50 protein-coding genes and 1 tRNA gene (1 of these 51 running past the window's edge) are annotated in these 57671 nt (G+C 67.8%); 25 read left to right on the top strand and 26 right to left on the bottom strand.

Annotated elements, in window-relative coordinates:
- Nucleotides 1–325 precede the first annotated feature (325 nt).
- Entirely contained in the window at nt 326–1678 is a 1353-nt protein-coding gene (locus tag ACFVIV_RS33520) for an NAD(P)/FAD-dependent oxidoreductase (RefSeq protein ID WP_379203381.1), read from the top strand.
- Nucleotides 1679–1760: 82 nt separating this feature from the next.
- Here ACFVIV_RS33520 and ACFVIV_RS33525 read toward each other — a convergent pair whose 3' ends face one another.
- From ACFVIV_RS33525 to ACFVIV_RS33550, 6 genes are all read right to left on the bottom strand, one after another.
- Nucleotides 1761–3251 (bottom strand): APC family permease, encoded by a 1491-nt coding sequence (locus tag ACFVIV_RS33525; protein WP_379203383.1) that lies wholly within the window; start codon nt 3249–3251, stop codon nt 1761–1763.
- 34 nt (nt 3252–3285) lie between these two features.
- Entirely contained in the window at nt 3286–4356 is a 1071-nt protein-coding gene (locus ACFVIV_RS33530; RefSeq protein WP_379203505.1) for a Glu/Leu/Phe/Val dehydrogenase dimerization domain-containing protein, read from the bottom strand.
- Between the two features lie 263 nt (nt 4357–4619).
- Nucleotides 4620–8099: an indolepyruvate ferredoxin oxidoreductase family protein gene (locus tag ACFVIV_RS33535; protein ID WP_379203385.1), complete on the bottom strand. Its 3480-nt coding sequence runs from the start codon at nt 8097–8099 to the stop codon at nt 4620–4622.
- A 195-nt stretch (nt 8100–8294) separates the two neighbouring features.
- Nucleotides 8295–8780, bottom strand: coding sequence for an Lrp/AsnC family transcriptional regulator (locus ACFVIV_RS33540; protein WP_379203387.1), 486 nt, complete (start codon nt 8778–8780; stop codon nt 8295–8297).
- A gap of 60 nt (nt 8781–8840) precedes the next feature.
- Complete coding sequence (locus ACFVIV_RS33545; protein ID WP_379203389.1) at nt 8841–10193, bottom strand: DUF4328 domain-containing protein; 1353 nt, start codon at nt 10191–10193, stop codon at nt 8841–8843.
- 202 nt (nt 10194–10395) lie between these two features.
- Entirely contained in the window at nt 10396–11328 is a 933-nt protein-coding gene (locus ACFVIV_RS33550; RefSeq protein ID WP_379203391.1) for a LysR substrate-binding domain-containing protein, read from the bottom strand.
- A gap of 131 nt (nt 11329–11459) precedes the next feature.
- On the opposite strand from ACFVIV_RS33550, the gene fdxA reads away from it, so the two are divergent.
- Nucleotides 11460–11795, top strand: a complete 336-nt coding sequence (gene fdxA / locus ACFVIV_RS33555) for a ferredoxin (protein ID WP_379203393.1) — start codon at nt 11460–11462, stop codon at nt 11793–11795.
- Nucleotides 11796–11798: 3 nt separating this feature from the next.
- On the opposite strand, the gene ACFVIV_RS33560 is transcribed toward fdxA, so the two are convergent.
- From ACFVIV_RS33560 to orn, 5 genes are all read right to left on the bottom strand, one after another.
- On the bottom strand, nt 11799–14363 hold the full coding sequence (locus ACFVIV_RS33560; RefSeq protein WP_379203395.1) for an Hsp70 family protein: 2565 nt from the start codon (nt 14361–14363) through the stop codon (nt 11799–11801).
- On the bottom strand, nt 14360–14833 hold the full coding sequence (locus ACFVIV_RS33565) for a hypothetical protein (protein WP_379203397.1): 474 nt from the start codon (nt 14831–14833) through the stop codon (nt 14360–14362). The genes ACFVIV_RS33560 and ACFVIV_RS33565 overlap by 4 nt, the downstream gene beginning before the upstream one ends.
- Before the next feature lie 19 nt (nt 14834–14852).
- Nucleotides 14853–17501 (bottom strand): hypothetical protein, encoded by a 2649-nt coding sequence (locus ACFVIV_RS33570; RefSeq protein WP_379203399.1) that lies wholly within the window; start codon nt 17499–17501, stop codon nt 14853–14855.
- 240 nt (nt 17502–17741) lie between these two features.
- Nucleotides 17742–17814: transfer RNA gene (locus tag ACFVIV_RS33575), tRNA-His, on the bottom strand.
- Nucleotides 17815–17880: 66 nt separating this feature from the next.
- Nucleotides 17881–18528, bottom strand: a complete 648-nt coding sequence (orn, locus tag ACFVIV_RS33580; protein WP_379203401.1) for an oligoribonuclease — start codon at nt 18526–18528, stop codon at nt 17881–17883.
- Nucleotides 18529–18707: 179 nt separating this feature from the next.
- Between orn and ACFVIV_RS33585 the strand changes: the two genes are divergently transcribed.
- The 3 genes from ACFVIV_RS33585 (at nt 18708) to ACFVIV_RS33595 (ending at nt 22128) form a co-directional block, all read left to right on the top strand.
- On the top strand, nt 18708–20483 hold the full coding sequence (locus tag ACFVIV_RS33585) for a helicase HerA-like domain-containing protein (protein ID WP_379203403.1): 1776 nt from the start codon (nt 18708–18710) through the stop codon (nt 20481–20483).
- Between the two features lie 287 nt (nt 20484–20770).
- Nucleotides 20771–21352, top strand: a complete 582-nt coding sequence (locus ACFVIV_RS33590) for an SDR family oxidoreductase (protein ID WP_379203405.1) — start codon at nt 20771–20773, stop codon at nt 21350–21352.
- 56 nt (nt 21353–21408) lie between these two features.
- A complete protein-coding gene (locus ACFVIV_RS33595; protein ID WP_379203407.1) occupies nt 21409–22128 on the top strand; it encodes an SDR family oxidoreductase in 720 nt (239 codons plus the stop codon).
- Here the strand turns inward: ACFVIV_RS33595 and ACFVIV_RS33600 are convergent.
- Nucleotides 22077–23003, bottom strand: coding sequence for a LysR family transcriptional regulator (locus tag ACFVIV_RS33600; protein WP_379203409.1), 927 nt, complete (start codon nt 23001–23003; stop codon nt 22077–22079). The two genes, ACFVIV_RS33595 and ACFVIV_RS33600, sit on opposite strands and share 52 nt — an antisense overlap.
- A 205-nt stretch (nt 23004–23208) precedes the next feature.
- On the opposite strand from ACFVIV_RS33600, the gene ACFVIV_RS33605 reads away from it, so the two are divergent.
- The 5 genes from ACFVIV_RS33605 (at nt 23209) to lysA (ending at nt 28707) form a co-directional block, all read left to right on the top strand.
- Nucleotides 23209–23787 (top strand): PadR family transcriptional regulator, encoded by a 579-nt coding sequence (locus ACFVIV_RS33605; protein ID WP_379203411.1) that lies wholly within the window; start codon nt 23209–23211, stop codon nt 23785–23787.
- Nucleotides 23784–25811, top strand: coding sequence for an FAD-dependent oxidoreductase (locus ACFVIV_RS33610; RefSeq protein WP_379203413.1), 2028 nt, complete (start codon nt 23784–23786; stop codon nt 25809–25811). Before ACFVIV_RS33605 ends, ACFVIV_RS33610 begins: the two co-directional genes overlap by 4 nt.
- Nucleotides 25811–26398 (top strand): VOC family protein, encoded by a 588-nt coding sequence (locus ACFVIV_RS33615; RefSeq protein ID WP_379203415.1) that lies wholly within the window; start codon nt 25811–25813, stop codon nt 26396–26398. Before ACFVIV_RS33610 ends, ACFVIV_RS33615 begins: the two co-directional genes overlap by 1 nt.
- Nucleotides 26399–26423: 25 nt before the next feature.
- The gene (gene cmrA, locus ACFVIV_RS33620) at nt 26424–27218 is read left to right on the top strand and encodes a mycolate reductase (protein WP_379203417.1); all 795 of its coding nucleotides are present in this window, start codon (nt 26424–26426) and stop codon (nt 27216–27218) included.
- Nucleotides 27219–27360: 142 nt separating this feature from the next.
- Nucleotides 27361–28707 (top strand): diaminopimelate decarboxylase, encoded by a 1347-nt coding sequence (gene lysA, locus ACFVIV_RS33625; protein WP_379203419.1) that lies wholly within the window; start codon nt 27361–27363, stop codon nt 28705–28707.
- A 215-nt stretch (nt 28708–28922) separates the two neighbouring features.
- Here lysA and ACFVIV_RS33630 read toward each other — a convergent pair whose 3' ends face one another.
- A complete protein-coding gene (locus ACFVIV_RS33630; RefSeq protein ID WP_379203421.1) occupies nt 28923–29468 on the bottom strand; it encodes a GNAT family N-acetyltransferase in 546 nt (181 codons plus the stop codon).
- Between the two features lie 63 nt (nt 29469–29531).
- Here ACFVIV_RS33630 and ACFVIV_RS33635 point away from each other — a divergent pair, with 63 nt between their 5' ends.
- From ACFVIV_RS33635 to ACFVIV_RS33655, 5 genes are all read left to right on the top strand, one after another.
- A complete protein-coding gene (locus ACFVIV_RS33635; protein WP_379203423.1) occupies nt 29532–29903 on the top strand; it encodes a DUF5919 domain-containing protein in 372 nt (123 codons plus the stop codon).
- Between the two features lie 4 nt (nt 29904–29907).
- The gene (locus ACFVIV_RS33640) at nt 29908–30378 is read left to right on the top strand and encodes an NUDIX hydrolase (protein WP_379203425.1); all 471 of its coding nucleotides are present in this window, start codon (nt 29908–29910) and stop codon (nt 30376–30378) included.
- 151 nt (nt 30379–30529) lie between these two features.
- Nucleotides 30530–30850 (top strand): hypothetical protein, encoded by a 321-nt coding sequence (locus ACFVIV_RS33645; protein ID WP_379203427.1) that lies wholly within the window; start codon nt 30530–30532, stop codon nt 30848–30850.
- Nucleotides 30851–31030: 180 nt separating this feature from the next.
- Nucleotides 31031–31810, top strand: coding sequence for a hypothetical protein (locus ACFVIV_RS33650; RefSeq protein WP_379203429.1), 780 nt, complete (start codon nt 31031–31033; stop codon nt 31808–31810).
- A gap of 276 nt (nt 31811–32086) precedes the next feature.
- Entirely contained in the window at nt 32087–32308 is a 222-nt protein-coding gene (locus ACFVIV_RS33655; RefSeq protein ID WP_379203430.1) for a DUF4190 domain-containing protein, read from the top strand.
- Here the strand turns inward: ACFVIV_RS33655 and ACFVIV_RS33660 are convergent.
- Nucleotides 32305–32673, bottom strand: a complete 369-nt coding sequence (locus tag ACFVIV_RS33660) for a hypothetical protein (RefSeq protein ID WP_379203432.1) — start codon at nt 32671–32673, stop codon at nt 32305–32307. The genes ACFVIV_RS33655 and ACFVIV_RS33660 overlap by 4 nt on opposite strands.
- A gap of 176 nt (nt 32674–32849) precedes the next feature.
- Between ACFVIV_RS33660 and ACFVIV_RS33665 the strand changes: the two genes are divergently transcribed.
- Nucleotides 32850–33596, top strand: coding sequence for a class I SAM-dependent methyltransferase (locus tag ACFVIV_RS33665; RefSeq protein WP_379203434.1), 747 nt, complete (start codon nt 32850–32852; stop codon nt 33594–33596).
- A 1002-nt stretch (nt 33597–34598) separates the two neighbouring features.
- Here the strand turns inward: ACFVIV_RS33665 and ACFVIV_RS33670 are convergent.
- Nucleotides 34599–35939 carry an MFS transporter gene (locus ACFVIV_RS33670; protein WP_379203436.1) on the bottom strand — a complete coding sequence of 447 codons (1341 nt, stop codon included), beginning with the start codon at nt 35937–35939 and terminating at the stop codon, nt 34599–34601.
- A gap of 207 nt (nt 35940–36146) precedes the next feature.
- On the opposite strand from ACFVIV_RS33670, the gene ACFVIV_RS33675 reads away from it, so the two are divergent.
- Both ACFVIV_RS33675 and ACFVIV_RS33680 read left to right on the top strand, forming a co-directional pair.
- Nucleotides 36147–37037 (top strand): helix-turn-helix transcriptional regulator, encoded by an 891-nt coding sequence (locus ACFVIV_RS33675; protein ID WP_379203438.1) that lies wholly within the window; start codon nt 36147–36149, stop codon nt 37035–37037.
- A 75-nt stretch (nt 37038–37112) separates the two neighbouring features.
- Nucleotides 37113–38486, top strand: coding sequence for an MFS transporter (locus ACFVIV_RS33680; protein ID WP_379203440.1), 1374 nt, complete (start codon nt 37113–37115; stop codon nt 38484–38486).
- Here the strand turns inward: ACFVIV_RS33680 and ACFVIV_RS33685 are convergent, their stop codons facing one another.
- Nucleotides 38487–39095: a TetR family transcriptional regulator gene (locus ACFVIV_RS33685; protein ID WP_379203442.1), complete on the bottom strand. Its 609-nt coding sequence runs from the start codon at nt 39093–39095 to the stop codon at nt 38487–38489. It abuts the gene before it with no gap.
- A gap of 172 nt (nt 39096–39267) precedes the next feature.
- On the opposite strand from ACFVIV_RS33685, the gene ACFVIV_RS33690 reads away from it, so the two are divergent.
- Genes ACFVIV_RS33690 through ACFVIV_RS33700 form a run of 3 tightly spaced genes read left to right on the top strand, consistent with a single transcriptional unit; the run spans nt 39268 to nt 41849 of the window.
- Entirely contained in the window at nt 39268–40329 is a 1062-nt protein-coding gene (locus ACFVIV_RS33690) for a ferredoxin reductase (RefSeq protein WP_379203444.1), read from the top strand.
- A 32-nt stretch (nt 40330–40361) separates the two neighbouring features.
- Nucleotides 40362–41510: a fatty acid desaturase family protein gene (locus ACFVIV_RS33695; protein WP_379203446.1), complete on the top strand. Its 1149-nt coding sequence runs from the start codon at nt 40362–40364 to the stop codon at nt 41508–41510.
- Nucleotides 41511–41849, top strand: a complete 339-nt coding sequence (locus tag ACFVIV_RS33700; protein ID WP_379203448.1) for a hypothetical protein — start codon at nt 41511–41513, stop codon at nt 41847–41849.
- A gap of 55 nt (nt 41850–41904) precedes the next feature.
- Here ACFVIV_RS33700 and ACFVIV_RS33705 read toward each other — a convergent pair whose 3' ends face one another.
- The gene (locus ACFVIV_RS33705) at nt 41905–42498 is read right to left on the bottom strand and encodes a DUF4254 domain-containing protein (RefSeq protein ID WP_379203450.1); all 594 of its coding nucleotides are present in this window, start codon (nt 42496–42498) and stop codon (nt 41905–41907) included.
- Nucleotides 42499–42968: 470 nt separating this feature from the next.
- On the opposite strand from ACFVIV_RS33705, the gene ACFVIV_RS33710 reads away from it, so the two are divergent.
- Entirely contained in the window at nt 42969–43289 is a 321-nt protein-coding gene (locus ACFVIV_RS33710) for a hypothetical protein (RefSeq protein ID WP_067539159.1), read from the top strand.
- A gap of 363 nt (nt 43290–43652) precedes the next feature.
- On the opposite strand, the gene ACFVIV_RS33715 is transcribed toward ACFVIV_RS33710, so the two are convergent.
- The 7 genes from ACFVIV_RS33715 to ACFVIV_RS33745 form a co-directional block, all read right to left on the bottom strand.
- Nucleotides 43653–44201, bottom strand: a complete 549-nt coding sequence (locus ACFVIV_RS33715; protein ID WP_379203452.1) for an ATP/GTP-binding protein — start codon at nt 44199–44201, stop codon at nt 43653–43655.
- A gap of 28 nt (nt 44202–44229) precedes the next feature.
- Nucleotides 44230–44658 (bottom strand): DUF742 domain-containing protein, encoded by a 429-nt coding sequence (locus ACFVIV_RS33720; RefSeq protein WP_379203454.1) that lies wholly within the window; start codon nt 44656–44658, stop codon nt 44230–44232.
- Nucleotides 44655–45083 carry a roadblock/LC7 domain-containing protein gene (locus ACFVIV_RS33725; protein ID WP_379203456.1) on the bottom strand — a complete coding sequence of 143 codons (429 nt, stop codon included), beginning with the start codon at nt 45081–45083 and terminating at the stop codon, nt 44655–44657. Before ACFVIV_RS33725 ends, ACFVIV_RS33720 begins: the two co-directional genes overlap by 4 nt.
- Nucleotides 45084–45095: 12 nt before the next feature.
- Nucleotides 45096–47720 (bottom strand): nitrate- and nitrite sensing domain-containing protein, encoded by a 2625-nt coding sequence (locus tag ACFVIV_RS33730; protein ID WP_379203458.1) that lies wholly within the window; start codon nt 47718–47720, stop codon nt 45096–45098.
- Between the two features lie 148 nt (nt 47721–47868).
- Nucleotides 47869–48744: an ATP-binding cassette domain-containing protein gene (locus ACFVIV_RS33735; RefSeq protein ID WP_379203507.1), complete on the bottom strand. Its 876-nt coding sequence runs from the start codon at nt 48742–48744 to the stop codon at nt 47869–47871.
- A gap of 104 nt (nt 48745–48848) precedes the next feature.
- The gene (locus ACFVIV_RS33740) at nt 48849–49664 is read right to left on the bottom strand and encodes an ABC transporter permease (RefSeq protein ID WP_379203460.1); all 816 of its coding nucleotides are present in this window, start codon (nt 49662–49664) and stop codon (nt 48849–48851) included.
- Nucleotides 49657–50385, bottom strand: a complete 729-nt coding sequence (locus ACFVIV_RS33745; protein WP_379203462.1) for an ABC transporter permease — start codon at nt 50383–50385, stop codon at nt 49657–49659. The genes ACFVIV_RS33740 and ACFVIV_RS33745 overlap by 8 nt, the downstream gene beginning before the upstream one ends.
- Nucleotides 50386–50685: 300 nt before the next feature.
- On the opposite strand from ACFVIV_RS33745, the gene ectB reads away from it, so the two are divergent.
- Nucleotides 50686–51948 carry a diaminobutyrate--2-oxoglutarate transaminase gene (gene ectB, locus ACFVIV_RS33750; protein WP_379203464.1) on the top strand — a complete coding sequence of 421 codons (1263 nt, stop codon included), beginning with the start codon at nt 50686–50688 and terminating at the stop codon, nt 51946–51948.
- A 98-nt stretch (nt 51949–52046) separates the two neighbouring features.
- Here ectB and ACFVIV_RS33755 read toward each other — a convergent pair whose 3' ends face one another.
- Together ACFVIV_RS33755 and ACFVIV_RS33760 are read right to left on the bottom strand one after the other, a co-directional pair.
- Nucleotides 52047–54044: a serine/threonine-protein kinase gene (locus ACFVIV_RS33755; RefSeq protein WP_379203465.1), complete on the bottom strand. Its 1998-nt coding sequence runs from the start codon at nt 54042–54044 to the stop codon at nt 52047–52049.
- Between the two features lie 14 nt (nt 54045–54058).
- Nucleotides 54059–56326, bottom strand: coding sequence for a protein kinase (locus ACFVIV_RS33760; protein ID WP_379203467.1), 2268 nt, complete (start codon nt 56324–56326; stop codon nt 54059–54061).
- Nucleotides 56327–56502: 176 nt separating this feature from the next.
- On the opposite strand from ACFVIV_RS33760, the gene ACFVIV_RS33765 reads away from it, so the two are divergent.
- Nucleotides 56503–57327, top strand: a complete 825-nt coding sequence (locus ACFVIV_RS33765; RefSeq protein ID WP_379203469.1) for an ABC transporter permease — start codon at nt 56503–56505, stop codon at nt 57325–57327.
- Nucleotides 57300–57671, top strand: the 5' portion of a protein-coding gene (locus ACFVIV_RS33770) for an ABC transporter ATP-binding protein (protein ID WP_379203471.1). It continues 360 nt past the right edge of the window; only the first 372 of its 732 coding nucleotides appear in the window; it begins with the start codon at nt 57300–57302; its stop codon lies off the right edge, out of view. Before ACFVIV_RS33765 ends, ACFVIV_RS33770 begins: the two co-directional genes overlap by 28 nt.

Below are 57671 nucleotides of genomic sequence, written 5' to 3' on the forward strand. Positions count from 1 at the left end.
CAAAGGGCTACCCCCCAATACCCCCAAAACAGAAGGGCGGACGGCGATGAGGGCGGATGGGGATGAAGGCGGGCTGGGACGAGGACGGGCACGGACAAGGATTGGGCAGGGACGAGGACGGGCAGGGACGAGGACGGGCAGGGACGAGGACGGGCAGGGACAAGGACGGGCAGGGACAAGGACGGGCAGGGACAAGGACGGGCAGGGACAAGGACGGGCGGGGATAGGGGTGGGGCGGATGGGGATGCGGATGGGTTGGTGGCTACTTGGCGGCGAACGGTGCGTTGTTCGTGGCGAGGGCGGCCGGTGAACTACCGTCGTCGGGGTGAGCACCGCACGGATCGTGATCGTGGGCGGCGGTTTCGCCGGGGTGGAATGCGCTCGATACCTGGAGCGCCGGTTGCGCCCGGGCGAGGCGGAGGTGCGGCTGGTCGGGGCGATCGGTGCGGGCCAGCTGTATTTGCCGCTGCTGCCGCAGGTTGCTGGAGGTGTGCTGCCAGCGCAGGCGGTGGTGGTGTCGCTGCGGCGGGTGCTGAAGCGCACCGAACTGATTCCCGGGATGGTGGTGGGCGCGGACGCGGCGCGCGGGCAATGCGTGGTGCGGCGGCCCTCGGGCGGTGAATACGCCCTGGACTACGACCATCTCGTGCTGGCCACCGGCAGCATCACCCGTATCCTGCACATTCCGGGCTTGCCCGAGCACGGCTTCGGCATGAAGACCCTCGCCGAGGCCGTCTATCTGCGCGATCACGTGCTGCGCCAGTTGGATATGGCCGCGATTGCCGAGGATCCGGCGGAGCAGCGGGAGCGCGCCACCTTCGTGACCATCGGCGCCGGATACGCGGGCACCGAGACCATGGCCGTGCTCGCCCGGCTGGCCCGGTCCGCGGCCCGGCAATACTATCCGCGGTTGGATCCGGACCTGGTGCGCTGCCATCTGATCAACCACAGCGACCGCGTCATGCCCGAACTCGGCGAGCGACTGGGGGAGAGCGCGAAAAAGCTGATGGCCAAGCGCGGAATCGAATTCATCCCCGGCGCTTCCGCATCGGAGGTCGGCGAGCGCACGCTCACCTTGACCACCGGACAGGTGATCCCGACCCGCACGGTCGTGTGGACCGCGGGCGTGACCCCGAGCCCGCTCGCCGAGCATCTGAGCGCGGAGACGGTGCACGGCCGCATGGTCGCCGACGCCGATCTGAGCGTGCCGAGCCTGCCCGGCGTCTGGGCCTGCGGTGATGTGGCCGCCGTACCGGACGTGACGAATCCGGGCACGTTCTGCGCCCCCACCGCCCAGCACGCCATGCGGCAGGGACGTCATATGGGCGCGAATCTGGTTGCGGCCCTGCGTGGTAAGCCGCGCACCGACTATCGCCACAAGGATCTGGGCATGGTCGTCGACCTCGGCGGCCGGGACGCCCTGGCCCGTCCGCTCGGCATCGGATTGCGCGGCGCCCCGGCGCAATTGGTGACCCGCGGCTATCACCTGATGGCCACCCGCACCTTCACCGCTCGCGCCCGCATCGCCTTCAACTGGGCGCTGCACGCGGTGACCGGCGACGATTTCATCCGCCTCGGCTTCGGCGACGACGCCCCGCACACCATCGGCGATTTCGAACGCTCCGCCGATTATCTGAGCGCCGAGCAGGTCGCTGCCATCCTCGGCTCCCGGATATGAGGAAGCCCCGGTCCAGGGTGGTTGGACCGGGGCTCCTCGAGTGGCCTATGTCCCGGCAGACGGTCGGCCACGGGAATTCCCGCTAGCGCACAGGGGAGGGCGTGCGATCGTCGGGCTGTGGTTGTTTGCCGAGCAGCGAATGCTTACGGCCGTAGGCGAAGTAGAGCACCGTGCCCAGCGCCATCCAGATGACGAAGCGCAGCCAGGTCTCGATGGAGAGGTTGAGCATGAGCCACAGGCAGGCCAGCGCCGCCAGGATGGGCACCAGCGGGACCAGCGGAACGCGGAAGCCGCGCTTCAGATCCGGGCGGGTGCGGCGCAGGATCGGCACGCCGATGGCCACCAGCACGAAGGCGGCCAGGGTGCCGATATTGACCATCTCTTCGAGGGTGCCGAAGTCGACGAACCCGGCGAGCAGCGCGCAGATGACGCCCACCAGCACGGTCAGCCGCACCGGCGTGCCCTTGGATCCGGTGTGCGCCAGACCGCGCGGCAGCAGCCCGTCGCGCGCCATGGCGAACAGCACGCGGGTCTGGCCCATGTACATCACCATGACGACCGTGGACAGGCCCGCGATCGCGCCGATGGAGATGATGGACTTCACCCAGGTCGCGCCGTGCAGCGCGAAAGCCGTTGCCAGGGTGGCGTTTCCGCTGGCCAGCTCGGTGTAGGGCACCATGCCGGTGAGCACCAGCGAAACACCCACGTACAGCACGGTGACGATGGCCAGCGCGCCGAAGATGCCGCGCGGCACATCGCGCTGCGGGTTGCGGGTCTCCTCCGCGGCGGTGGCGACCACATCGAAGCCGACGAAGGCGAAGAACACCAGGGAGGCCGCCGCGAGCAGGCCGTACCAGCCGTAGCTGGTGCCGCCGGAGCCGGTCAGGAAGGAGAACAGCGACTGCCGCAGGCCGTCGGCGTGCTCCGTGGGCTGGGCCGGCGGAATGTAGGGCGTCAGGTTGGACGGCTTGAAGTAGGTGGCGCCGACGACCAGCACCAGGGCGATCACACCCAGTTTGATGGCGACCGCGACGGCCGACACTCGCGAGGAGAGCTTGGTGCCGGTGGCCAGCAGCACGCCGACGATCGCGATGATCAGCACCGCGCCCCAGTCGAAGGTGATCGAACCCAGTTCCAGCACGGGCGGTTTCGAGCCCAGCACCTCACCGAGGTATTGCGACCAGCCCTTGGCCACCACCGACACCGCGAGGGCGAACTCGAGGATCAGGTCCCAGCCGATGATCCACGCGATGATCTCGCCGAAAGTGGCGTACGCGAACGTATACGCGCTGCCCGCTACCGGAACAGTCGACGCGAATTCGGCGTAGCACAGGGCGGTCAGACCGCACGCGATCGCCGCGAAGACGAAGGCGAGGGAGACCGACGGTCCCGCCACGGTGCCCGCCGTGCGCGCGGTGAGGGTGAAGATGCCCGCGCCGATGACCACCGCGACGCCGAAGATCGTGAGATCCCGGGCCGTGAGGTCCTTGCGTAGCTTGGAATCCGGTTCATCGGTGTCCCGGATCGACTGTTCAACTGATTTGGTGCGGAACAATCCGCTCGTGATCGCCACTCTTGGTTTCCTCCTTGAAACTCCGGTGCTGCGGTCAGATCGACCGCGGGATGGCGTCGAGACGCCGCTCGGCGAACCGGTTCGCCGCCTCGCCCGTTCCGATTCCTTCGTCCGTCGCGGCCGCGATGATGTCGCGGACGCGATCGAAGATGCTGGTGACATCGGCTTCCACGGCGGCCGGTTCGGCCTGCCGCAGTTCACCCGCCACCTGAATGAGGCCGCCCGCATTGGCGACGAAATCCGGCACCCACGTGATGCCGCGGCCGCGCAGCGCCTGCTCGACCTCCGGATGCGCGAGCTGGTTGTTGGCCGCGCCGCAGACCAGCTTGGCCGCGATGGCGTCGGCGCTGGACATGGTGAGCGTGGCGCCGAGCGCGCAGGGCGCGTACACGTCCACCGGTGCGGTGGCGACGTGGCTCAGCAGCCGCACCCGCGGGTGCTCCTGCGAAACCCGCTGCATGGCAGCCTCGTTCACATCGGTGATGCAGACCTCCGCGCCGTCGGCGAGCAGCAGGGCGGTGAGCTCGCGGCCCACCTTGCCCACGCCCTCGACGCCGACCGTGCGACCGGTCAGCGACGGTGTGCCCCACACGGATTCGGCGCCCGCGCGCATGGAGTGGAAGACGCCGAGCGCGGTCAGCCGGGCGCTGTCGCCGGAGCCGCCGGCGGCGGTGCTGCGGCCGGTCACGTAACCGGTGTGCCGTCCGATGATGTCCAGGTCGTCGGTATTGGTGCCGACGTCGCCCGCCGTGATGTACCGCCCGCCAAGGGTTTCCACGAAGCGCGCGTAGGAGGCCAGCAGCGCCTCGGTCTTGGCCACGGCCGGATCGCCGATGATGACGGCCTTGCCGCCGCCCAGATCGACGCCGGCGGCCGCGGCCTTGTAGGTCATGCCCCAGGACAGCCGCAGCACGTCTTCCAGGGCCGCGCCCTCGGTGGCGTAGGGGTAGAAGCGGGTGCCGCCCAGCGCGGGGCCGAGCGTGGTCGAATGGATCGCGATAATGGCCTTGAGGCCGGTCTTGTCGTCCTCGCAGAACACGACCTGTTCGTGGCTGCGGCGGCTCAGCTCGTGCGAGCGGCCGAAAACCCCTGCCTCGGTCTGCATTGCGGTCACGATCGATTCCTTTCGGGATGCCGCCCGGGTAGGACGGTGTCGGTTACCGCCTGGGTGTGGCGGTGATGGGTGCCGCTGGTGGGCGGCGAGGTTCTCCGATCCCGCCCGCCTTCGTCATTCCGGCATGCTTTTGGCCGGAATCCACCGCGATCAGTGGTGGCGTTGCGGGTATGGATCCCGGCCAAAAGCGCGCCGGGATGACGGGTGGGTGGGCTCGGGTGGGATGGTCGGGTCGGTGATTCGGTCGCCGGGGGTCAGTGCTCGATACCGAGCTCCCGCAGACCGTTCCAGTACTGCTCGACATTGGCGAGCTTGACGTCCTCGTAGCCGCGGACGACATCGGGCAGTCCAGCCGCCTTGGCGGCCGTGTCGTAGGTGTCCGCGCTCAGCGTGACCGCGAAGTGACGCACCATCTCGGTGTAGTGGGACAGCAACTCCCGCTCCACCTTTCGCACGTGGGCGTAGCCGAACGGATCCAGCCGGGTGCCGCGCAGCTTCTTGCCCTTGGCGAGGAGCTTCAGCGCCACATGGGATTTCGGTCCGAGGCCGATCTTCTTCTTGCGGCCGAGGGCGCGCAGCACCGGCGGATGCAGCTTGTAGGTGAGGTTCTCGCCGCCGGGCACCTGCGCGGCCACCTGGTCGAGGAAGGCCGGATCCACCAGCAGGCGGGCGACCTCGTACTCGTCCTTGTAGGCGGTGAACTTGTACAGTCCGCGCGCCACGGCCGCACTGAAATCGGTGCGCTCGGTGACGGTCCGCTCGGCGCTCCAGGCGAACTGCACCGTCTCGATGTAGCGGCGGGCGACCTTCGCGCTCTGGTAGCCGATCAGTTCGGCGGCGCGCAGCTCCACCAGCCGACGGACCTCACCGTCGAAGGTGGTGCCCGCCAGCAGGTCCGCGGGCGCCTCGGCCCGAACACGCTGCGGCTGCGCCGATCCGACGGCCGCGGCGAAGGCGGCGGGATCGGCGACGGCGACCCGGCCCCAGCGGAAGGCCGCGATATTGGCGGCCACGGCGACGCCGTTGATGCCCACGGCCTCCTCGATGGCCGCGGCCGGCAGCCGCAGGCCACCGGACTGGAAGGCCGCGCCCACCATCAGGAAGTTGGCCGCCGCGGTATTGCCGAACAGCTGCTCGGCCGCCGCGAGCGCATCGAAGTGCGCGAGCGAATTCGAGGCCGTGGCAAGGCGATCCAGCAGCGACCGGGTCGGCGGGTAGGCCACGTTCTTGTCGTAGACCATGTCGCCGGTGGGCGTCTGGCTGGTCGAGGCGATGGCGATGGTGCTCGCCGCATTGCCGTACTGCAGGTTCTTCGGATCGGTGGCGGTCAGCAGGTCGATGGCCACGATGCAGTCCGCGTTACCCGGGGTGAGCCGGTTGGACGGCTCCAGTTCGGTCGCCGAGAACCGCAGGTGCGATACGACCGGACCGGCCTTCTGGCTCAGGCCGATCTGATCGAGGCTCTCCACCTCGTAGCCGGCGCGCAGCGCGGCGGTGGCCAGCACCTGGTTGACGGTCACGATGCCGGTGCCGCCGATGCCGGCGATCAGCACGTTCTGCGTGCCCTGCGGCGCGCCCAGACCCGGATCGGAGACCGCGGGCGGCTCGGCGGTCTTGCGCTTGGAGCCCTTGCGGCCCTTCGTATCCGGCGTCAGCTCGACGGTGACGAACGACGGGCAGTCGCCGTCCAGGCAGCTGTAATCGGTATTGCAGGAGGTCTGATCGATGCGGGTCTTGCGCCCGAACTCGGTCTCGACCGGTTGCACCGAAAGGCAATTCGACTTCACGCCGCAGTCGCCGCAGCCCTCGCACACGGCCTCGTTGATGATCACCCGGGTATTGCGGGTGGGCAGCGTGCCCCGCTTGCGCTGCCGCCGCGCGTCCGCCGCGCAGTGCTGGTCGTAGATGAGCACGGTCACGCCCGGGATCTCGCGCAGCAGCCGCTGCGCCTCGTCGAGCCGGTCGCGATGCCACAGCAGGGTGCCCTTGGCCAGGGCTTTCTTATTGTGCCGCTTGGGTTCGTCGGCGCAGACGATGATCTGCTCGACGCCCTCGATGGCGAGCTTCTGCGTGATCTGCTCGACCGACAGGATGCCCACCGCGTCTTGCGCGCCGGTCATGGCGACGACCTCGTTGTAGAGCAGCTTGAAGGTGATGTTCACCCCCGCGGCCACACACGCCTGCACGGCCAGCTGACCGGAGTGGAAGAAGGTGCCGTCGCCGATGTTCTGGAACAGGTGCGGCACATCGGTGAACGGCGCCTGGCCGATCCACTGGCTGCCCTCGCCGCCCATCTGGGTCAGGCCGGTGACCGCGCTGTCCTCGCGCCCGGACATGGTGACCAGGGTGTGGCAGCCGATGCCGCCGCCGCCGATGGAGCCCTCGGGCAGCGCGGTGGAGCGGTTGTGCGGGCAGCCGCTACAGAAGTAGGCGGTGCGCTTGGTGGACAGCACCTCCAGCGAAAGCGGCGGCGGCGCGGCCTTTTTCAGCTCGACTCGGTCGCGCAGCACGCGGCGCAGCGGGCCGAGCAGGCGGCCCGGGGTCAGCTCGCCGTCGAAGGGCATGAGCAGCGCGCCGCGCTCGTCGTGCTTGCCGAGGATGCGCGGGGCGTTCTCGGTGCCGTAGAGGATTTCGCGGATCTGGGTCTCGATGAAGGCGGTCTTGTCCTCCACCACGATCAGCTGCTCGAGGCCGCGGGAGAATTCGGTGACCTTTTGCGCCCCAACGGGATACGGCATACCGATGCGCAGCAGCCGGATCCCGGCGCGGTGCAGCGCCGCATCGTCGACACCGAGGTCGAGCAGGGCCTGGCGCACCGAGTCGAAGGTGGTTCCGGTGGCCGCGATGCCGACCTTGGCGTCGGCCGGATTCACCTCGATGACATCGAGATCATTTGCCGCGCCGAAGGATCGGACCATCTCCCAGCGCGGCCCGTACAGGTCGGCCTCGGCCAGCACGCTGTCGGTCGGCGCGGCCATGGGCCGCTGCCGGTAGGCGAAGGGCTTGCCCTCCCATACCACCTCGGGCACCGTGAGCGGCAGGTCCGCCACCGAGGCGTCCACCGTCCACGCGCCGTCGGCGACATCGGCGACGATCTTCATGGCCACCACGCAGCCCGACGCCCGCGACAGCGCCACACCGGCCATGCCCATGGTGATGATCTCTTCGGCATTGCGCGGGAACAGCACCGGAATGCCCATGGCCGCCAGCGACCGCTCGCTCACCGCGGGCACCGTGGAGGACTTCGAAGCCGGGTCGTCGCCGACCAGCAGCAGCACCCCGCCGCGCGGGTTCACGCCGTACATATTGGCGTGCCGCAGCGCATCGGTGGCGCGGTCCACGCCGGGACCCTTGCCGTACCAGACGCCGACGACGCCGTCATGGGTCGGCTTTCCGGCCGGCAGATCCGCCTGGCTGCCCCACACCGAGGTGGCGGCGAGTTCCTCATTGAGGCCCGGAACGAAGGTGATGTCGTGTTCGGCCAGCACATTCGGCATGCCGAGCAGCATCTTGTCGACGCCGCCGAGCGGGCTGCCCTGGTAACCGGAGACGAAGGTCGCCACCCGGCGGCCGGCGCGAATATCTCTGACGTGCTGTTCGACCAGCAATCGGGCAATGGCCTGCACGCCCGTGAGAAGGACCGGACCCGCGCCGGAGCGATAGCGGTCGGCGAGGTCGTACGGTGCGGTTGTCTCGGCCTGCGGTAGGGATGACGGGCAGGCAACGCTGGTCATGGACAGTCACCACACTTTCCACAGCCCAGATCGTGAGCTGCAAACGAAGGGACTTGCAATCGGTGCAGCGAAATCTGCCGGGATGTGTGTTTTGTGTCAATAGCCGCCCGGAAAGTTGATCAGACTGCTCAAAAGTGATCTGGAGCACTACCGCTAATGAGTCAATCTGCTCGGTGGTGCGTGTCCCCGATCACATCATGCGGATTCCGGATTGTTCGTCAGATGTTCGACCAATGGCAGCGAGCGGTATTCGATCGGCGTCGCCAGGGCCAGCATGGTCTCGGTGTGCCGCACGCCCGGAACCGCGTGCACCCGCTGAATGATGCCCAGCAGATCCTGCTGCGTCTGCGCGGCGATGCGCACCAGCAGGTCGGATCGGCCCGTGGTCGCGTGCACCTCGAGCACATGCGGAAACGCCCGCAGCGCGTCGACAATCTCGTCGATCTTGTTCTGATCCAGTTCCACGCCGAGGAACGCGTGCACCGCGAACCCGACGGCCTGCAGATCGATGGTCGGCGGATAGCCCCGCACCACCCCCGCCGACTCCAGCCGCTTCATCCGCGCCTGCACGGTATTGCGGGCGATGCCCAACCGCGCCGCCAACTCCAGGATCGGCGTGCGCGGATCGGCCGCCAGTTCCTTCAGCAGCGCGGCATCCAGGTTGTCGATCTTGACGGCCACACCGCATTTTCGCACGACGCTCTGTAACGGCCACCGCATATCGCTGATCCGGGCGCGTGCTCAGGCGGCGCGCTGGGTCCGGTCGATCCCGTTGACGAGGACGGTCAACAGGACGGCAGCGAGGAACAGCAGGGCGCAGGCGGCCCACAGCGCCGGTCCGCTGCCGGTCGAGAACCCGCCCCAGAACGCGACCCACCCGCCGAGCCAAGCGATCCACCAGACTCCGGTGAGCACGGCCGCCCCGCCCGAACCGCCCGGCCGGGTCAGCTGATGAACGGCCACGGCGGGGAGGAACAGATTGGCGATGGGAACGATCCAGCCCGCGACCACCCATGAACGCCCGAGGCGGGGGAAGCCCGGGTGCAACGCCTCGGCATTGCGATGCGCGCGCAACTGCCAGCAGATGAGAGTGATTGCCGCGATCGGCACGGTGATCAGGAGCGCCACGAAGCCGAGCAGAGTGGGCGCGGCCCAGGCATTGAGAGCCTCATCGTAGTCGGGCGAGTCTTTCGACAGACCTTTCAGACGCTCGTAATTCGCCGCGCCGGAGGCGATGATCACCGGCCCCAGCAGCACCGGGAACAGCAACACCGAGGCCATCGGCCCGAGGTGGCGGCCCACGACAATCGTTTCCGGATGCGCCCGGCCGTATTGCCCCGGTGCGGCCGGATAGGGCTGCGGGGCCGGGATATCCGGAATCGCTCGTCCGGTCTGCCACTCGGTGACGCGGGACAGCACCGTCCGCACGGCGAAGGCCGACACCGCGGCGGTGGCGAACGCTGCCGTGAAGAGTGCCACCGCTACACCGGCGCGCCCGGAATCCTCGGACCACCCGTAGCGCACGGCCAGGCTCGCCATCGATCCGATCAACCACAGCAGCACCGACAGAAACCAGCTCGCCCACCACAGCACCACGAGCGGCGTGGTGGAATTCGCGGGCAACCGCGCCGAATTCGGCGCCGTGCCGGGATCGCTCGCGCGTTGGACATCGTCGAGCACGATCGGCGGGGCGAACCAGTTCACGATCGGCAGGAAGCCGGCGAACACCCAGACGCGGGACAGGCGATGCGGTGTGGCGCACAGCAGTTCCGCATTCGCCCGCGCCCGGTACAACCAGATCACGAGCAGGATGCCGAATACGGCCTGCATGGCGAGCAATGGCGCCGTGGACCAGTTCAGCCAGGGTATGGCGGCATTGAACGACGATACGAACTCGCGGTCGCCGATCCGGCCCGCTTCGTAGTCGCTGAGCAGCAGCCAGATTCGCGCGAAGCCGATCACCCAGAGAACCAGGATGCCCGCGACCGCGAAACCGGCCGCGGACAGCGCGAGCGTCAGCCCGCGCAGGGGCCGCAGCGCGGACCCCGGCGGCGTGCGCTCGGTGTAGGGATCGGAATCGTAATAGGTGGCCATAGGCCATCACCCCCAGCGGCTTTCGGCTTCTCGCCAGGCACGCTATCGCGCAGCCCACTGGTGCAGAACTTGATTCGCTCTCACCCGAAACAGCACGCGTGCGCTGTTGATTCCGCGACTATCCGACGATGATTCGCTGCCCCGGATTCCGCTGAACGAGGGGCGCGAGCCGGGATCCTTCGCGCCGTGCAGGCGTCCGGGACTAGCCGGTCCGCCGCTGGCCGCGCGTCTGTTCGACCCGTTCGGCGTAGCGGACGAGCAGGTCGGCCGGCTCGGCGGGCGGGGCCAGATGGCGCCAGATGGCGCGGAACTTGCGGGTGAGCACCGCATCGGCGAGCGGGATTTCGACCAGGGCGCCGGTGCGCAGGTCCGGTTCGGCGATCAGCCCGCTGAGAATGGCGGGGGCCAGGCCGGTGCGGGCGGTGGCCAGAATCGCTGCCGCCGAACCGAGTTCGGCGGCGGGCTCGGCGGGTTCGGCCGTCGCCGCCAGGATCTCCCAGACGGTATCGCGGGTTCCGGAGCCGGATTCGCGCCAGAGCAGGGGAGTGGCCGCGAGTTCGCGCACGGTGACCGGGGTGCGGTGGCGTGCCCACGGATGGTCGCGGCCGACCACGACCACCAGGTCGTCGGCGCCCAGCACGCGGCTGCCGAGTTCGGCCGGGGGATGGGGGCCTTCGACGAATCCGAGGTCGGCCTGGGCGTCCCGGACCCACGCCTGCACCTGCCGGGAGTTGCCGACCTCGAGCGCCACCGACACCTCCGGCCGGGCCTCGCGCAGGGCCGCCAGCCAGTGGGACATGCGGTGGTCGGCAATGGTTTTCGAGGCGGCGATGCGCAGCCGGGGACGGTCGGCGGCCCGCACCGCCGCGACGCCGTCGGTGAAGGCGTGCGCCGCCGCCAGCAGCGGCCGGGCGTGCTCGACGACGGTCCGTCCCTGCTCGGTGAGCCGGGACCCCGTCGGCCCGCGCTCCAGCAGCCGCAGCCGCAGCCGCCGCTCCAGCGCGCTGATCCGCATGCTCGCCGCCGGCTGGGTGATCCCGTGCCGCCGTGCCGCCGCCCCCAGACTCCCCAGCTCCGCCACCGACACGAGCAGATCCAGCACCTCCAGATCAGGTGTTCCCGGCGGCAGAGTCATAAGGATCGATTATGGGGTGCTCGGCAATCGATGGCTACCGCCCCGGCCCCACGACGGCAAGGCTCGATCTCGTGCACCGGCGCGCGGCCGGTCGGCCGTGGCGGCGGGGCAGTGAACCACGAGGAGAGATCATGACTTTCGTCATCGGAGCCGACTGCGTCGACGTCCTGGACCGCGCCTGCATCGAGGAATGCCCGCTCGACTGCATCTACGTCGGCGAGCGCATGGCCTACATCCAGCCCGAGGCCTGCGTGGACTGCGGCGCCTGCGAACCGGCCTGCCCCGTGGAGGCCATCTACTTCGAGGACGACGTCCCCGCCGACCAGGAGACCTTCGTGGCCGAGAACGCGCGCTTCTTCCACGAGCCGCTGCCCGGTCGCGACGCACCGCTCGGTGATCCGGGCGGCGCGCTGCGCGTCGGCGTGCTGGGAGTGGACACGCCGTTCGTGGCGGAGTTCCGGCGGTAGCTATCAGTGCGTCGTGCGGATACCGGTCTCCTGACCCCAGCGCGTGACGCGGGCCTCCAGCGGTTGCAGGCGGCCGACATAGAGGTTGTGCAGGCGCTCGCGGGCGGTGCCCGGTCGCAGGTCGATCGCGTCCACGGCCTGGGCGATGGCGCGGAGCTCGGCGAGGAAGGCATCGCGTTCCCGGGGCAGCTGGGCCCGCTCCTGCGGAGCCAGCCGGGTGTCGCCCTGTAGCGCTTCGTATTTCCGGCTGATCAGGGCGTCGAGGGTATCGATCTCGCGGTGCAGCCAGCGCTGCATCTCCGGCGGCGTGGTGCCGATGATCAGGATCTCGCGGATCTCCGGGACCTGCATGACCTCGCGAGTCAGATCGGTGAGCCGGTCGTTGGCCCGCCGCCATGCGGTGAAGTCGCCGGCGTCGTAGGCGGCGCGCGCTTCCGCCTCCAGGCCGTCGAGGCGGAAGCGGTAGGGCTGGGAGGCGGCCGGATCATCGCGGCCGAGCACGATCAGCATGCGGGTGAGACCGTCGAGGTTCTCCTCGAATTTGGCGAGCGGGGGCTCCAGGTACTCGTCCGGACCCGAGCGCTCGTGCAGTGACTGCAGGATGGTCTCGGCCTCCAGCAGCATGTGGTGCGCCTTGGCCTGATCATGGGCGCGGTCGACCAGCCCGTCGACGGCATCGAGCCGTTGTTCGAGTTCGGGTGCGGCCTTGGCGGATTCGGCCCGATGCACTTCCGGTCGGACCTGCCGCCATTCGCTCTGGGCGCGGGCGGCGCGGTCGCGGATCTCCGCCCAGGGCGCGACCTGCCGGACCGGGATGTCGATGGCCGCGGACGCGGCGCGGTCCAGGTGCGGCAGCCGCACCGAGGCATTGATGATCCAGCCGGGCGCGAAGTCCAGGGTCAGCTCCACCTCGGTGCCGGGCGGGACATTGTCGGGCAGATCGTGGATCTGCACCGTGCCGATGGGAACCCGGCCCTCGTAGAGGCGCACCCGCAGGGCCGAGCCGGGGCGCGCGGTCTCCAGGCGATGCTGGGTGCGATGCGGAATCTTGGTGCCCGCCTTCACCACCTGAGCCAGGCGGCCGTCGATCAGCTCCACCGAGAAGTCGTGCGCCAGGATGTCGCCGGCCAGATCCGGCACCGCCTGCGCGTGCCGGGGGCGCACCGCCACCCGCGCGGCGTCGATTTCGGCCCCGTCGGCGAGAACCCGTACCGTGAACGAGTTTTCACCATCACCGGCGAGCGGGACGTCGATGAAGAGGAAAGTGCCCTCCGCGCCGACGAGCTGGTGCCCGAGTCGCTCGCCCGCCGGGGATTCGACGACGACGGCGATCTCCTGCGCGCCGGGCGGGGGCTGCCGCACCCGGCCCGCGATATCGACCGATGAATCCTGGGGGACAAGGGCTTCCAGGTCCATCACCCGACCGGCGGTGCCCCGGCTCGCGGCCTTCAGCGCCGCGCCGACCGCTATCACGAGCTCCGGATGGAACAGCCGCGGGGTGATGCCGAATCGCTCCTGTAAAAGTCGTGACACCAACGGGATTCGCGATGAACCGCCAACCAGCACGATCTCGTCCATCTCCGCCGGCGTCAGCCGGGCCTTGGCCAGCGCTTCGGCGCAATGGTCGAGGGTGCCGCGCAGAAAGTCCTCGATCAGCCGCTCGAAGTCCTGGCGGCGCACCGTCAGATTGATGTTCATCGGCAGGCCGGAACGGTCTTCCAGGTCCTGGCTGATGATCTCGGTTTCGGTGTCCCGGGACAGCTCGTGTTTGGCGGTCTCGGCCAGGCTGAGCAGGCGCGCCAGCCGCTCCGCATCGCGCGGATCGTAGGGCGCGAGCCGCAGATCGTAGCCGGGCAGCTGCGCGATCATCCAGTCGACGATGGCCTGATCGAAGTCGTATCCGCCGAGATAGCGGTTGCCGTCGAAGGAGCGGCTGCTGAACCCGTCCTCGGGACCCCAGCTCACCACCGAGGTGTCGAAGGTGCCGCCGCCCAGGTCGTAGATGAGGAAGCGGCGCGGCTCGGATTCACCCAGGCCGCTGTCGTGCATGTGGGCGAGCGCGGCGGCCACCGGCTCCATCAGCGTTTCGACCACCTCGAGCCCGGCTTCGGCCGCGGCCTTGGTGGTCTGGGTCTTGGCGCCGGTCTCGAAATAGGCGGGCACCGTCACCACGGCGCGGTCGATCGGCACGCCCAGCGCGTCCTCGGCCGTGGTCTTCAGATGCCGTAGCAGATGGACCGAGGCTTCCAGCGGCGTCAGCGTGGCGTGACCGGCGGTGACCGGCTGGCCGGTGCCCATATTCCGCTTGAAGAACATGGCGGGCGGCGCACCCGTCAGGCGCGCTTTGCGTTTGGCGATACCGCCCACCATCGCGGTGCCGTCCGGGGAGATCCAGACCGCCGACGGCGTGGTCGCGGACAGGTCCGGATTGGTGACGATCAGCGCCCCGCCGAGCGGCCGCAACCGGCGGCGGTCGATGAGCTCCTGCTTGTTCGGGAGATCGGCGTCGGCGGGGATGGCTACACAGCAGTTGGTGGTGCCGAGGTCGATTCCGACGACGAAGGTCATGGGGTGGTTCCTCTCTGGCCGCGCAGATATTCGAGTTCGGAGCCGAGCGTGGTCGGCATCAGCTCGAGGAGAAGGTCGTAACGAAGTGGTGGGACACAAGGGGATTCGTTCGCGGGCGGACTCGTGGCGTCGTCGGCCGCGGCGGCGCCCGACGCCAATGTCCGGGCCAGTTCCAGCAATTCGAGCCCGTCGCCGAGATCGGCGTCGGAGGGCACCGGCCGGTGGGTGATCAGTTCCGCCCTCAAGCGGGCCGATGGCGTGCCCAGCTGTTCCTCGGCGGCATTGATCCGCGCCACGTCGAGGACCTCGCCGAAGAGCGGAAAGCGCGTGGCGTCGTACGTGATTCGCTTGCGGCGGGCGGCGATGCGGGCGCGCACGACGGCGGGCGCCGCGGTGGGATCCAGGTCGAGGATTTGAAAGGCCGTGGCGTAGTACGGGTTACGATCCTGCCATGCCCAGGGATTGGTCATTGCCGTCATTCCTGTTCCGTCAGATATCCCTGCGCCGCCTCCGGCGCGAAGCGGTATGCAGCTCCCACTGCCGGGCGGTGGCCAGGATCTCGGGCGCCGCGTCGTAGGGGCTGATGGGCGGCAGTCCCAGCCGGAGGGCGCGCTCCAGATGCGTTGTGGCGGGATGAGCGGCCGTGGTGAACCGGCCCGGCTGCTCCGAGTTGCAGATGAACAGGCAGGCGCCGAGCCAGAAGTCGAGCCGGGCGGCCTTGGCGGCGAAGACCGCGTGCTCGTTGTCCGATCCCCGCCCGGTGCGCGGCGTCGCGTCCGCGCTCCGGCACAGCGGCTCGACGGTCGCCGAGATCCGCAGCAGTATGCGAAGGGCCCCGGCCGCCCAGTCCGCGGTGCCCTGTAACTGCTCGGCATGGTCGATACCGACATCGATCGCGGCCTCCGCGGTATGCAGATTGCCCGGATCGATATGCAGCCAGGTGGCGGCGGCACTGATCGCGCCCTCGATCTCGCCCGCGCGCGCCGGTCGGCGGATGTGGTGGTCGGCTTCGCGGGTGACCTTGCGCCGGGCCGTGGCGTTGCAGCCCTCCGGGAACGGTGATTTCCGGATCAGCTCCATATGGGCGCGGGCGCGGGTGTAGTCGTCCCGCCACAGCGTGCGAATCCGCGTCACATGCGGGTCGAGCAGGTAATCCGGCAGTTCCGCGCGCACGCCGGAGACCGCGCGGTCGATCTCGTCCGGTGTGCAGTCCGGCATGACGGCGCCCAGGTGGGCCCGCATCCGGTCCCAGAACTCGAGGTCGTGATAGATCCGGGCCCAATGCGCGAGCGCCTGCCGCCAATGCGGGAATGCGGCGGCGTCGCCCGCCAGCTCCAGCTGATAGGCCTGGGCGTGTTCGGCGATGGCGAGGTGATGCAGTGATTCCGGATCCTCGCCGCCGCCGTGTTCGCGCCACAGATCGACGGCCTGCCGGGTCCACGGATGCATGACGCCGTCGACGCGGAGGGCGGCGACGGCCAGCAGATCCAGGGCGCGCGGTGCACTGTGGTCCGGGCGCGCGGCGAGGCGTTCGATGCGGTCGGCCGCCTCGTGCAGGGCCGCCACCGCACCGGCGGGCTGATCCGCGACCAGTCGCAGGGCCTGTGCGATCAGCTCCGACACCTCGGTGGGCCGGGACAGCAGTGCCGCCCGCGCGGCCTTCGCGAGCAGTCTGCGCGCGGACTCCACGTACAGGGAATCGAATCCCGCCACGGTGGCGAGCAGTTCGGTGACGCGGGCATCGGCGGTGGTGAGCTCCGCCAGCATCGGGGGGCCGCCGCGGTCGAGCACCGCCTCACCGATGGCCTGCGGCGCCATCATCGACCGGGTGGCCCAGTGCTCGCGATACCGGTCGGCCAGCGCCCCGACGCCGGTGGCCAGCAGCCGGCCGTCCGCGTCCAGGACGCCGAGGATGATCCGCGCGTTCGCGACCATATCGGCCTCGGCCTCGCCGTGGCCGGGCAGGCCGAGGAATTCCCGCAGGGCCTCCCGGGCCTGCGGCAGGTCGCGCGCCTGTAGGTGACCCAGCGCGATGACGAAGAGTGCCGGCCCGCGGACGGCGGTTCCGGCCGACTTCTGGGGCAGTGTCTCCAGCGCCTCGGACCGCCTGCCGTGCAGGATGTCGGCCACGGCCAGGGCGATTCCCCGGCGCGCCGGCTCGCTCGGCCCGCCCGGCACCGACCAGGCCGGTACGGGGTCGAATTCGGGAGGTCTGGGTGGTCGTCGCGGCGGGGTCGGGTGAACGGGTGGTCGCGGGGTGGGAGCCGCCGGTTTCGCGGGGGGTGGGGGATCGGCGGGGCCCGCCGGAACCGCGGTTGGGCTCGGGTCGGCGGGTGTGTCGGGTCGTGATGGCCGGTCGCTGCCGGGCGGCGCCGTCCGTTTCGGGCGTGTGGGACCAGCCGGGGCGGATGCCGACGAGCCGGAGCTCCAATGCCGTGGCGACTCGCGCCGTGCGTCGCCGCCGAATCGTTCGGCGAGCTCGTAGCGGCGTTTGGCGCCGGCCGCATCCCCGCGTTTCTCGGCGCGGTCGCCGAGCAGGCGGAACCACTCGCTGCGGCTGCCCGGCCCCAGCGCGTACAGCACCTGCCAGACCACCGAGGTCCCGCCGCTGAACGCGTGGTCGTCGAAGTTCGCGTCCACCAGATCGGCGAGATAGGACACCGCCAGGTTCCGGAAGGCCGCCGACGCATCGGGATCCTCGGCCCGCAGCGTATTGGCGAACCAGACGCACAGCGCGGATGCCCCCGAATTCCCCGGATAGGTTTTCATCAACTCGGCGGCGACACCCCAGGCCTGCGCGAACGCACTCGGATCCGGACTGCGCATCCACTGGCGGAATACCGCCTGGATGACCGGATCACCCACATGGAATCGGCGTTTGGCCAACGGGATCAGACGCAGCGCCGCCTCCGGCACGATCGCGGCGGCCGCCACCAGATCCTCGAGCACCCGGTCCCGCGCCCGCTGCACGGTACGCAGATCGGCTCCGGTCAGAAACTCTTCGATGAGAGCGAGTTGGCGCCGCGCCTGCTCGACAGGATCGGGCGCGACCGCCGGCCGGCATTGCGGACCCTGCGGTGGTGCTGGTCCCGGTGGTGGCGGCGTATACGGCGGCGGGTAGCTCTGCTGTGGCGGCACCCTCCGGGAATCGGAAGATTCTGGCGACCAAGGCCATTTCACGACGTTTCCCCCGAGTCGTCGTCTGTAATCGGTGCCATCCACGATAGCGACGGCGGCCAACCGGTCAAAGCATTTCGGTTGTGGCCGAACGTGATCCCGGATTCCGGGGCGCAGCACACATTCCGGGCCGCAGTACGAATGCGAGGGGGGATGAACGCGAGAGGCCCCGGTCCGCAGGGACCGGGGCCTCTCACTTCGGGTGGCTGACGGGACTCGAACCCGCGACAGCCAGGATCACAACCTGGTGCTCTACCAACTGAACTACAGCCACCATTGCCGGGCGTTTCCGGCGCGGTAGATCGTATCGCGATCCGGCTCCGAGTACCTAATCGGCTGGTTAGGCGGTATTTCCGGTCTGATTCTCGGTGGCCGGCGCGGGGGGCTTGGCGCTGCCGAGTTCGGCTGCGACGGCCGCGATCTCCGCGGTGGAGGGGCCGGGGGCGGGGACGAAGGCGGTGCGGCGGTAGTACTGGAGTTCGCGAATGGACTCCTGGATGTCGGCGAGGGCGCGGTGGGCCAGGCCCTTCTCCGGCTGGCCGAAGTAGATGCGCGGATACCAGCGGCGGCACAGTTCCTTGATGGAGCTGACGTCGATCATGCGGTAGTGCAGGTGCGCGTCCAGGGTCGGCATATCGCGGGCGATGAAGCCGCGGTCGGTGGCGATCGAATTGCCGGCCAGGGGCACGGTGCGCGGGGTGGGCACGTACTCCTTGATGTACTCCAGGATCTGCTGCTCGGCCTGGTCGAGCGTCACGGTGGAGCGGCGGACCTCCTCGGTGAGCCCGGAACGGGCGTGCATCTCCGTCACCACCGGGGGCATGGCGGCGAGCGCGGCGTCGTCGGCGTGGATCACGATGTCCACGCCGTCGCCGAGGATATTGAGGTCACTGTCGGTCACGAGTGCGGCCACCTCGATCAGCTTGTCGCTGTCCAGGCGTAGGCCGGTCATCTCGCAATCCATCCACACCACGAATTTGTCGGACACTCGGCAAAGGGTAGTCGTTTTGGTTCCCTCGTCCGGGTCACCCGGCCGCGTTGAGCGTGGGTTGCGGGTTGACCGGGGATTATGGTTGCTGCGTATCCGCGCGATCGATAGCGGTCGGTTTGTTGGCAGGGCAGTTCCCTCGAGCAGTCGCAGTTGGCAGAGCAGACGGAGGAAGCGCGATGACCACCCCGCAGGAGAAGGCAGCGGCGGCCCGCAAGGCCGCGGAGGAGGCCGCGCGGATCGCGGCGGAGGCGGCCGCGGCCGCCGAGGCGGCGGAGAAAGAGGCGGCCGCACAGGAGGCGGCGGACAAGGCCGCGGCCGAATCCGAGGCCGAAGCCGAGAAGCCGAAGGCCGGCGCGGCTGCCGCGGATGCGGGCGGCGGTACGACGGCCGGGGCCGGTGCGGCGGGCGGTGATGCGGCCGCGGCGCAGCAGATCGCGGCGGGGTACGCCTTCGAGGGGCTGGCGCTGGAGCTGGGCACCGTCATGGTGGACGGGAAGGTGCATCCGGATGCGCGGGTGCGGATTCCGATGAAGACCATGAACCGGCACGGGCTGGTGGCGGGCGCGACCGGTACCGGTAAGACGAAGACCGTGCAGGGGATCGCCGAGCAGCTCTCGGCGGCGGGGGTGCCGGTGGTGCTGGCCGATATCAAGGGCGACCTGTCCGGGCTGGCCATGCCCGGGCAATCGAACGACAAGATCCTCACGCGCGCACAGGAAACCGGTGACGCCGACTGGGCGCCGAGCGGATTCCCGTGCGAATTCGTGTCATTGGGCACCGAGGGCATCGGGGTCCCGATCCGGGCCACGATCACCGCGTTCGGGCCGATTCTGCTGTCGAAGGTGCTGGGGCTCAACGAAACTCAGGAATCCACGCTCGGCCTGATCTTCCACTGGTCGGATCAGAACGGCTTCCCGCTGCTGGATCTGAAGGATCTGCGTGCGGTCATCCAATTCCTCACCAGTCCGGAGGGCAAGGAGGATCTGAAGGGCATCGGCGGCGTTTCGGCGACCACGGCGGGCGTGATCCTGCGCGCCCTGGTCAACCTGGAGGCCGACGGCGGCGACACCTTCTTCGGTGAGCCGGAACTGGATCCGGCCGACCTCATCCGCACCGTGGGCGGTCAGGGCGTGATCACCCTCTTCGAGCTGGGCGCCCAAGCGGCCCGCCCCCAAATGTTCTCGACCTTCCTCATGTGGGTGCTCGCCGATCTCTTCCAAACCCTCCCCGAGATCGGCGATATGGACAAACCCAAGCTGGTCTTCATCTTCGACGAGGCCCACCTCCTGTTCAACGGCGCCTCCAAGGCCTTCCTGGACCAGGTCGAGCAGACCGTCAAACTCATCCGCTCCAAGGGCGTAGGCGTCTTCTTCTGCACCCAGCTGCCCACCGACATCCCCAATTCCGTTCTCTCCCAGCTGGGCGCCCGCATCCAGCACGCCCTGCGCGCCTTCACCCCCGAAGACCAGAAGGCCCTGTCCAAAACGGTCCGCACCTACCCCAAAACCGCCACCTACGACCTCGAAAAAGCCCTCACCTCACTGGGTATCGGCGAAGCCGTGGTCACGGTCCTCTCCGAAAAGGGCGCCCCCACCCCCGTGGCCTGGGCCCGCATGCAACCCCCACGCTCCCTCATGGACACCATCGGCGACGACGGAATCCGCTCCCGCGCCCAACAATCCCCCCTCTACGCCAAATACGGCCAAACCATAGACGCCGACTCCGCCTACGAGATCCTGGCCGAGAAGATGGCCGCCGCCGCGAAGCAGGCCGAGGCCGAAGCGGAAGCAGCGCCCCCAGCCCGCTCCTCCCGCTCCAAGCAGGCCCCGGTCGACGAGTCGATGGCCGAAAAGATCGTCAACAACCCGGCTTTCAAAAACCTCCTCCGCTCCGCCGCCACCGTCGCCGGCCGCGAAATCAGCCGCAGCATCTTCGGCACCCGCAAGCGCTGAACCGAAACGACATCGACCGGGAACTGGTGGCGGCAAACCCCGAGAAGCTCACGCCACCAGTTCCCGGTCGACGACTTCTGTGTCGACAATGAACGAAAGAGCCGGGGGCGGTATAGGAATTTTCTATGGCGTCTGCTGAATTCTTGTCTTTGCCGCCCGCTCTTTCAGCGACATACGGTGAAACGGCTCGACGATGTGCGCGACACGATTCTCCGAAGATTCGCGCTCTGGGGCACATCGCACTTTTCTGTCGAGCCGACAAGTATGCGATCGAGAGGACGGCTGGGATGAGCACGATCGAGAACAGCTCGGGGACACGCGAACTCGCGGGGAAGCGGGCCCTGGTGACGGGTGGTACTCGCGGAATCGGTGCGGCAATCGTGCGTCGGCTGCTGGACGCGGGCGCCGCGGTGCTGACGACCGCACGATCGGAAACGGGCACGGCGCCGGAGGAGGCCGCCTTTGTGGCGGCCGATGTGCGGACGCGGGCTGGTGCGGAAGCGATTGCCGCGGCGGCGCAGGAGTTGGCCGCGGTACCCACGGTGGCGCCGCCGTTTCTGCACTACACGACGGCAAAGGCGGCGCTGGAGAACTACAGCCGGGGACTGGCCGCGGAGTTGGCCCCGGCTGGAATCCGGGTCAACACAGTGTCTCCGGGGAGAACCGCCACGCCCGGCGGCGAAGCGACGCGGGAGCAGTGGGCGCGCCTGGACGCGGGAACGGATCAGGTCGACACCACCGCACCGATGGGGCGTGATGGCCGGCCCGACGACATTGCCCATGCGGTGCATTTCCTTGTTTCGCCCGGGGCGAGCTGGCTGACCGGAAGCGGTCTCGTCGTCGACGGCGGCGAATTCCCCAGGGGCTGAACGTGTTCGAAGCAAGCCGGAGGAAGCTCTACATGGGTGCGTACAGCGGTAGAAATGTGGTGATCACCGGCGGCGGCAGCGGGTTGGGGTTCGCGCTCGCGAAGCTGCTGGTGAAAGGCGGAGCCCGCGTGTTGATCACCGGTCGCTCGCAGGCGACCCTCGACACGGCACGGGAGCGACTGGGCGAGAACGTGATTGCCGTCCGTGGCGACGTGGCAGCAATAGCGGACCTGGAAGCTCTGGCGGAGCGGGTGACAGCCGAACTCGGCACGATCGACGCCTTGTTCGTCAACGCGGGCATTGCCACCCTCACACCCTTCGACTCGACGACCGAGCAGATGTTCGACGAGCTGTTCGCGATCAATGTCAAAGGCGCCTTCTTCACGGTGCAGAAGCTCGCCCCGCTGCTCGGCCCGGGCGGAGGCGTCGTCCTCACGACCTCGAACGCGAACGTCATGGGCTTGCCGGACACCAGCGTCTACGCGGCCGGCAAGGCGGCGCTGCGCTCGATGGCCCGCAGCCTGTCCCGGGAGTTGCTGCCGCGCGGAATTCGCGTCAACGCGATCAGCCCCGGCCCCATCGACACAGGAATCCTGGAGAATTCGATGACCGCCGAGGCGGCCGCGCAATTCAAATCCGAACGGGTCGCGGACAATCCGATGCGGCGTTTCGGCACTCCCGACGAGATTGCACGGGCGGCAGCGTTTCTCGCTTTCGACGCCACCTACGCGGCGGGCACCGAGTTCGTCGTGGACGGTGGCGTCACCCAGCTTTGAGCGGGCCGGTGCCAATTCTGCTCCCGTAGCAGTTCGAGCAGCGCCGTCTCGGCCGGACCTGCCTCGTGGCGGACCACCGCGACGACGGGCTGGGACACGGCCGGGACCACCGGGCGGGCGAGGTGCTCGTCACCACGGGGGACCGCGGAGGCGGGGACGAGCGTCACGCCCAGTCCATGGGCGGCCCAGCGCACGGCCGTCACCGTCTGAGAGACGCGGGCGGCCGTGGCTGCGGTCAACTCGTTGTCGCGCAGTACGCCCGTCAGCACACCGTCGAGCGCGCTGTCGCGGTCGAACCGCACCCACGATTCCTGCTCCAGTTCGCGCAGCTCGACCCGATCCGAAGCAAGCAGCCGGTGCCCGGCGCCCAGCACCACCACGAACTCTTCGTAGCCGAGGTGCTGGGCGTCGGCGGGGCCACGCTCGCAGGCCGCCATCAGCGCGAGGTCCAGCAGACCCTGGCGGCACAACCGCTCCAGCTCAGCAGAACTGGGCTCCTCGAAGACGGTGACCTCCAGCCGCGGGAATCGTCGGCGCAGCATGCTCAGCACAACCGGCAGCTGCCTGGTACCGAAGCCCATCTGCGCCGCGACCACCAACTCGCCCACCAGCTCCTCGGCACCCTCGCGCGCCGTCGCCCGCGCCCGCCGCGCCGCGTTCACCGCGACCTGAGCCTCCCGCAGAAACGCACGACCCACCACGGTGGGCACCAGTCCGGTCGGTGTCCGGGCGAACAGCGTCACGCCCAATTCCCGCTCGAGATTACGGATTTGCTGCGACATCGACGGTTGCGCGACATGCAGCAGCTCCGCCGCCGCGGTCACCGAGCCCGCTTCGGCCACGGCCAGCGCGTATTCGAACTGACGAAGGCTCATCGGCTCCCCTCCCCTTCCGGCCGGACTCCCGCCCAACCCGTTCGCAATCGCTGCAACAACACGCGACACAACGCCGGAGTCGGCGCGTCTACTCCACCGGTCTTCTACTACCGCCAGTGCGCGGTTCCTGACCGCGGTTGGACAGAGCTGACCTGTACTATGCACTAAGTTGCATAGTACGTATCGTCTCAGTTACCCTGGCCGCATGGCCCTCGAACATGCGCTGCTGGTATCGCTGACCGAACGCGCCAGTTCGGGGTATGACCTGGCGCGACGGTTCGACAAGTCCATCGGCTTCTTCTGGAACGCCACCCACCAGCAGATCTATCGCGTGCTCAAGCGTATGGAGGAGCAGGGGTGGGTGACGGCGGAGGCCGTGGCGCAGGAGGGCCGGCCCGATAAGAAGGTGTACACGGTCAGTGAGGCGGGGCGGGAGGAGCTCACGCGCTGGATCGCCGAGCCCATCGATATCGCGCCCATGCGCAATGAACTCGGGGTGAAGCTGCGGGCCGCCTCGCTCGGCGATGTGCCCGCGCTGTGTGCGGAGGTGACGCGGCATCGCGATCAGCATGCGCACCGCCTCGAGCTGTACCGCACCTTCGAGAAGAAGGACTACCCCGCGCCGGATCAGCTCACCGGCCGCAGACTGCACCAGTACCTCGTCCTGCGCGGTGGCATCCGCGTGGAGGAGGGGTTCGTCGACTGGTGTGACGAAGTACTCGACGCCCTGCAGCGGGACACAGCCCGGTCCCTGGCGTCCGACCCGAAAGGCACTCGGCAATGAGCGCTTACCCGCATCTGTTCGAACCCCTGGACCTGGGATTCACCACGCTGCGCAATCGCGTGGTCATGGGTTCCATGCACACCGGCCTCGAGGATCGGGCCTGGCACACCAACCGCCTTGCCGCCTACTTCGCCGAGCGCGCCAAAGGCGGTGTGGGCCTGATCATTACCGGCGGTTACGCACCCAATCGCACCGGCTGGCTGATGCCCTTCGGCGCCAAGCTCACCAATAAGACCGAGGCCTACCGGCATCGCGCCATCACCAAGGCGGTGCACGCCGAGGGCGGCAAGATCGCGCTGCAGATCCTGCACGCCGGGCGTTATTCCTATATGCCCGGCAGTGTTTCGGCGTCGGCCATCAAGGCGCCGATCAATCCGCTCAAGCCCCGCGCCCTGTCGTCCAAGGGTGTCGAGGAGACCATCGACGACTACGCCCGCTGCGCCTACCTGGCCAAGTTCGCCGGTTACGACGGTGTCGAGATCATGGGCGGCGAAGGCTATTTCATCAATCAGTTCCTGGCGCCGCGCACCAATAAGCGCAAGGACAAGTGGGGCGGCAACGCCGAGAACCGCCGCCGCATCGCCGGTGAGGTCGTCCGCCGCGTCCGCAAGGCCGTCGGCCCCGACTTCATCATCGTCTTCCGGCTATCCATGGCCGATTTCGTGGAGGACGGCCAGACCTGGGACGAGATCGAAGCCGTGGCAAAAGATGTGGAGGCGGCCGGCGCCACCATTATCAATACCGATATCGGCTGGCACGAGGCCCGCGTCCCCACCATCGTCACCTCGGTTCCCCGCGCCGCGTTCGTGGAGTGGACCGCGAAGGTCAAGGACGTGGTGAGCATTCCGGTCTGCGCCTCCAACCGCATCAATATGCCCGAGACCGCCGAGGAGATCCTCACCCGCGGCGACTCCGACCTCATCTCCCTGGCCCGCCCCCTGCTCGCCGATCCCGACTGGGTCCGCAAGGCGCAGGAGGCGCGCAATGACGAGATCAATACCTGCATCGCCTGCAACCAGGCCTGCCTGGATCACGCCTTCCAGATGAAAACCGTGTCCTGCCTGCTGAATCCGCGCGCCGGCCACGAAACCGAACTCCAGCTGCTGCCCACCCGCCGCACCAAGAAGGTCGCCGTGGTCGGCGCCGGCCCCGCCGGCCTGTCCGCCGCGGTCAGCCTGGCCCAGCGCGGCCATGTCGTGGACCTCTTCGAATCCGACGACAAGATCGGCGGCCAGTTCGACATCGCCCGCCGCATCCCCGGCAAGGAAGAGTTCAGCGAGACCGTCCGCTACTTCACCCGCCAGATCGAACTCACCGGCGTCCGTTTGCATCTGGGCACTCGCGCCACCGCGCAGCAGCTCATCGACGGCCGTTACGACGAGGTCATCCTGGCCACCGGCGTGAAGCCGCGCATTCCCAATATCCCCGGCATCGACCATCCGAAGGTGCTCACCTACGCCGAACTGGTGCGCGATGGCAAGCCGGTCGGTAAGAAGGTCGCCGTCATCGGCGCCGGCGGCATCGGCTTCGATGTCAGCGAATTCCTCACCGTCGAAGGCCATCCCAGCCTCAAGCTCGACGAGTGGAAGGAAGAGTGGGGCGTCTCCGACGATCCGAATGCCCGCGGCTTCCTGACCGCGCCCAAGCCGTCCCCCGCCGCTCGTGAAGTCGTTCTGCTGCAACGCAAGTCGTCATCCTTCGGCAAGGACCTGGGCAAGACCAGCGGCTGGGTGCACCGCGCCGCGGTCAAGGCCAAGGGTGTGGAGCAGATCGGCGGCGTCAACTACGAGCGCATCGACGATCAGGGCCTGCACATCAGCTTCGGCGAGAAACGCCAGCGGCCCACCGTCATCGAATGCGACAACGTCATCCTGTGCGCCGGGCAGGAATCGGTGCGGGATCTGGAGGAACCCCTGAAGGCCGCAGGCGTCAAGATCCACCTCATCGGCGGCGCCGACCTGGCCGCCGAACTGGACGCCAAACGCGCCATCAACCAGGGCACCCGCCTGGCCGCGGCCCTCTGATGCCGAACCTGACCCGCCTCGGCCTGCCCGGAGACGAGCAGGCCTGGGCGGCACTGGGATTCACGATCACTGACGGCGAGATCCGGATCGGCCAGGTCACCTGCACGCTGGGCGTCGCTGCCTGGGGCTTCGACGAAGTGCACGCCGATCCGGCCGAGCTGGGCGTGCCCGCACTGCTGTCGGATGCGTCGGCCGATGCGGCCGCCTCGCATCCGAATGGCGTGACTCATGTCGATCACATCGTCTACTGGGCGCCCGATCTCGATGAAGCGGTCACGAATCTCACCGCGGTGCTCGGCATTCCGCCGCGCCGCCGCTTCTTCCCGCGCGGTCCCGAAGGCCCGGAGATGGCCTTCTACCGTGTGGGCGAAGCCTTCATCGAAGCGGTCGGCTCGGGTCTGCCGCCCGCGCTGGTCGGCGTCGCCTTCATGACACCGGATCTGGACGCCTGCGTCGAAGCCATCCGCGCTCAGGGCGGTCCCATCGGCGATCCCAAACCGGCCGTTCAGGGCGGTCGCATCGCCAGCGTGTGGCGTGGGCACGCCAACTGGGGCATCGCCTTCATGGAACCCGAACCCCGCACCTGACCCCGCCCCAGTAGGCTCGCTCATCGTGAGCTTGCCTGCACCCACCGCTGAGAACCGTGCCGTCGTCACCGGAGCCTCCTCCGGGATCGGAACCGCCCTCGCCGAAGAGCTCGCCTCGCGCGGCTATTCGCTCATCCTCGTGGCCCGCCGCGAGGATCTGATGAACCAGCTCGCCGAGAAGCTGACCGCGAAGTACGGGATAACCGCCGAGGTCCGCGCGGTCGATCTGTCGAATCGGGAGCAGCGCGCGCCGCTGGCCGAGGAGCTGGCCAAGCGCGATATCGCGATTCTGTGCAACAACGCGGGCGTGGCCACCTTCGGCTCCCTCGCCAAGCTCGATCTGGGTTATGAGCGCGACATCATGGAGCTCAATGCGGTCGCGGTGCACGATCTGACGCTCGCGGTGCTGCCGAGCATGATCGAGCGGCGCAGCGGCGGGATTCTCATCACCGGGTCGGCGGCGGGCAATATGCCGATTCCGAACAATACGACCTATGCGGCGTCGAAGGCGTTCACCAATACGTTCGCCGAATCGCTGCGCGGGGAGATGAAGGAGCACGGCGTGCACGTCACGCTGCTGGCTCCCGGGCCGGTGCGCACCGACAATCCGGATCAGGACGAGGTCGGGAACAAGATTCCGGAGTTCATCTGGGTCACCGCCGCGCACACTGCCAAGATCACCATCGATGCGCTGGCCCGGAACAAGATGCGGGTGGTTCCCGGCCTGATCAGCAAGGGTATGAGCCTGGCCGGGCAGTTCGGGCCGCGGTCCATCACCTCGGTCGTCGCCGGCGCCGCCTACAAGAAGCTGGGCAGCTGACCGGCTGAGCGGTCAAGGATCCGTCAAGATCGGGTACTCGCTCGTCAAGGGCGTGTAGCCAGGTGTTTCCGGAATCCCGGGACAGGCGTACTCCTGACAATGGCCCCGCATACCGAACGGCGGGGGCGACTCAGGAGACATCGTGACGCTGCTCGACATATTCCCGTCGCTGCGGTCGGGGGGCATGCTTCCTCGGCTGGATCCGGCGGTCTGGCCGCGTGAAACGCACTACGACGCCGACGGTCGCATTACCGTCGGCGGCGTGGCGCTCGCCGATATCGCCGACCAGTACGGCACGCCCACTTATGTGCTCGACGAGAGCGAGGTGCGGGCGCGCTGCCAGGCGTACCGGAAGGGGTTCCCGGACGCCGAGGTCATCTACGCGGGCAAGGCGCTACTGACCCGGGCCGTGGCCGAATGGATCACCGACGAGGGGCTCTCGCTGGATGTGTGCTCGGCCGGTGAGCTGGCCGTCGCGCTCTCCTCGTGGGTGGATCCGCAGCGAATCGTGCTGCACGGCAATGGGAAGCCCTTCGCCGAGCTGGAGACGGCCATCAATTGCGGTGTCGGGCGCATCGTCGTCGACTCGCTCACCGAGATCACGCTGCTCGCCGCCCTGGCCACCCACCCGCAGCAGGTGATGCTGCGGGTGACGCCCGATATCGACGTGCACGGCCATCCGGCGGTGCGCACCGGTGTCACCGATCAGAAGTTCGGCTTCCCCATCGGCAGCCACGCGCTGTCCGAGGCCGTGGAACGCATTATGCGGCAACCGAATCTGGAACTCGTCGGCCTGCACTGCCATATCGGGTCGCAGATCTACGACACCTTCCCCTACGGCGAGGCCGTGCGCCGCATGGTGGGCGAAATGGCGCGCATCCGTGACGAATACGACCTCACCCTGAAGGAACTCGACCTCGGCGGCGGCCACGCGGTCGCCTACCGCAGCGGCGACGCGGAAATGAACCTCCCCGAACTCGCCGACATCATCGAGGATTCCCTCGACGCCGCCTGTCAGCGGCACGGCTACCCCCGCCCGCACATCTCCCTGGAGCCCGGCCGCGCCATCGTGGCCCGCGCGGGCGTCACCCTCTACCGGGTGCTGTCCATCAAACAGGTCGAAGGCGGCCACACCTACGTCACCGTCGACGGCGGCATGGGCGACAACTCCCGCGTCGCCCTCTACGGTGCCCGCTACGACGCCGTCGTCGCCAACCGCCACCCCACCGGCCCGATGATGACCGCCACCATCGCCGGCCGCTACTGCGAAGCCGGCGACATCCTCGCCACCGACGTCCGCCTCCCCGTCGACCTCCGCCCCGGCGAAGTCCTCGCCATGCCCTGCACCGGCGCCTACCACCACTCCCTGGCCTCCTCCTACAACGGAGTCGGCCGCCCGCCCATCATCGCCGTCCGCGACGGCGACTGCCGCGAACTCATCCGCCGCGAGACCATCGACGACCTCCTCAGCCGCGACATCGGCCGCTGAGGACGAACGCTGCGCCAGCGAGGGAAGACCGGTATCGAGGTGACCGTGGCGGGGGACGGCACAAACGGCTTGATGATCACGGGAAAGGACGGTCCGCCAGGGCTGACGGGTGGTTCAGTGGAGTCCCGGGGCAACACGTACCACCCGAAAACTATCAAGGCCACGACTATCTCGCCGATCCACATGAGCACCAAGAGGCATACCACTTCGTGCATCTACACAGTCGGTGGATCGAGCTCGCGGGTCAGCCAGATCGAGTCGCCACGTTCGGCATCCGGGTCGACGCGCCCGCTGCGGTCGAAGCCGAGCTTCTCCAGCACGCGGAACGACGCAGTGTTCCATTCCCGCACCGTCGCCCACAATCGTCGTCGCCCCGTACAGGCCGCGGCCTCGACAACGGCCCGACCGGCCTCGGTCGCATACCCGTGTCCATGGGCTCGACGGACGAGCTCGTAGGCGATCTCCGGCTCGTCATATGACGCTTGGCCGACGATCAGACCGCAGTAGCCGATGAACTCGCCGGTGTCTCGACGCTCGATAGGAAGCAAACCGAGACCGGGATCAGCGCCAAGAGGGTTGGCCACCAACCATTCCCGCATTTCCGCGAGGGTCGGTCTGCCGTCCGCGCCGATCCTTCGCCGGGACCGCACATCGCGCTCGGCCCACAACGCCCGCTGTTGCTCCGCGTCCGTGAGCAGCCATCGCCGCAGCCGGAGTCGGGAGGTCGACAGACTCGCCGGAAACTCCGCGTACGACCCCACGACCCCAATCTACGCGACGCCATACCGACGAATGGGCACGTCCGGCGGCGTCTGAACGATCTATTGAAGGAAAGGGCCGAGGCGGGCTGCTCGATACGGATCGCTGTCGGTGACGCCGACAGCGCCAATGTCAGGCAACGCGGCAGGGAAGAGAAGTTCGGGCACGGCATCGAATCCCGTTGCCGTCTTGCTCTGATGCATTACCAACCGCTGTGCGCGACGTCGGGCATCGAGCTGCGGACGCACGACACGACCCTCTACAACAGCATTTATCGCGCTGACGACCAGATGCTGGTGAATGCTCACATGTGGGGAGTGAACGCTTACGGCGCACCTGTCTGGCATTTGCGCCGTACCCGCGACGGCGGCCTGTTCGACACCTACGCCGAGAGTTTCGACGCGGTCTGGCGAACAGCCCAACCGGTGGAAAGGTAAGTCGATGTCGCGCACCGAGTTCTACGACGACCCAGCCGCACCCAAGCCCAACAGCCTCATTGTCGCGGCGTCGGCCGTGGTGTGCGACGACCGAGGCCACATTCTTCTACAGCGGCGCGCTGACAGCGATCTGTGGGCACTCCCCGGTGGCGGCATGGAGCTGACGGACAGCCTGCCGGGATGCGCTGTGCGCGAGGTGAAAGAAGAAACCGGCCTCGATATCGAGATCACCGGACTCGTCGGCACGTACACCGACCCCCGCCACGTGATCGCCTACAGCGACGGTGAGGTCCGACGCCAGTTCAACGTATGTTTCCGGGCTCGTGTCATCGGCGGCGACCTGGCCATCTCCGATGAATCGACCGACCTACGGTTCGTCGCCCCGGCCGAACTCGACAGCCTCGACATGCACCACACGCAGCGGCTCAGGATCGGGCACTATCTGGAGGGACGCTCCGAGCCCTACCTCGGCTGAAGGTCGGGCAATTCTTTGAATGTGCGCTGTTGATCGACGAAGGCCGCGTTCCCGAATGACCGATACGGGAGCCATCACAGGAATTTGACGGATCAAGTATCGCGATAGGCTGACCGAGGATTTCACCACACCCGCCAGCACAATCGGGAGGTTGATCGCAGTGCGCGACAGGGAGCGCATCGTCGGTGAGCTGCGAACGCGGGCTCAGCGAGGAGAAACGCCAGCCGAAGTGGGCACCTGGTTGGTGCGTGAGCTCGGGGCCGCCCAAAACCGCGAGTTCCAGCTCGCCGGCTATATGTTCCACGCCTTCGAGATCTCCATTAAGGCTCTCAAAGAAGCCTCTGACTGGGTGGGTCTCGGACATGGCGGCACGATGACAGATGACGAACTGAACCAGCTACTGGGCCCGTTGGTTCCCCGATCCGGTGACCGCGAGTTGGTCCAATACCCGGATGGCTCCTGGCGTGCGTGACCGGTCCCGGTCTGTCTGAACGACCTCATGCGCGGCGAGAACAACATATTGCGCCTGCTCGAGTTCCGTCGGGGCAGCGTTGCGATGAACCGATGTGCACCGTCACGGCGTTAGGTTCGCTGCATGGGCGGATGGACGCAGATGGCGGACGTATCAGTGATCGCTGGCGGGTGGTGACCGGTGCACTTCCTGGCGATCGCCATCGGACCCCACGTACAGCGGCAGTTGGCGTTCTGGGGCACCCGCACGCGGCTCACGCCCTACCGCAAGTATGTGACCGCCGACGAGCTCGAACACCATCAGAGCTACGTGCGAAGGTTTCCCGTCGACGGTGTGGATCCCGACGATATTGCCGCAGTTCTGCGGTGGGCGGAAGCGGAGTCGCTGGCCTCCGAGGGAGTGGGGCAAGACGAACAGGGGTGGTACTTCTGGACCACCGAGAATTGGAAAGCCAGGTGGGACTACTGGACTGTCGGTGGTCGTTGGTCGCAGCACCTGATCATCCGTGAGGGTGGTGTGGCGGTGCGCGCTGATGACGAGTTCTACATGGGAGCCCCCGACCCTCAGCGGACCGAGTTGTGGGAGCAGGCGCCGACCAGCGAGCGGTTGCACGCGGCGCAGACTCTCAAGCGCCACATCGATTTCGATGCGATGCAACGTCGAGCGGAGGAGAGCGCCGAGCAGCAGTGGAACGGCTATCAAGCCGAACTCCGCGAAGGGCGACGAGACTCGTTGATGGACAGGCACATCAACGGTTTCACCCGTGAGCAGTATCTGGCGCGCACGACCTGGCATCCGGCCTATCTCGTCATCGACGGCCTCTGGCACGAACGTGGCGATCTCGGCCTGCGAGCCGATGTCAGCGACGAGCGGGCAGCAGAATGGACAGCGTTCGTGACCGACCAGTTCGCACGCCTGCCCGACGACACACTGATCACGTGCATCGACTGCCACACCTGATAATCACCGTCGTCCCGCCGACCACCATGTGATCGGCAGTTGCGGATGTTTCGCAGGATGCTGACGGACCGAGATGCTCTCGAGCCGTTGATCTTCGGGTAGGTTTGCTGGACTGATCAGCCGGGAAGGGACACCGTGCATTCGAAAGATGAACTGCCGCAGGGCCTAGCGGGGCATCGGCCCGGAGGCGCTCTCGATGCTGCGCCGCGGCGTGGCGGGTCACCCGGACTGGGTTCGCTGCCCGCGTATCCGATGCCGCCCGGCGGACGGAGTCAGATGCCGTACTCGTCCAAGACCAACGGGTCCGCTGTCGCTTCGTTCGTGCTCGGCCTGTCCGGTTTCGGCGTGGTGGGCTCGGTGGTGTGCGGCGTGAGAGCCCTGAACCAGATCCAGTCGAGCGGTGAACGGGGCAAGGGATTCGCCATTGCGGGCATGGTGTTCTCGGGTCTGTGGGTTGTGGTGGTGGCGACGATAGTGCTCGTCAGTCTCGCGAATTAGTCCGAGCCGGGCCACAGGCCGGTCGGTTCGGAAGGGAGGAAACCTTCGCCGCCACAGTTCCCACCGCGCGCCGCCGCCCGTGCGGGAGGCTTAACCAGGGGTGAAATACTCTGCGCGCCAGAATCGTTGGGGAACGTTTGGGGGTCTACTGAGGTCTTCAGCTTGCCGGTCTCTTTTGGGATGTCGTATTCGCGGATGGAAACGTCGTAGATCTCCGACGTCGGCAGGTTGCCGAGTAGGTCTCCGAGGGGATCCCACGGATTCTCGCTGATTTCCGGGTGCTTCATGAACTGAGCGCGAGGCGCTGGCCATACGTCCATCACCATCGTCGCCTCGACGGTGTCGCCGTCGACCAGATTGATCATGAAGTGTGCTCCCTGCCACCAGCAGTCCGCACTCCACGGGAGCCAGAAGCGGATGTTCGAGTTGGGCTGTCGTAGTGTTGAGCGGGGGATAGTCTGGCGCGCAAAGGAACTCGGATTCTGCACGTGGGCGGGGAGCGTTCAGGCGCATCTGCTACTGGCGTGTTAACGTCGGGCACGTGGGGACAACAACGCAGCGAACCGACTCCGGCGGCGCGGCCGCGTACGACCCGATCGCCAAGGCCTACGCCGAGGAGAACGCGACGAGTCTCCTCAACGAGTACTACAACCGGCCTGCGATCCGGAACCTGCTCGGCGACGTGACGGATAAGCATGTGCTGGACGCCGGGTGCGGCTCGGGGCCCACGCTCGTCGACCTCATCGAAGGCGGAGCGACTGCGGTCGGAATCGACGGCAGCCAGGCCTTGATCGACATCGCCACAGACAGAGTTGGGGGCGCCGCAGAGCTACACGTCGGCGACCTGGCAGCCCCTCTACCGTTCGGCGACAACACATTCGACGACGTTGTCTGCTCCCTCGCGCTGCACTACCTCGAGGACTGGCACTCCCCGCTGGCGGAGATGCGCCGCGTGCTCAAGCCGGGAGGCCGCCTGATCCTCTCGGTGGAGCACCCGCTGGTCATCTGGTTCACGCAACTTCAGGCCGGCGAGACCACGAACTACTTCGCCACGCGCCAACGCAAGGTGACCGATATGGCCGGTCAGACTGCAGACCTCACATTCTGGGATCGGTCCTTGTCGACTATGTTCCAGACATTCTTCGACAGCGGATTCCGTATCACCCGCGTCGAGGAACCGGCACCTGCCCCGGAAGCGGTCGAGCGGTTCCCCGAGTTCTTCCAGGACCGCGAGGACCCGAGGTTCCTGGCCTTCTTGTTCCTGGTGTTGGAGGCCACGGCAGGTTGACCTTTGACCGCCAAGCGCCGACCGGTTCGGTCAGCTCGACCAGCGGCAATGTAGTGCGTTGCACCGGCCTGGATCCGCCACCCCCTGAATCGGGCCGTTCACGCCCGGCACGGGTCGCGGTGTTAGGTTGCCGGGCATGGATTTTCAGTTGCCACCGCCGACGGTGCTGTGGGCGAGGGCAGCGGTGTCGGATGTCCTCACGGTCGCTTTTCCTGGGTTTGACCGCCACTTCGCCGATAGAGCACGTGATATCGGAACTCGATCAGCGATCGCGGGTGGACGGTTGGACGTCGATTATGGCGCCGGAGATTTGAGCTCGGCGACGAGCCCTACTTCGATGAGGACACCGGGGAGTATCCCGAGGCACTCGAGCTCGCCGATGTCTGGAAGCTGAGCGATTCCGCACAACGTGGCACCCTGACCAAAGATGATCTGGATTTCTTCGATCCGGAGGTAGGAGAAGCCGCCTACCAATACCTTTGGCGTGCTGGTGTCGTTGTCGGGTCACCGTCACCTGCCGAGTCACTAGACCATCACTGATCGCCCCTCCGACGTCCTGTAATCGGCTAGCGGATGTCGTCGGGACGTCATTTCAACTGCCGGAGGGTTACAGAGCGTTCGAGGGAGGCGGCGATCTTCGAACTTCGGCCGGATGTTGTTGACCAGATGCGCCGCATCGCAAGGAATGTGGCGGCGAGCGGGACGAGATGGTTCGAGCCGTAAGCGGGCGGATATCCGGTCGCGTGTGTATTCGTTTGTCTTCAGGGTCGGGGCGTGGCCGGGATATGTAGTCAGAGCGGAGAGGTGTTGTGCGGTGAGCAGATTCGCTGAGGTCATCGTTCTGGCACGTGGGGCGGGGGAGGTCATGAAGCATCTGGAGCAGGACGATGATTCCCGGCGATGGCATCAGACCTCCTCCTCGTTGCGAATGAGGACCTGCACCGAGTCCGGGCGTGGCCACGGTAAGGTCGATGTCGTCGACTCGCATCTCGATGTTGGCGGTCAGCGTGCCGCGCGGATGGCTAGGGTCGCGGCTGCCAGGGCTGTCACGCCCTCGGTGATGCCCGCGACGGCGAACGCGTGTGAGGCCGAGAGTGTGGTGGGTCCGGCCAGGCTCAGGAACAGGGAGCCGAAGGTCGCGATGCCGACCACTACGCCCAGTTGGGTGCCGGTGACCAGGATTCCGCTGGCGTCGGCGGCGAGTTCGGCTGGGACCCGGCTGGTGGCGCGGGCGACGAGGGGGCCGAAGCAGAGGCTGAATCCGGCGCCCATTACGGCGAAGACCGCTAGTTCCAGCGCGCCTGGCTCGCTGGCGTCTCGCAGCAGCAGGCCCATGGCGGCCAATGCGGCGGCGGCCAGCACCAATCCGGTGGGGACCACGGCCGCGTGGAAGCGTGCCGGGATGCGCTGCCAATTCAGGCTGCACACGGCGAAGGCGATTCCGTTGGGCAGGAACAGCAGTCCGGCGTGCAGGGCGCTGTAGCCGAGTGTGCTCTGCAGGTGGATGGCCATGACGAACAGGGAGCCGCCGACCGTGCACATCACCAGGAACAGGGTGATGGCGCTGAGCACGAGACCCGGCGCGCGCAGGACCCGATCGGCGAACAACGGTTCCCCGCCTCGCCGGTGCACCTGCCGCTCGACGAGTGCGAAACCCGCGAACCCCACTGCGGCGGCGGCCATTGCGAGCAGCGACCACAGTGGCCAATCCTGCTCGTGGCCGAGCACTAGCGGCACCACCAGCAGCAGGACCGACGTCGTCAGGGCGGCGAGCCCGGCCAGGTCCGGTTTGCGGTCCACTCGCGCTGTGACGGGCAGTAGTCGCGGGGCCACGATCAGCAGCGCGACTCCGATGGGCACATTCACCAGAAACACTCCACGCCAACCGGTTCCGAAGAGATCCGCGCTGACGATGAGGCCGCCGAGGATTTGGCCGGCGACCATCGCTCCCGAGGTCACCGCCGCATAGGCCGAAATCGCCCGCGCCCGTGTGGCTCCGGCAAAGGTGCGCTGAATGATCGTCATGACCTGCGGCACCATGGCGGCGGATCCGATGCCTTGCAGGAATCGGAACACGATGAGTGCGGGCGCATTCCACGCCAGACCGCAGGCCAGCGAGGCCACGGTGAAGATCGCCAGCCCCGCCACGAACATGATCCGCTGCCCGAGCCGATCACCCAGTCGCGCCCCGGTCACCAGCAGCACCGCATACGCGATCACATACCCCGAAACGATCAACTGCAAGGCCGAACCCGTTGTGCCCAGCGAGGTCCGGATCGCCGGCATGGCCACATTGACGATCGACGTATCCAGCACCGATACGAACTGGCCGGACAGAATCACCGCGAGCACGATCCGCGGGCGCGCCGCCGGGCGTGTGGCCGTTGGAGCTGGATTTGGGGTCGGGGGGTTCGCGCTGTCGGTTGTGCGGGTCGGGCTCAGTGTCATGCGGATGAGCCTCTGCTGTCTCCCCGCTGGGAGATAGGAGTCTGCTTATACGGGTATCGGCAGCACCTGGATACGGGTGCTGTGAACCGGCAGGATGGTTCGGTGAGCTCGGTACGCAAGGCGCGGCGGGAAGAGTTGTCGGCATTCCTGAAATCGAGGCGGGCACGCATCACCCCCGTGGATGTGGGGTTGCCCGCCGGATCACGCCGTCGCACCCCTGGGTTGCGACGGGAAGAGGTGGCGCAGCTGGCCGGGGTCGGGGTCACCTGGTACACCTGGCTGGAGCAGGGGCGGGATATCAATGTGAGTGTGCAGGTGCTGGACGCCATTTCGCGGACGCTGTGCCTGGACGGGGCCGAGCGGGCGCATCTGTATCAGCTGGCGAATGTGCCGACGGTGCCCAGCCCGTCGGCGGATGGTCCGGTGCCGCCGGAGTTGCAGGTGATTCTCGATCATTTGCAGCCATTGCCGGCGGCGCTGCTCAATGCGCGATACGACCTGATGGCGTACAACGCATCCTATGCGGCGTTGTATCCGGGATTCGTTCGCGCGCATCGGAATGTGCTGCGGCATGTGTTCCTGACGGCGGAGTGCTGCAATCCGTATCCGGCGAGTCATCCGGAGCATCTGGCGCGGATGGTCGGCTATTTGCGCGCGGCGTACGCGAAGCATTTGCAGGATCCGGAGTGGACGGCATTCGTGGACGATCTCTGCTCGGAGAGCGCGGAATTCGCGAGCATGTGGGCGCGCAATGATGTGGCCGCCCCGCTGGGCCGCACGCGAGTGATCCGCAATCTGGCGATCGGGGAGCTGGAGATGGTGCTGACGAGCATGTCGCTGCCGTCCATTGCCGGGGCGTGGGTGCAGGTCTGGACGCCGGAGAACGAGACCGGATGGGAGCGGCTGCACGGGCTGCTGGGCATGTCCGAGGAGGAGCGGCGGCGGCCGTGGGAGGAGCACTGGCGGCGCGAACACGGGTGGACGCCCGCCTGAACAGCCGGACACGGATCGGCCGGGTCGCGGGCGATTCGTTGTCTCGGGTGGAATCGGTCGCATAGTCTGCGCTGCATGACGGAGGTTCCGGGTCGGGCGACGATCGGGCAGGCCACGGGACGTGGGCAGGTCCTTGCATGGGGGCTGTGGGATTGGGGGTCGGCCGCTTTCCAGGCGGTCACGCTGACCTTCGTCTTCTCGGTGTATCTCACCGACAAGGTGGGCGACGATCTGCCCGGCGGCACCTCCGCGAGCGCCTGGCTGGGTTGGGCGCTCGGCATTTCCGGCCTGCTGGTGGCCATCACCGCCCCGGTGAGCGGGCAGTGGTTCGATGCCACCGCGCGCCGCAAACTGTCGCTGGGCATCCTGACCGCGCTGACCGTGCTGAGTATGGCGGGGCTGTTCTTCGTCCGCGACGACTACCACTACCTGTGGCTGGGTCTGGTGCTGCTGGCGCTCGGCGCGACCTTCTTCGAGCTGTCGAATGTGCCGTACTTCGCCATGCTGCGGCAGGTGTCCACGCCGCGGACCGTGGGCCGGACCTCCGGATTCGGCTGGGCCATGGGCTATTTCGGCGGCATTTTCCTGCTGCTCATCTGCTATTTCGGATTCATCAGCGGGGATGGTGATTTCCGCGGCCTGTTGGGCGTGCCCACCGATGAGGGCCTGAATATCCGGTTGGTCGCGGTGCTGGCGGCGGTGTGGTTCGCGGCCTTCGCGCTGCCGGTGTTCTTCGCGGTGCCCGAATTGCCGCGCACCGACGCCGATCCGGGCGCGGCCGTGCAGCTCGAGGCCGGGCCGAAGCGGCATTGGCTGATCGCCTGGTTCCACGCGGTGGGGGAGTCCTATCGCGTGCTGTTCCGCGATATTCGCGAACTCTGGCGCACCGACCGCCGCACGGTCGGATTCCTCTTCGCCAGCGCCATCTTCCGCGACGGCCTGGCCGGCGTCTTCACCTTCGGCGCGGTGCTCGCGGTCCGGGTGTACGACATCGCCGACTCCGATGTGCTGCTGTACGGCGTGGCCGCCAATGTCGTTGCCGCCCTGGGCGCTCTGATCGCGGGCCGGTTCGACGACCGGATCGGCCCCAAACCGGTGATCGTCTTCTCGCTGGCCGCCATCATCGCCTGCGGCCTGGCGCTGCTGGTGGTCTCCGGTTCGCTCATGTTCTGGATCTTCGGCTTGATCCTGGCCGTATTCGTCGGCCCCGCACAGGCTTCGGCCCGCTCGTTCCTGGCGCGCATCGCCCCGCCCGGTCGCGAGGGGCAGCTCTTCGGGCTCTACACCACCACCGGCCGCGCCGTATCCTTCATGGCGCCCAGCCTTTTCGGCCTTTTCGTCTGGGCGACCGGCGATGACCGCTACGGCATCATCGGCCTGGTGCTGGTCCTCGCTGTCGGCCTGGCCGCACTGCTTCCGCTGCGCGCCAACGATTTACAGGGACGTTGATCAGGGCTTCCAAGCGCCCATGCCGAGGGCGATGAGCCGCACCTGGAGCACCGCCCGGTCGATGATGCGCGGGCGCTCCCGCGCATCGGTGACGACGTAGTCGGCAATGCGATCGGCCACCGTCGAGACGATCAGGTCGGCGGCCAGCTCCAGATCATCGGGTGACCAGGTGTCCAGGGCCCGGATCCGCGACAGGTCGACCACGAGTTCGCGCACGATGAGCTGCATTTCGACGGCAATGGCCCCGCGCAGCGGCGCGGAGCCGCCGTGCCGTTCGCGAATCAGGAAGCCCCACAGGTCTCGCCGCTGATCGACCTGCTCGAACACGAAGCGCACGGTCTCGGCCAGCCGGGCATTCGGGGTGCGGCGCATTTCGCGCAGTGCCAAGCGGAGTTGACGGACGCCTTCCTCGACGAGCGTGGTGCCGAGTTCGTCGAGGGAGGTGAAGTGGCGGTAGAACGCGGTCGGCACGATGCCCGCGGAGCGAGCGATCTCGCGCAGGCTCAGCGCCGCGAAGCCCCGGTCGGCGGCCAGGGCGAGGGTGCCGTCCAGCAGGGCCGCGCGGGTGCGCTCCTTGCGCTCGACTCGGGTTGCCGCCTGCTCACTCATTTCGATGAGCATACATCCGTTCACATTCGTTCCATTCGAGAGATGTCGTGTGGGTCACACGAACTGCCGGTTGAAGTGGAAGGCCTTCAGCGGGCACACTAACTCAGTGTACAGATGTGCACCGAAAAACTTGGGTGTCGGTGACAACCACCCGACACGACAGGAGGCCCGCATGGTTGGACTCATCGACCTCGTGGAGAAACTGACCACCCCGCATCCGCTGGATCGCTACCTGGAGCTGGTGCGCCCCACCCTCACGCTGCGCCAGATGCGCGCGGAGATCACCCATGTGCGGCGCAGCGCGGTCGGCTCGGTCACCCTGACGCTGCGGCCGACCCGGCAGTGGGCCGGGCACCTGGCCGGCCAGTACGTGCAGATCGGCGTGGTCATCGACGGAATCCGCCATACCCGCTGCTATTCACCGGTGAATACGCAGTCCCGCCGCGATCGGCACATCGAGCTCACCATCAAGGCGCATCCGCGGGGGCTGGTGTCGAACTACCTGCACGAGAACGCCATCCCGGGCATGGTCGTGGATCTGGCGCCCGCGTCCGGGGTCTTCCACCTGCCCCCGGAGCGGCCCGACCGGATCGTGCTCATCAGCGGCGGCAGCGGCATCACCCCGGTGCTGTCCATGCTGCGCACCCTGGCCACCGAGCGGTATCAGGGCCGGGTGCTGTTCCTGCATTACAACCGTTCGCCGGAATGGGTGCCGCATCGCACCGAGCTCGAGGCGATCGCCATGCAGCACAGCAATTTCCGGATCGAGTTCCGGTATCCGGAGCTGCAGCGCGACCCGCATTTCGGCTACGACGAACTGGAAAAGCTCGCGCCCTGGTTCCACCTCGCGCAGACCTACCTGTGCGGGCCGCCCGGACTGATGAAGGCGGTGCGCACGGTCTACGAGGCCGAGCAGCTCGCCGACCGCCTGCACTCCGAGGAGTTCACCCTCGCCGCCGCCCCGGCCGATCCGGCCACCGCGGAAGGCACGATCAGCTTCTCCGGCAGCGGCAAGTCCATCGAGAACACCGGCGCGAGCCTGCTCGAGCAGGCCGAGGACGCCGGTCTCAGCCCGGCCTACGGCTGCCGCATGGGCATCTGCTTCACCTGCACCGCGGTCAAGAAGTCCGGGTGCACCCGCAATCTGCGCACCGGCGAACTCGACGCCGACCCCGACCAGCCCATCCAACTCTGCATCAACGCCCCCGTCGGGGACGTGGATCTCGCTATCTGACCGACATTGCCATCCGACAGGGAGGGTTCATCATGGCGATACTCACCGAAACCAAGGCCGGACCGCTGGTCCTGAGCCCCGAGCAGGTCGAGGAGATCGGCCGCGAGCTCGACGAGCTGCGCGCCCGCATCACCGCCGATCTGGGCGACCGCGACCGCGACTACATCTACTCGATCATCCGCGCCCAGCGCGGTTTCGAGATCGCCGGCCGCGGCCTCATGTACCTGGGCTTCCTGCCGCCGTTCTGGCTGGCGGGCGTGGCCGCGCTGTCCGTCTCCAAGATCCTCGACAATATGGAGATCGGCCACAATGTCATGCACGGCCAGTGGGACTGGATGCGTGAGCCCGGCCTGAACTCCCGCGAGTTCGAATGGGACACCGTCTGCCCGGGTGACCAGTGGCGGCACTCGCACAACTACATGCACCACACCTTCACCAATATCCACGGCATGGACCGCGATATCGGCTACGGCATCCTGCGGGTGGACGAGGGCCAGGCCTGGAATCCGCTGCGGTTGGGCAATCCGCTCTACGCCTTCCTCCTCATGGTCGCCTTCGAATGGGGCGTGATGGGCCACGACCTGGAGGTGGAGAACATCGTCCGGGGCAAGCGCAGCTGGCCGGAGATCAAGGAGCTGGTCACCGGTCAGGCGCGCAAGGCGAGCAAGCAGGTCCTCAAGGACTACGTCATCTTCCCCGCGCTCACCGGCCCGCTGTTCCTGTCCACGCTGGCCGGGAACTTCACCGCCAATATCGTGCGCAACTTGTGGACCTTCTCCATCATCTTCTGCGGCCACTTCCCGACCGGCGTACAGACGTTCACCGAGGAGGAGACCGCCAATGAGACCCGCGGCGAGTGGTACGTGCGCCAGATGCTGGGTTCGGCCAATATCACCGGCGGGAAGCTGTTCCACATCATGTCCGGGAACCTCTCGCACCAGATCGAGCACCACCTGTTCCCGGATATGCCCGCCAACCGGTATCCGGAAATCGCGCCCGAGGTGAAGGCGCTGTGTGAAAAGCACGGCCTGCCCTACAACACCGGTCGGTTCGCCAAGCAGATCGGTTCGGTCTGGCTGAAGCTGTTCAAGCTGGCCCTGCCGCCGTTCCTCACCGGGAAACCGAAACCTGCGAGTGTTATCGTGATGCGCCGGGGGCAGGCTAGCGAAGTGGGCGTGTAGATGATCGGAAAATTCGAAAGCAACAAGGATCTGATCCAGGAATTGACGTCGTCCGGAGCGCGGCACGTCGGCAATATCGCAACGATCATTACCGGCACGGTCGCCGAGGTGACCCGGGAGATCGGCGATTGGATCACCGACGCCATCGAAATGCGTGAGGCCGCGGCGGCCGCCGCCCGCGACGCCGCCGCCCAGCGCGCCGAGGACGCCGGCGAGGACTTCGACGACGAACCCGAACCGCCTGTCGCACAGGAGGATTCGGCCACGTCGCCGAAGCCCGAAGCTCCGAAATCGGAAGACGTCATCGACGCCGAGGTCGTGGAGACCCGCCGCTACTGATCCACCCCTGGTTATTGGGTTTCAGGGGCTTGCCCCTGAAACCCCAAGAGTGGGCTCACCACACCGGCAGCCGCCGCCGGTGCTGCGCCACCTCGGTGATCAGGTCCTTGTAGCCGTCGGCGAGTTCGGCGAGGCGATACCAGTGCAGGTGCGCCTCGCTGTCGCCGTTGCGGGGCCGGTCCTCGCTCACCCGGTGCGGCCCGGTGCGCGGCCGGGCCCGCCCGTCGCCATTCTTCGCCGACCGCGCGGCCGGCAGCGGCCCGCCCAAAGCCTGTTGTGCGGCAACCCATTTCGCCGCCATTCGATCGATGACCGCCCCGAGGGTCTCGGTGTGCAGCGAGGCTCCGTTGCGGTGCGGGATGTGCCCCGCCACCCAATCGTCGATCCGCGCCACCAGTTGCGTGCGCCGTTCGTCGATGTCCTCGACGAGCTGGCTGCAGTCCGCCACCCGGCTGGGCGTGGCCCCGTCGGCGTGCGCGGCCTCGTGCGCGCGATGCCGGCGCTCATGGCATCGGGCCAGCTCATAGGCGGAATCGAGCACTTCCCGATCGGGCCGGTCGATGGATACCGGATCGCGGAAGGCGCGCAACAGCAGTGATGGCGGCGGAAGCTCGGCCCCGAATCCCGCACCGATGTAGTCGGTTGCCATAGTTCCCACCCTTAGCCCCTAGGCCGTAGTCGACTGGATGCGCCAGGGCCGAGGGGGTTTCGGGGAGGGGCTCCCCTCGGCTCCGGCGCAGTCCCGCATCCCGGAACGCACAGCCATCACCAAACGACACGGTGAAGAAACCGGGAAATCCGCGACGATGCGATAGAAGACTGTCCAGGAAATGCGGGACATATTCAGGAAAGCGCGATAGTCGAACCGGCGCAACCACCTGGCGCGTGATCGGGGAAGCTGCCTGAAAATCGTTATACTGCATCTCGGTACGGTCACGTGGGCGCTGCGTTCGGGGGCCTATCGACACCTTTGCGGCGCTTGCCGGAACGGGTGCGGACAGTGCCGGGCCGGGTCGTACCGCCGGGTAGTCCGAGCAGTCTGTTTCTTAGGCTTATGAATAGCTATCGCTGCGGCGTGCCGGGGGCGATACGGGCCGTGGTCCGTTAGCCTCGGTATTCGTGCCCGCTTATGCCTCGTCACCGGAGCTGCGATTCGGCTTCATGTTCGCGCTGGAAGACCCGGAGCGAATTGCCGAAGTCGTGCGGAGTCTGATTGTTCGCCGGCAGGTGTCGGTCTTCCGGCTGGCGCATCTCTCCGGCGACAACGGCCCGCCGGAACGCTATGTGGTGAACTGGGCGGCGGTCCCGCAGATTTCCATCACCACCGCGGCGCCGACGCCCGATGAATTGCGTTCCAGCGGAACGATGCTGGTCAACGCGTTCCTGGGGGAGGACGGCGAAGTGAGTCTCTATTCGGCCGAAGGAACTGCCCCGAAGTAGCGCGCAGCGGTGTGCGAGGGGTCACATCGCGTCTCAGCAACATCACAGCAACAGACCAGGGTCTCGTAAGCATGCCTCGGCAAGGTGGGTCACGTCGCCGACCGGAAATCCCGATCGACGGCGTTACCGACAGAGAGGTTGAAAAATGATCCCGGTTATCATCGACACTGGTTCCGCTGCCCTCAACGGCCTGTTCAACACCGGTTCGGCGGCGCTGAGCGGTATCCTCAACACCCTCTTCACCGGCTCGTTCGGCCGCTAAAGCTACTTCATTCGAAGGGTTTTCGGGCAGCGCCCCGGGTGCGACGCGCCCGGGGCGTTTTTGATGCCGCGGGGCCCGGACCTGCTGCGGGGGTCCGGGCCTCAGCCCATGAGCGCGGGCGTGCGCCGCGCCTGCAAGATCTGTTCCAACAGCGCTACGAGAACGTGCTTGACCGATTCCCGGTCGCGCGCATCGCAATCCATCATGTGCACCGCCGGATCGATGTCCAGCGCCTCGCGGACCTCCTCCAGCTCGAACCGCTCCGCGGCCTGGAACCGGTTGACCGCCACCACGAACGGCGTGCGCCGCTGTTCGAAGAAGTCGAGCACCGGATAGCAGTCCTCGACGCGCGCGGTGTCGACCAGGATGACCCCGCCCAGCGCGCCGTCGAGCAGATCGTCCCAGAGGAATTCGAAGCGCTCCTGTCCGGGCGTGCCGAACAGATAGAGCACCAGCGACGAATCCAGGGTGATGCGGCCGAAGTCCAGCGCCACGGTGGTGGTGGTCTTCCCCGACGCCAGGCCCGGATTGTCCACGCCGACGGAGACCTCGGTCATGGCGGCCTCGGTGGCCAGCGGCTCGATTTCGGAGATGGCCCCGATGAGCGTGGTCTTGCCGACGCCGAAGCCGCCGCTGACCACGATCTTCACCGACGAAGCCAGCGCCGGCGCGGAATTTTCAGAGTGCCCGAACAAGATCTCGAATCCTTTCGATGGCGGCGATGGAGAGTTCACTTCCCTCGCTCACCGCGACATGGCCCGCCGAGACCAGATCGCTGACCAGCACCCGGGCCACGCCGACCGGCACCCGCAGGGCGGCGCCGATTTCGGCAATGGAATGCGGGCGCTGGCACAGCCGCGCCACCCGTTCCTGCTCGAACCGCAGCGGTGCGGTGAGCGCGGCCGGGGTGGCGCGCACCAGGGTCTCGATGCGCAGGCCGTCCACCAGTGGTGTGGTGCGTCCCGCCGTCATCATGAACGGCCGCACCACCTGCTCGTCGAACTCGCCGGCCGCCGGATGCGGCAGCGAGGAAGTGGCTCCGGTCCAGCCGGTGGGCTGGGCGAGCCGGATCATCCGGGGGTCCGGGAGGCGGTGCGCATCGCTCATCGGCCCAACGACTCCCGTAATTCGGTGATGAGCGCCGGGGTGAGGAGCGTGCCGGCGCGCTCGGCCAGGACGGCCATCTGATAGCCGACCAGGCCGACATCGGCGGTGCTGTCGGCGATCACGCCGATGCAGCTGCCGTTGGCGACCGAGGAGACCAACAGGAATCCGCGCCCCATCTCGATCATGATGAGCCGCAGACCGTCGAAATCGTAGCTGCGCGAAGCGCTTCGGCCCAAACTGGTGAGCCCGGACACAATGGCGGCGAGCCGGTCGCCGCCGGTGCGATCCAGGCCGGCGGACATGGCCATGAGCAATCCGTCGGAGGAGACGGCGACGGCGTCGCGGACGCCGTCGGTGGTGCGCACGAAATCGGCCAGCAGCCAGTTGAACGTGTGCGGATCGGTCTCGGTGTAGTGGGTCGTCACGTGCGGGTCCTCCTAGGGATTCGAGCCCGGGCGGGGTGGCTCACCGCGCTCGCCGCGCTGATGCCCGGTCCGGAAGCCGGCGAGCATGCTGCGCACCTGCTCGGGGGAGCGTTCCGCGAGCGGCGGGGTGGGCCGGGGGTTCGCCTCGGGTGGGGTGTCCGAAGCGGATTGGGCGCTGCCCGGCGCGGCGCCCGAATGCTCACGAGTCTTCCTGTTGCGCTTGACGAGACCGTTTCGCGTACGTTGCACCTCCGGCACCGTTTCCGGAACGGCGTCGTGAGATGTGTTCGCGCCCACCGGCACCGGCTCGGCCTCCGGTGAGAGCGCCTGTTCCGCAGGGGAATCCGGTGCGACGCGGAGCGGCACGGGTTCGATCTGGTGCGGTGCGGTCGCGATGCCGTTGACGCGTACGCCGCCGCGCGCGCCGTTGACGGCCTCGATGACGGCCCCATTGTTGATCGAGCCGTTGTTGATCGAGCCGTTGTTGATGGAGCCGTTGTTGATGGAGGCGCTGTTGATGGGGGCGTTGTTGATAGAACCCGCCTTGTCGTCGAACGCGACGGGGAGATCGGTGGTGCCGGTGCGCAGGAGATCGGCTGTGGCGGACGGTGTTTCGATCGCGCCCTCGGCCGATGCCTGTGGCGAGCGATGCCGCCCGGCCTGGGATCCGCCCGGCGTCTTCGCCGACTGCGCGTGCGCCGCGGCGTGTTTCGGCTCGGCCGCGGGCAGATCGGGCGCGGTCGAGTCCCGATCGGCGAGCAGGGTCTGCGGCAGCAGCAGCCGCGCCACCACGCCGCTCACCGGGGAGACGGTCAGCTCCACCTCCACGCCCAGGCGCTTGGCCAGGCGGCCCACCACGAAGTGACCCAGGAACCGGGTGGGCGCGACCAGGAAGTCGGCCTCGCCGCGCAGCCGGGCATTGGCGGTGGCGAGCTGCTCGGGCGGCATGCCGACGCCGTGGTCGACCACGGCGATCATGTACCGCTGGCCCATCCGGCGGCCGTAGATCTCCACCTCCAGATCCGGTGGGGAGAAGGACAATCCGTTCTCGATGAGCTCGGCCAGCATATGAGCGAGGTCGCTGACCTGCGCGCCGGTAATGGCCACCTCGTCGACGCGGCGCAACACCACGCGGCGGTAGTCGTCGACCTCGGACAGGCCGGCGCGAATGACATCGCTGAGCGGAATGGGCTGCGACCAGCGCCGCGGCGCGGACTCGCCGACCAGCACCAGCAGGCTCTCGGCATTGCGCCGCATACGGGTGGCCAGGTGATCCAGCTCGAACAGATTGGACAGCGCCTTGGGATCGAGCTCCTCGCGCTCGAAATCGCTGATCAGCCCGAGCTGGCGGCGCACCAGATTCTGATTGCGCCGGGCCAGGTTGGCCATGGATTCGGTGGTGTTACGGCGCAGTCGCGCCTGGGCGGAGGCGAGTTCGAAGGCGGTGGCCTGCACGCGATCGAGGGCGTGCGCCACCGAGACGATCTCCTCGCCGGCGCTCTCATCGGCGCGCACCGGTTCCGGCGGCTCGGGTTCGGAGCCGGAGTCGTCGTGCCAGGCCTCGATGAGCTGTGGCAGCCGCCGCTCGGCGACCTCGCCGGCCTCCTCGGCCAGTTCCGCCAGCGGCCGCACAATGGCGCGCACGGTGGCCACCACCAGCGCGATCTGCGCGGCCAGGGCGAGGGCGGCGGCCAGGGCGTAGGCGGTCAGCCACAGGAACGCGTCCCGGCGCAATTCATCGGCGCGATCGCGTATCTCGGCGCCGATGCGGCCCTGTGCGGCGTGTTCGGCATCGATGACCTCGGTCATGTGCCGCCACCACAGCGAGGCGTCGACGGGCTCGGTCAGCGGGCCGCGCACCGAGTCGAAGGCCACCGACTCCGCCTCGCCGACCCGCAGGGCGGCATCGATGCGCAGGATGTCATTGAGCCGGGAGCGCTGCGCGGCGGTGGCGTCGCGGGCGAAGGCGGTGATGGCCACCTGTTTCCCGGCGCGAATATCCAGGAACTGCACGTACTCCCGGCCGGTGAACTCGCCCTTGGTGAAGACGCCGTTGAGGAAGCCGCGCTCCTGCGCGGTGTACTCCTTGACATCGCCGAGCGCGAACAGCGTCTGCAGGCCCCGCCACAGCGCGGTGTCCCAGGTTTCCTCCGGACTCGGCCGCGCCTGGTTCAGCCCGAGAATCGCATTGGTGTAGAAGCTGAACGAGACCGAGGCGCCGATGCGGCCGCCGTCCACATCGGCGCGATTGGCGCTGAGCCCGGAGAGCTGTTCGAGCGCCGACCGCACCTTGTCGGCGCCGGCCGGCAGCGTGTCCAGGGTGCGGGTGAGCGCGTGCAGGGCGAGATCGGTGAGCGCGCGCTGATCGTTGACGGAATTGCGCAGGGTGCCGTCACCGCCGAGCAGGCCATTGGTGATGCCGCGCTCGCGCTGCAGCTCGTGCACCAGATCCTGGACGGCCAGCGCCAGGTTCACCGCGCCGACGGCATCGCCGGTATCGCGGTAGCGGTCGGTCTCGGTGACGATGATGACGGTGAGCAGCGCCAGCACCAGCGCCACCGAGACCACGAGAATGCGCCGCAGCCGCGCGCGAATGGTGCGCGGCCGGGTGAGATCGCGTGCCGCCGTGAGCTTCACGCTACCCCTCGGCAACAACCTCGCCGCCCGCATAGCCACGCTCACTCCTGACATCAGCCAACATCCCGTCACATTTCATGAGAAGCAGATGTGCTGTTCGCGTCGGGCAGGAGACAACGGCGTGAACAACGGCTCACAGGCGCGCCGTTCAGGGTTTCAGCGAACCGGCGGCCTCGTAGATCCGGCGCACCACGTCCTCGATGTCCGGTTCCTCGATGGACAGATCCCGGACCTCGGCGCGCGCCGACACCGCCGCGAGCAACTGCGCGGCGGTGGTGGACTCGGTATCGAAGGCGAGGCGCTGGCGCAGGCCCGCCCCTTCGGTGTCCAGCAGCTTCGCGCCCGGCAGATCGGTGAGATCGGGTGTGGGCTCGGCCAGATCGACGGTGAGCACCCGGTGCGCGCCCACGGTGGCGGCCAGCCCGGTGAGCGAGCCGTCGTAGACCAGGCTGCCGTGGTCGACCACCAGCACGCGCTCGCACAGCCGCTCGATATCGCCCATATCGTGGGTGGTGAGCAGCAGGGTGGTGCCGCGCTCGGCGCGCTCCAGCCGCAGGAACTCCCGTAATCGCTGCTTGGACAGCACATCCAGGCCGATGGTCGGCTCGTCCAGAATGACCAGTTCGGGCGAGTGCAGCAATGCCGCGGCGACCTCGGCGCGCATGCGCTGGCCCAGCGACAGCTGCCGCACCGGGGTGTCCAGGGTGCCCGCCATCTCCAGCTGCTCCACCAGCTCGTGCGTGCGCGCCGCGGCCGCGCCGGGCTCCAGGCGATGGATGGCGGCCAGGATGGAGAACGATTCGCGCAGCGGCAGATCCCACCACAGCTGCGAGCGCTGCCCGAACACCACGCCGATCCGGGAGGCGAGTTCGCGCCGCTGCCGCACCGGATCCAGGCCGCAGGTGCGCAGCCGCCCCGCGCTCGGCACCAGGATCCCGGTGATCATCTTGATGGTGGTGGACTTGCCCGCGCCGTTGGCGCCGATGTATCCGACCGCCGCACCGCGCTCGATGCGGAAGCTCATATCGTCCACGGCGGTGAGCACCTCGCGCCGCCGCCGCCAGCGGCCCTCCTTGCGGTGCAGCACGAAAGTCCGTGTCAGGCCTTCGATATCGATGATGGGCTCGCTCACCCGCCGCCTCCTTGATAGTGCCTGGTGCCCTGCCGCCACACCCACAGCGCCGCCGCCCATACCCACAGCGCGGCCACCGGCGCCGCCCACGCCAGCCAGCTCGGCAGCAGTGCCGGGCCGGGCAGCCCGAGCAGCGCGATGGTGGGCAGATACGAGGTGAAGGCGACCGGAATCAACAGGGCGAAAACGAGTTTCATCGAGGTGGGGAAGACCGAGGTGGGCTGCATCGAGGCATAGGACCCGCCGTAGGTGAAGGCATTGGTCAGCTCGGCCCCGTCGATGAGGAAGAACTGCACGCCGGCCGCGCAGATGAACAGGCCGGCGAAGATGGCGACGCCGGCGATCAGGGTAATGGTGAACAGCGCGATATGCGCTGGGGTCCAGTCGATGTCGTTGCGGGCGAGGCCGAAGCCGAGCACGGTGACCGCGACCGCGATGCGCGCCACCCGGCGCAGGGCGATATCGCTGGTCATGAGCTGCAGCAGCAGGGGTTGCGGCCGCAGGTAGAAGGCGTCCAGCCGGCCCATCCGGATATACGTCGGCAGCGTATCGGCATGTCCGACAAGCATATCGGCGATGGTGAAGGAGGTATTGCTGAGCCCGAACAGCAGCAGCATGCCATTGAGGGTGAGCCCGCCCAGCTGCGGCACATTGGTGAAGATCACCCACATTTCGGCGAATTCGACCAGGCCGATGAGAAAGGCGCTGAGCACCTCGGTCGCGAACGACAGGGGGTAGGCCCGCTGCGCGCGGATGCGGGAGGCCAGCACCGCGCGGTAGGGCGCGAGGGCGGACGGGCGTGTGTCAGCCACCCTGCACCTCCAGCTTGCGGCGTCCGGCGCGCAGCATGAGCTGGCCGACCGCCACCAGGGCGAGCAGCCAGAAGCATTGCACCGCAACGTGCTGCACGGCGTCCAGGCCGGTGGTGCGGCCGGAGAGCACATCGATGGGCGATTGCAGCATGGACGGGAACGGGGTGGCGTAGGCGATGACGCGCAGCCAGTCCGGGAACAGGTGCACCGGCGCGAACAGCCCGGCCAGGAAGGTGCCGAGGATCATGTGCAGCGCCCGCATACCGCGCGTCTCGATGAGCCAGAATCCGGTCAGGCAGACGGCGAACATGGACAGGAACGACACCGCCATGGCCAGCACGAGGCTGATGGCGCCGAGAATGTAGGGGCCGGGCGTACTGGGGAAGGCCAGCCCGAAGGTGAGCGCGCCGACCGCGATGCTGGGCAGACCGCGCGGGATGAGGGTGCACACGGCGCGGCCGAGATATTCGGCGGTGTGCGCGAATTGGATGTCGATGGGGCGCAGGAAGTCGATGGCGATATCGCCGGTGCGGATGCGCTCGACGATATCGGGCAGGTGCCAGAAGGCGATGGCCCCCAGCAGCCCCTGCGAGAGCCAGATATAGGCGCCGATGGTGCCGTCGGAGTAGCCGCCGAAGGTGGGGTTGACCGCCACCGCGGCCATCAGCACCGCGGCGCGGACGAATCCGAAGATGACATTGGTGATCAGACCCGCGGCCATGGCCAGCCGGTATCGCGATTGTCTGCGGAATCCGGCTCTGACCAACTGCCAATAAACCCCCACGTCGACGCGCACAAGAGATTGACCCTACCAACTCTCGGGACTCTCAGGGGCTTCCCCTGAAACCCCTTACCAACTCTTGAGGCCCTCAGGGTCTTCCCCCCGAAACTCTTTACAAACTCCTACGGGCGCTCTCGGGTCGCCACCATGGCTGGCGAAAACGCCGAAAACCATCCGGGGTCATGGCCGCCGGTGGTAGAAACAACCACGTTTCACTTTGCTGCGACGCGAGGATCACCGATGACGATTGCCGAGACGACTGTTTTCGAGGCGCTCGAATCCAATGTGCGCGGCTACTGCCGATCCTGGCCGACGGTGTTCGATACCGCCCGCGGTTCCTGGCTCACCGATGAGCACGGCAAGGACTACCTGGACTTCTTCGCGGGGGCGGGCGCGCTCAACTACGGGCACAACAATCCGATTCTCAAGCAGGCGCTGATCGACTACCTGACCGGTGACGGCATCACGCACGGGCTGGACATGTCGACGGTGGCGAAACGCCGTCTGCTGGAGACCATCCGCGATGTGCTGCTCGTGCCGCGCGGGCTGGACTACAAGGTGCAGTTCCCGGGACCGACCGGTGCGAACGCCGTGGAGGCCGCGCTCAAGCTGGCGCGCAAGGTCACCGGGCGGACCACCGTCCTGAACTTCACCAATGCCTTCCACGGCATGACCCTGGGCGCGCTCTCGGTGACCGGCAATGCCGCCAAGCGCGCCGGGGCGGGCGTGCCGCTGGTGCACGCCACCCCCATGCCCTACGACGGCTATCTCGCGGAGCCCGAGGACTTCTCGTGGATGCGCCGCGCGCTCGACGACGCGTCCTCGGGCCTGGACAGGCCGGCCGCCGTCATCGTGGAGACCGTGCAGGGCGAGGGCGGGGTCAATGTGGCGCGCGTCGAATGGCTGCGCCGCCTGGCCGACCTCTGCGCCGCCCGCGGCATCCTGCTCATTGTCGACGATGTGCAGATGGGCTGCGGCCGCACCGGCCCGTTCTTCTCCTTCGAGGTCGCCGGCATCAGCCCCGATATCGTCACCCTGTCCAAATCCATTGGCGGCTACGGCCTCCCGATGGCCCTGGTGCTCATGCGCGCCGAACTCGACCAATGGGCCCCCGGCGAGCACAACGGCACCTTCCGCGGCAATAACGCCGCCTTCGTCACCGCCGACACCGCGCTGCGCCACTACTGGTCCGACGGCCGCCTCACCGACGCCACCCTCGCCAAGGGCGACCGCATTCGCAAACACCTGACCGCACTGACCGAGAACTTCCCCGGCATCACCACCCGCGGCCGCGGCCTCGTGCACGGCCTGGTCTTCGACGACGCCTCCCAGGCCGCCAAGGTCTGCCGCATCGCCTTCGAACTCGGCCTGCTGGTGGAGACTTCCGGAACCGCCGATGAAGTGGTGAAATTGCTCCCGCCCCTGACCACCACCGAGGACGAAATCGCCTACGGCCTCGGCCTGCTCACCCGCGCCGTGGAAACCGTCCGCGACGCCCACTGACCCGTGCCCGGCCCGGGCACACCCCACGTCGGTCACCGCCCACACCGGTGCCCGGCCGGTGCCGGGTTCCCCGCTGCGGAGGGAACCCGGCACCACTTCTATCCGAAGTTCGCCCGGAACCAGGCCAGCAGCTGCGCTTCGGTTTTGGGCCCGGTGGACGGATTGTCCTCGCGCTGGGCGCAGAACTTGTACTCCAGATGCCAGTCGTCGTGCACGGCCTCCAGGCACGGGCGTTCGCGCTGACCGGCGGTCTCGGTGAAGCAGAAGAACCGGCCGACCACCATGCTCGCCCGCACCCACTCGGCATCGGATCCGCTGCCGCCGCACGCATGTCCGGGCAGCTGCCGCTGCCGCGCCTGATAGCCGATGTAGGCCGCGGTCATCTCGGGATAGCCGATGATCACCACATTCGGCCCGTCGGCGCGGCCCATGCAGGTCAGCAGCGCGGACATGGGTTCCGCCGGTTCGTTGCGCGCGCAGTTGGCGCGGGTGTAGGCCGGGCCGGTGCGGGCGAACACCGCCCGGTCGGCCTCGGTGAAGAAGTCGGGATCGCCGTGCTCCGGCGAGGTGAGGAACTGCCCGAAGTTGTTCTTGGCGGTGTAGTCGCGCAGCGGCGTATCGGAGGGGTACACCCAGGTGTAGATCGCCAGGGCCAGCACCGTCTCATTGGTCACGGCCAGACTGGGCAGCGGGTCGGTCGCGGCGACCGCGTAGTTCGCGAAACAGGATTGGCGTCCCGCCACGGCGCCGTCGAATCCGAGGGAGACGCCGTCCTGACCCGCCGGTTCGCCGGGGCAGCTCGCGCCGCGAAAAGTGCTCAGCACCAGCGACTTGTAGTGGTCCCGCAGATCATCGACGGTGCGGAAACGCCAGAACTGCGTCAATGGGGTGTCCGCCGCCGGGTTCGCGGCGCAGGTGACGGCGGCGACGGTGGTGTCATCCGGTTGGGCGCGTGTGCAATTGGCGCGCTTGTATCCGGTACTCGCCGCCAGGGACAGCAATTCGATATCGGCGGGCTGCAGGGCGGTGGCATCCGGCAGCGCCGCACCGGCCGTGGTGAGCCGGGTCGCCGACCAGCCCGCGAAGCACAGCGAGGCGATGAGCAGCAGCAGCGTGCCCAGCAGGGCGGCGATCCGCCGGCCGCGGCCGGATTGCGGTGGGGGAGTGGACCGGACGGTCACCGGATCCGGCATTCGCACCGATTCGGTCGGGCCGATGGCCGGCGTCCACACCGTCGTGGAGTCGGCATTGTTCGGGGCGGTTCCGGTCAGCGCCGCGCGGGCGGCGGCCGCCAGCTCACCGGCGCTGCGGTAGCGCTCGCCCGGCTCCTTGGCGAGGCCCCGCGCCACGACGGCGTCGAAGGCCACCGGAAGCCCCGGCCGCACGACGCTGGGCCGGGGCGGCGGATCGAACAGGTGGGCCCGCATGATCTGCTCATTGGTCTCGCCCGCGAACGGCTGTGTGCCGGTGAGACATTCGAACAGCACACAGGCCAGGGCGTAGACGTCGACGGCCGGAGTGAGATCGCGGTAACCGAACCGCTCGGGCGCCATATAGCGGAACGACCCGACCGCGCCCTCTCCGGTCAGCGACTCGTCCGAACTCGATTGGGCGATACCGAAATCCACCAGATACGCGAAGCCGCCCCGGGAGACCAGGATATTGTCCGGCTTCACATCGCGGTGCAGCAGCCCGTCGGCGTGCGCGGCGTCGAGGGCGGAGCCTATCTGCCGGACCAGATCCACCGACCACTCCGGTGACCGGGATCCACCGCGCTGCACCAGCGCCCGCAGACTTTCCCCGTCCACCAGCCGCATATCGATGTAGAGGTGCCCGTCGATCTCGCCGTAGTCGTGGATCGGGATCACATGCGCCTCGCGCAGCCGCGCCGCCGCATGCGATTCCCGCTGAAACCGCTGCCGGTACAACCGATCCTGGGCCAGCCGCTCGGGCAGCACCTTGATCGCCACGGTGCGGTCCTTCACCGTGTCATAGGCCTCGTACACCTCGCCCATACCGCCGCGCCCGACGAGTCGGACCAATCGATAGGGGCCGAAAAACGAACCGACCGATAGAGATCGGCGCATATCGGTCATTCGAGCATTCTCGTCTACCCGAAGTTCTCTTGGAACCAGGTCTGCACTGCCGCTTCGGTTTTGGGACCCTTCGCCGGACTGTCCTCGTTCTGGGCGCAGACCACCACTATTTGATGCAACTCGTCGTGCATGGCCAGCAAGCAGGGCACGGGACTGTCGGGGTCCTTGCTCGTGAAGCAGAAGTAGCGCCCCACCGCGCCGATCTCCTTGCGCCAGACGGCATCGGATCCGGTGCCGCCACAGGCGTGGCCCGGGAAGGCGCCGAGATTGGCCTGATACAGGATGCTCGCCGCCTGCCGATCCGGGAAACCGACGAAACTGACGCCGGGTTCGTCGAGGGCGGTCCCGCAGTCGATGATCGCACTGGCCGGGCCCGCGGGCGGATCGGAGTGGATGCAGTTCGGGGCGCGGTAGCTGTCGCCGGTATGCGCCATCAGTTCCCGGTCCTCGGCGGTGAAGAAGTCCGGATCCTTGGCCTTGTCCGCGGCGCGGAACTGCCCGTAGTTCTTCGTCGCCCAGTAATCGCGCAGCGCGGTTTCGGCGGGATCGGCCCAGATATAGAGCGCCAGCGCCATGGCGGCGTCATTGGTCAGCAGCAGGCTCGGCTTCGGTGCGTCCGGCGTCTCCGTCTTGTTCGCGAAGCAGGTCTTGCGACCCACTTCTTTGCCGTCGACGAGGGATGGCGCGTCGAGCCCCGCGGGATCGCCGGGGCAACTGGCGCTGCTCATCGCGCGCGTCAGATCCTCGTAGTAGCTGTGCAGCCCCTCCACGGTGCGGAAGCGAAAGAAGCGCGCGGTGGGCGAGGACACCTCGGGCCGCGCGAAGCAGAGAAAGATCGCCGTCATGGAACTGTCGGGCTTCTCGTGATAGCAATTGGCTCGCTTGTACCCGACGCCCGGGACGATCTTCAGCAATTCGACGTCATCCGCGGTCAGTGCCGTGCCGATCGCCGTTGGCACGCCATCCCGGGTCCCGCTCACATAGGCCCACCCGGCGAACCCCCATGAGGCGGCGACCAATACCACCACCGCGAGGATCGCGCCGGCACGCCGCAGGCCGCGCCCGCGCCGACGGGTATTGCCCGTGTCGTTGCCGCCGGTGCGGTCGGACCGGCCATCCGGCCGCTCACCCGTCCCGGTCGAGCCTGTCCCGGCCGAACCCGTCCACACCGGACCGGTGCCGGACCGTCCCGGATCCGTGTGCGGCCGTCCCGGATCCGTCCCGGGGCGCATCGGGCCGGACGGTGGCGGCCCGCCGGTCCAATGCATCGCCCCGGTCGTTCGCGCGGTGGGGTCGGCTTCTGTTCTGGCCTCGCTGGGGTGCCTGCCCGTTCCGGTGGGCGTGACGTCTCGTTGCGGCTGCGGGCTTCTGGGACCCATGCCGGTGTGCGCCCACGCACCGGTGCGCGCACCGGGACTCGGCTCGATGCCCGCCGCGGCGTGCGCCGCGCTGAGGGCGGCGTGGGCGGCGGCGGCCAGGGCTCCCGCGGTGGGGTAGCGGTCCTGGGGGAGTTTGGCCATGCCCCGGGCGATGACCGGGTCGAAGGTCTCCGGCACGGTGGAGCGGACCTGGCTGGGCCGGGGGATCTGGGCGAAGAGATGGGCGCTCATGATCTGCGCCTCGGTCTCGCCGGAGAAAGGTCTTGTGCCGGTGAGGCATTCGAACAGCACGCAGGCCAGGGCGTAGACGTCGGCGGCGGGGGTGAGCTCGCGGGAGCTGAATCGTTCCGGGGCCATGTAGCGGTAGGAGCCGACCGCGCCGCCGGCGCTGGTGAGGGTGTCGTCGGTGGTGGACTGGGCGATGCCGAAATCCACCAGATAGGCGAAACCCTCCTTGGTGAGCAGGATGTTGTCGGGTTTCACGTCCCGGTGCAGCAGCCCGTCGGCGTGCGCGGCGTCGAGGGCGGAGGCGACCTGTTCCAGCAGGCGCACGGTGCGCTCGGGAGAACCGGGTCCGGCGTGCTGCAGGAGGGCGCGCAGGCTGTCGCCGTCGACCAGGCGCATATCGATGAAGAGCCGGCCCTCGATCTCGCCGTAGTCGTGAATGGGAATCACATGCGCCTCGCGCAGCCGGGCCGCGGCATGGGATTCGCGCTGGAATCGCTGGCGGTACACCGGATCCTGTGCCATGCGCTCCGGCAGGACCTTGATGGCCACGGTCCGGTCCTTGACCGTGTCGTAGGCCTGATACACCTCGCCCATGCCCCCGCGCCCGATCAGCCGATCGAGCCGGTAGGGCCCGAATCGCGATCCGACGGTGAGCGGGTGTTCGGAACTGGTCATTGCGTCCTCGGCTCCTCGTCGCGGATCCATTGTGGCAGTTCAGGGGATCCGGCCGACCAAGAATCACACGGATTACAACCGGTGACGATCCGAGCGGCGAACGGCACTCTTTCGGATCATGTGGCCGACGGGTTCGGCCGCCCCTCGCATTCGTCCCCGCTGCCCGAGGTGCCGTCTTGTCCTTAATTGCCGTGCAGGCCAGTGCCGTTATCGACCGGCCCCGCCGAATCCGGCTGCCCCGCCCCTCGACCGCCTGGATTCGACTGGCCAGTCCGCTGGCGCTGGTGCTGATCTGGCAGGTCGCCAGCGCCACCGGGCTGCTGCCGGAGCGATTGCTGGCCGCGCCGGTGACGGTGTTGCGGACGGGCTGGGAGCTGATTCAGGACGGGACGCTCACCGACGCCGTCTCGGTATCGCTGCAGCGCGCGGCGCTCGGCTTCGCGATCGGGGCCGTGGCCGGCATCGGGCTGGCGCTGGCGGCCGGATTGAGCCGGGTGGGGGAGAACGTCGTCGATCCGATCCTGCAGATGCTGCGGACCCTGCCGTTCTACGGGCTGATTCCGCTGTTCATCCTGTGGTTCGGGATCGGCGAGCTGCCGAAGGTCGTGCTGGTCGCCTTCGGAGTGGCGATTCCGCTGTATCTCAACACCTTCGCCGGCATCCGGGGCGTGGACGGCAAACTCGCCGAGCTGGCGCGGGTGCAGCAACTCGGCCGCGCGGCCCTCATCCGGCACATCGTGCTGCCCGGGGCCCTGCCGCAGACGCTGGTGGGATTGCGGCAGTCGCTGGGTGTGGCCTGGCTGGCGCTGATCGTGGCCGAGCAAGTGAATGCCGATGCCGGACTGGGATTTCTGATCAATGATGCGCGCGAGTTCCTGCGCACCGACGTCATCGTGGTCGGGCTGCTGGTCTACAGCGTGCTGGGGTTGCTCACCGACGCGCTGGTCCGGCTGATCGAAAGGAGAGCGCTGTCGTGGCGACGCGGGTTCTTGGCGGAGTAGGAGAGGTTGCCCGAATCCGGGGTTTGACCAAGGATTTCGGGGAGCGGCGGGTGCTGCACGGCATCGATCTGGATATCGCGCCCGGTGAATTCGTCGCGCTGCTGGGGCGCAGCGGCTCCGGAAAGTCCACGCTGCTGCGGGCTTTGGCCGGGCTCGATACCGACACCGGCGGTGAGCTGAGCGTCTCCGGCGATGTGGCGGTGGCCTTCCAGGAACCGCGGCTGGTGCCGTGGAAGAAGGTGCACGCCAATGTCACTCTCGGACTGCGGCATCCGGATCCGCGGGCCGCCGCGCGAGCCGCGCTCGCGGAGGTGGGGCTGTCGGGTCGTGCCGAGGCGTGGCCG

This window comes from Nocardia sp. NPDC127526 (genome assembly GCF_042672265.1).
Lineage (GTDB): Bacteria > Actinomycetota > Actinomycetes > Mycobacteriales > Mycobacteriaceae > Nocardia.

What these genes read in the sequence shown, in the direction of transcription:
- ACFVIV_RS33530 (WP_379203505.1), bottom strand. Translation starts at nt 4,356, where the DNA reads ATGCAGACCGAGGCAGGGGTTTTCGGCCGCTCGCACGAGCTGAGCCGC.
- ACFVIV_RS33535 (WP_379203385.1), bottom strand. Translation starts at nt 8,099, where the DNA reads ATGACCAGCGTTGCCTGCCCGTCATCCCTACCGCAGGCCGAGACAACC.
- ACFVIV_RS33545 (WP_379203389.1), bottom strand. Translation starts at nt 10,193, where the DNA reads ATGGCCACCTATTACGATTCCGATCCCTACACCGAGCGCACGCCGCCG.
- ACFVIV_RS33550 (WP_379203391.1), bottom strand. Translation starts at nt 11,328, where the DNA reads ATGACTCTGCCGCCGGGAACACCTGATCTGGAGGTGCTGGATCTGCTC.
- fdxA (WP_379203393.1), top strand. Translation starts at nt 11,460, where the DNA reads ATGACTTTCGTCATCGGAGCCGACTGCGTCGACGTCCTGGACCGCGCC.
- ACFVIV_RS33560 (WP_379203395.1), bottom strand. Translation starts at nt 14,363, where the DNA reads ATGACCTTCGTCGTCGGAATCGACCTCGGCACCACCAACTGCTGTGTA.
- ACFVIV_RS33565 (WP_379203397.1), bottom strand. Translation starts at nt 14,833, where the DNA reads ATGACCAATCCCTGGGCATGGCAGGATCGTAACCCGTACTACGCCACG.
- ACFVIV_RS33585 (WP_379203403.1), top strand. Translation starts at nt 18,708, where the DNA reads ATGACCACCCCGCAGGAGAAGGCAGCGGCGGCCCGCAAGGCCGCGGAG.
- ACFVIV_RS33590 (WP_379203405.1), top strand. Translation starts at nt 20,771, where the DNA reads ATGAGCACGATCGAGAACAGCTCGGGGACACGCGAACTCGCGGGGAAG.
- ACFVIV_RS33600 (WP_379203409.1), bottom strand. Translation starts at nt 23,003, where the DNA reads ATGAGCCTTCGTCAGTTCGAATACGCGCTGGCCGTGGCCGAAGCGGGC.
- ACFVIV_RS33605 (WP_379203411.1), top strand. Translation starts at nt 23,209, where the DNA reads ATGGCCCTCGAACATGCGCTGCTGGTATCGCTGACCGAACGCGCCAGT.
- ACFVIV_RS33610 (WP_379203413.1), top strand. Translation starts at nt 23,784, where the DNA reads ATGAGCGCTTACCCGCATCTGTTCGAACCCCTGGACCTGGGATTCACC.
- ACFVIV_RS33615 (WP_379203415.1), top strand. Translation starts at nt 25,811, where the DNA reads ATGCCGAACCTGACCCGCCTCGGCCTGCCCGGAGACGAGCAGGCCTGG.
- ACFVIV_RS33640 (WP_379203425.1), top strand. Translation starts at nt 29,908, where the DNA reads ATGTCGCGCACCGAGTTCTACGACGACCCAGCCGCACCCAAGCCCAAC.
- ACFVIV_RS33655 (WP_379203430.1), top strand. Translation starts at nt 32,087, where the DNA reads ATGCCGTACTCGTCCAAGACCAACGGGTCCGCTGTCGCTTCGTTCGTG.
- ACFVIV_RS33660 (WP_379203432.1), bottom strand. Translation starts at nt 32,673, where the DNA reads ATGATCAATCTGGTCGACGGCGACACCGTCGAGGCGACGATGGTGATG.
- ACFVIV_RS33680 (WP_379203440.1), top strand. Translation starts at nt 37,113, where the DNA reads ATGACGGAGGTTCCGGGTCGGGCGACGATCGGGCAGGCCACGGGACGT.
- ACFVIV_RS33685 (WP_379203442.1), bottom strand. Translation starts at nt 39,095, where the DNA reads ATGAGTGAGCAGGCGGCAACCCGAGTCGAGCGCAAGGAGCGCACCCGC.
- ACFVIV_RS33690 (WP_379203444.1), top strand. Translation starts at nt 39,268, where the DNA reads ATGGTTGGACTCATCGACCTCGTGGAGAAACTGACCACCCCGCATCCG.
- ACFVIV_RS33695 (WP_379203446.1), top strand. Translation starts at nt 40,362, where the DNA reads ATGGCGATACTCACCGAAACCAAGGCCGGACCGCTGGTCCTGAGCCCC.
- ACFVIV_RS33700 (WP_379203448.1), top strand. Translation starts at nt 41,511, where the DNA reads ATGATCGGAAAATTCGAAAGCAACAAGGATCTGATCCAGGAATTGACG.
- ACFVIV_RS33705 (WP_379203450.1), bottom strand. Translation starts at nt 42,498, where the DNA reads ATGGCAACCGACTACATCGGTGCGGGATTCGGGGCCGAGCTTCCGCCG.
- ACFVIV_RS33720 (WP_379203454.1), bottom strand. Translation starts at nt 44,658, where the DNA reads ATGAGCGATGCGCACCGCCTCCCGGACCCCCGGATGATCCGGCTCGCC.
- ACFVIV_RS33735 (WP_379203507.1), bottom strand. Translation starts at nt 48,744, where the DNA reads ATGAGCTTCCGCATCGAGCGCGGTGCGGCGGTCGGATACATCGGCGCC.
- ACFVIV_RS33745 (WP_379203462.1), bottom strand. Translation starts at nt 50,385, where the DNA reads ATGGCCGCGGGTCTGATCACCAATGTCATCTTCGGATTCGTCCGCGCC.
- ectB (WP_379203464.1), top strand. Translation starts at nt 50,686, where the DNA reads ATGACGATTGCCGAGACGACTGTTTTCGAGGCGCTCGAATCCAATGTG.
- ACFVIV_RS33755 (WP_379203465.1), bottom strand. Translation starts at nt 54,044, where the DNA reads ATGACCGATATGCGCCGATCTCTATCGGTCGGTTCGTTTTTCGGCCCC.
- ACFVIV_RS33760 (WP_379203467.1), bottom strand. Translation starts at nt 56,326, where the DNA reads ATGACCAGTTCCGAACACCCGCTCACCGTCGGATCGCGATTCGGGCCC.